Source organism: Streptomyces sp. NBC_01635, assembly GCF_045209715.1.
GTDB lineage: Bacteria > Actinomycetota > Actinomycetes > Streptomycetales > Streptomycetaceae > Streptomyces > Streptomyces hirsutus.
In genome coordinates, this window is record NZ_CP109277.1 from 1,707,291 (window position 1) to 1,764,961 (window position 57,671).

Annotated in this window: 51 protein-coding genes and 1 pseudogene (2 of these 52 cut by a window edge); 8 read left to right on the plus strand and 44 right to left on the minus strand. The window is 71.5% G+C overall.

The annotated features are described in order from the left end of the window. The 7 genes from OHB56_RS08225 to rpe form a co-directional block, all read right to left on the minus strand. A protein-coding gene (locus OHB56_RS08225; RefSeq protein WP_406352442.1) for a nitrate- and nitrite sensing domain-containing protein crosses the window boundary here: on the minus strand, positions 1-50 show its 5' end (the start). It extends 1,933 nt beyond the left edge of the window; the window shows 50 of its 1,983 coding nt (coding positions 1-50); its start codon is at positions 48-50; its stop codon lies beyond the left edge, outside the window. A gap of 83 nt (positions 51-133) precedes the next feature. Continuing rightward, positions 134-1,336, minus strand: a complete 1,203-nt coding sequence (locus tag OHB56_RS08230) for an MFS transporter (protein ID WP_406352444.1) — start codon at positions 1,334-1,336, stop codon at positions 134-136. 130 nt (positions 1,337-1,466) lie between these two features. Then, positions 1,467-1,919: an Lrp/AsnC family transcriptional regulator gene (locus OHB56_RS08235; protein ID WP_055630134.1), complete on the minus strand. Its 453-nt coding sequence runs from the start codon at positions 1,917-1,919 to the stop codon at positions 1,467-1,469. A 153-nt stretch (positions 1,920-2,072) separates the two neighbouring features. Further along, positions 2,073-3,515 carry a GuaB1 family IMP dehydrogenase-related protein gene (locus tag OHB56_RS08240; RefSeq protein ID WP_406358972.1) on the minus strand — a complete coding sequence of 481 codons (1,443 nt, stop codon included), beginning with the start codon at positions 3,513-3,515 and terminating at the stop codon, positions 2,073-2,075. Between the two features lie 107 nt (positions 3,516-3,622). Continuing rightward, a complete protein-coding gene (locus OHB56_RS08245; protein WP_406352446.1) occupies positions 3,623-3,976 on the minus strand; it encodes a barstar family protein in 354 nt (117 codons plus the stop codon). Between the two features lie 211 nt (positions 3,977-4,187). Next, entirely contained in the window at positions 4,188-5,234 is a 1,047-nt protein-coding gene (locus OHB56_RS08250) for a sugar-binding domain-containing protein (RefSeq protein WP_326751675.1), read from the minus strand. Positions 5,235-5,312: 78 nt separating this feature from the next. Continuing rightward, the gene (gene rpe / locus OHB56_RS08255) at positions 5,313-5,999 is read right to left on the minus strand and encodes a ribulose-phosphate 3-epimerase (protein WP_055598108.1); all 687 of its coding nucleotides are present in this window, start codon (positions 5,997-5,999) and stop codon (positions 5,313-5,315) included. A 542-nt stretch (positions 6,000-6,541) separates the two neighbouring features. Between rpe and OHB56_RS08260 the strand changes: the two are divergent. Further along, positions 6,542-7,162 (plus strand): annotated as a pseudogene (locus tag OHB56_RS08260) (MMPL family transporter); the annotation flags it as partial. 624 nt (positions 7,163-7,786) lie between these two features. Here the strand turns inward: OHB56_RS08260 and OHB56_RS08265 are convergent. Continuing rightward, positions 7,787-8,074 (minus strand): hypothetical protein, encoded by a 288-nt coding sequence (locus tag OHB56_RS08265; protein ID WP_406352448.1) that lies wholly within the window; start codon positions 8,072-8,074, stop codon positions 7,787-7,789. Between the two features lie 679 nt (positions 8,075-8,753). Between OHB56_RS08265 and OHB56_RS08270 the strand changes: the two genes are divergently transcribed. Then, on the plus strand, positions 8,754-9,377 hold the full coding sequence (locus OHB56_RS08270) for a lasso peptide biosynthesis B2 protein (RefSeq protein ID WP_406352450.1): 624 nt from the start codon (positions 8,754-8,756) through the stop codon (positions 9,375-9,377). A gap of 1 nt (position 9,378) precedes the next feature. Next, positions 9,379-11,199, plus strand: a complete 1,821-nt coding sequence (locus OHB56_RS08275; RefSeq protein WP_406352451.1) for an asparagine synthase-related protein — start codon at positions 9,379-9,381, stop codon at positions 11,197-11,199. On the opposite strand, the gene OHB56_RS08280 is transcribed toward OHB56_RS08275, so the two are convergent. From OHB56_RS08280 to fmt, 3 genes are all read right to left on the minus strand, one after another. Beyond that, positions 11,183-12,400, minus strand: coding sequence for a hypothetical protein (locus tag OHB56_RS08280; protein WP_406352452.1), 1,218 nt, complete (start codon positions 12,398-12,400; stop codon positions 11,183-11,185). The genes OHB56_RS08275 and OHB56_RS08280 overlap by 17 nt on opposite strands. 643 nt (positions 12,401-13,043) lie before the next feature. After that, positions 13,044-14,462, minus strand: a complete 1,419-nt coding sequence (locus tag OHB56_RS08285; protein WP_326751680.1) for a transcription antitermination factor NusB — start codon at positions 14,460-14,462, stop codon at positions 13,044-13,046. A 130-nt stretch (positions 14,463-14,592) separates the two neighbouring features. Next, the gene (fmt, locus tag OHB56_RS08290; protein ID WP_326751681.1) at positions 14,593-15,525 is read right to left on the minus strand and encodes a methionyl-tRNA formyltransferase; all 933 of its coding nucleotides are present in this window, start codon (positions 15,523-15,525) and stop codon (positions 14,593-14,595) included. Between the two features lie 345 nt (positions 15,526-15,870). Here fmt and OHB56_RS08295 point away from each other — a divergent pair, with 345 nt between their 5' ends. Beyond that, on the plus strand, positions 15,871-16,437 hold the full coding sequence (locus tag OHB56_RS08295) for a hypothetical protein (RefSeq protein WP_326751682.1): 567 nt from the start codon (positions 15,871-15,873) through the stop codon (positions 16,435-16,437). A gap of 93 nt (positions 16,438-16,530) precedes the next feature. Here OHB56_RS08295 and OHB56_RS08300 read toward each other — a convergent pair whose 3' ends face one another. The 14 genes from OHB56_RS08300 to pyrR form a co-directional block, all read right to left on the minus strand. Beyond that, positions 16,531-18,690, minus strand: a complete 2,160-nt coding sequence (locus OHB56_RS08300) for a primosomal protein N' (protein WP_406352455.1) — start codon at positions 18,688-18,690, stop codon at positions 16,531-16,533. A 145-nt stretch (positions 18,691-18,835) separates the two neighbouring features. Continuing rightward, positions 18,836-20,059: a methionine adenosyltransferase gene (gene metK, locus OHB56_RS08305; protein WP_326751684.1), complete on the minus strand. Its 1,224-nt coding sequence runs from the start codon at positions 20,057-20,059 to the stop codon at positions 18,836-18,838. A 247-nt stretch (positions 20,060-20,306) separates the two neighbouring features. Continuing rightward, complete coding sequence (coaBC, locus tag OHB56_RS08310) at positions 20,307-21,509, minus strand: bifunctional phosphopantothenoylcysteine decarboxylase/phosphopantothenate--cysteine ligase CoaBC (RefSeq protein ID WP_326751685.1); 1,203 nt, start codon at positions 21,507-21,509, stop codon at positions 20,307-20,309. A gap of 201 nt (positions 21,510-21,710) precedes the next feature. After that, on the minus strand, positions 21,711-21,983 hold the full coding sequence (gene rpoZ, locus OHB56_RS08315) for a DNA-directed RNA polymerase subunit omega (RefSeq protein WP_028814064.1): 273 nt from the start codon (positions 21,981-21,983) through the stop codon (positions 21,711-21,713). Positions 21,984-22,056: 73 nt separating this feature from the next. Next, positions 22,057-22,650 (minus strand): guanylate kinase, encoded by a 594-nt coding sequence (gene gmk / locus OHB56_RS08320; protein WP_326751686.1) that lies wholly within the window; start codon positions 22,648-22,650, stop codon positions 22,057-22,059. A 37-nt stretch (positions 22,651-22,687) separates the two neighbouring features. Beyond that, the gene (locus OHB56_RS08325; protein WP_003977346.1) at positions 22,688-23,011 is read right to left on the minus strand and encodes an integration host factor; all 324 of its coding nucleotides are present in this window, start codon (positions 23,009-23,011) and stop codon (positions 22,688-22,690) included. 256 nt (positions 23,012-23,267) lie between these two features. Further along, positions 23,268-24,113, minus strand: coding sequence for an orotidine-5'-phosphate decarboxylase (pyrF, locus tag OHB56_RS08330; protein WP_326751687.1), 846 nt, complete (start codon positions 24,111-24,113; stop codon positions 23,268-23,270). Next, complete coding sequence (locus OHB56_RS08335) at positions 24,110-25,216, minus strand: quinone-dependent dihydroorotate dehydrogenase (RefSeq protein WP_326751688.1); 1,107 nt, start codon at positions 25,214-25,216, stop codon at positions 24,110-24,112. Before OHB56_RS08335 ends, pyrF begins: the two co-directional genes overlap by 4 nt. 75 nt (positions 25,217-25,291) lie before the next feature. Then, the gene (gene carB / locus OHB56_RS08340) at positions 25,292-28,615 is read right to left on the minus strand and encodes a carbamoyl-phosphate synthase large subunit (protein ID WP_406352458.1); all 3,324 of its coding nucleotides are present in this window, start codon (positions 28,613-28,615) and stop codon (positions 25,292-25,294) included. Beyond that, complete coding sequence (gene carA / locus OHB56_RS08345) at positions 28,608-29,750, minus strand: glutamine-hydrolyzing carbamoyl-phosphate synthase small subunit (RefSeq protein WP_326751690.1); 1,143 nt, start codon at positions 29,748-29,750, stop codon at positions 28,608-28,610. The genes carB and carA overlap by 8 nt, the downstream gene beginning before the upstream one ends. Further along, complete coding sequence (locus tag OHB56_RS08350) at positions 29,747-30,367, minus strand: hypothetical protein (protein ID WP_406352461.1); 621 nt, start codon at positions 30,365-30,367, stop codon at positions 29,747-29,749. Before OHB56_RS08350 ends, carA begins: the two co-directional genes overlap by 4 nt. Beyond that, entirely contained in the window at positions 30,364-31,659 is a 1,296-nt protein-coding gene (locus OHB56_RS08355) for a dihydroorotase (protein WP_326751692.1), read from the minus strand. The genes OHB56_RS08350 and OHB56_RS08355 overlap by 4 nt, the downstream gene beginning before the upstream one ends. Positions 31,660-31,663: 4 nt before the next feature. Then, entirely contained in the window at positions 31,664-32,647 is a 984-nt protein-coding gene (locus OHB56_RS08360; protein WP_326751693.1) for an aspartate carbamoyltransferase catalytic subunit, read from the minus strand. A gap of 106 nt (positions 32,648-32,753) precedes the next feature. Continuing rightward, positions 32,754-33,311, minus strand: coding sequence for a bifunctional pyr operon transcriptional regulator/uracil phosphoribosyltransferase PyrR (gene pyrR, locus OHB56_RS08365; RefSeq protein WP_055594544.1), 558 nt, complete (start codon positions 33,309-33,311; stop codon positions 32,754-32,756). A 275-nt stretch (positions 33,312-33,586) separates the two neighbouring features. On the opposite strand from pyrR, the gene bldD reads away from it, so the two are divergent. Then, positions 33,587-34,090, plus strand: a complete 504-nt coding sequence (bldD, locus tag OHB56_RS08370) for a transcriptional regulator BldD (protein WP_055572227.1) — start codon at positions 33,587-33,589, stop codon at positions 34,088-34,090. A 240-nt stretch (positions 34,091-34,330) separates the two neighbouring features. On the opposite strand, the gene nusB is transcribed toward bldD, so the two are convergent. The 14 genes from nusB to OHB56_RS08440 all read right to left on the minus strand — a co-directional run bounded on the left by nusB (position 34,331) and on the right by OHB56_RS08440 (position 48,069). Continuing rightward, entirely contained in the window at positions 34,331-34,765 is a 435-nt protein-coding gene (nusB, locus tag OHB56_RS08375) for a transcription antitermination factor NusB (protein WP_326751694.1), read from the minus strand. Between the two features lie 2 nt (positions 34,766-34,767). Beyond that, positions 34,768-35,334 carry an elongation factor P gene (efp, locus tag OHB56_RS08380; RefSeq protein WP_055572225.1) on the minus strand — a complete coding sequence of 189 codons (567 nt, stop codon included), beginning with the start codon at positions 35,332-35,334 and terminating at the stop codon, positions 34,768-34,770. A 57-nt stretch (positions 35,335-35,391) separates the two neighbouring features. Beyond that, positions 35,392-36,498 carry an aminopeptidase P family protein gene (locus tag OHB56_RS08385; protein WP_406352465.1) on the minus strand — a complete coding sequence of 369 codons (1,107 nt, stop codon included), beginning with the start codon at positions 36,496-36,498 and terminating at the stop codon, positions 35,392-35,394. Positions 36,499-36,736: 238 nt separating this feature from the next. Further along, positions 36,737-37,606, minus strand: a complete 870-nt coding sequence (locus OHB56_RS08390; RefSeq protein WP_326751696.1) for a Pro-rich N-terminal domain-containing protein — start codon at positions 37,604-37,606, stop codon at positions 36,737-36,739. Positions 37,607-37,829: 223 nt separating this feature from the next. Further along, positions 37,830-38,924: a 3-dehydroquinate synthase gene (aroB, locus tag OHB56_RS08395; protein ID WP_055594541.1), complete on the minus strand. Its 1,095-nt coding sequence runs from the start codon at positions 38,922-38,924 to the stop codon at positions 37,830-37,832. Further along, on the minus strand, positions 38,921-39,403 hold the full coding sequence (locus OHB56_RS08400) for a shikimate kinase (RefSeq protein ID WP_406358973.1): 483 nt from the start codon (positions 39,401-39,403) through the stop codon (positions 38,921-38,923). The genes aroB and OHB56_RS08400 overlap by 4 nt, the downstream gene beginning before the upstream one ends. Before the next feature lie 26 nt (positions 39,404-39,429). Next, positions 39,430-40,614 (minus strand): chorismate synthase, encoded by a 1,185-nt coding sequence (gene aroC / locus OHB56_RS08405; protein ID WP_326751697.1) that lies wholly within the window; start codon positions 40,612-40,614, stop codon positions 39,430-39,432. Between the two features lie 249 nt (positions 40,615-40,863). Continuing rightward, complete coding sequence (locus OHB56_RS08410) at positions 40,864-41,235, minus strand: hypothetical protein (protein ID WP_406352468.1); 372 nt, start codon at positions 41,233-41,235, stop codon at positions 40,864-40,866. 50 nt (positions 41,236-41,285) lie between these two features. Further along, positions 41,286-42,125 (minus strand): shikimate dehydrogenase, encoded by an 840-nt coding sequence (locus OHB56_RS08415; RefSeq protein ID WP_406352470.1) that lies wholly within the window; start codon positions 42,123-42,125, stop codon positions 41,286-41,288. Then, positions 42,106-43,911, minus strand: a complete 1,806-nt coding sequence (gene mltG, locus OHB56_RS08420) for an endolytic transglycosylase MltG (RefSeq protein WP_406352471.1) — start codon at positions 43,909-43,911, stop codon at positions 42,106-42,108. The genes OHB56_RS08415 and mltG overlap by 20 nt, the downstream gene beginning before the upstream one ends. Positions 43,912-44,035: 124 nt before the next feature. Then, positions 44,036-44,500, minus strand: coding sequence for a Holliday junction resolvase RuvX (ruvX, locus tag OHB56_RS08425; RefSeq protein ID WP_406358975.1), 465 nt, complete (start codon positions 44,498-44,500; stop codon positions 44,036-44,038). Between the two features lie 35 nt (positions 44,501-44,535). Next, entirely contained in the window at positions 44,536-47,208 is a 2,673-nt protein-coding gene (gene alaS / locus OHB56_RS08430) for an alanine--tRNA ligase (protein ID WP_406352473.1), read from the minus strand. Then, on the minus strand, positions 47,208-47,579 hold the full coding sequence (locus tag OHB56_RS08435; RefSeq protein ID WP_406352475.1) for a hypothetical protein: 372 nt from the start codon (positions 47,577-47,579) through the stop codon (positions 47,208-47,210). The genes alaS and OHB56_RS08435 overlap by 1 nt, the downstream gene beginning before the upstream one ends. Positions 47,580-47,586: 7 nt before the next feature. Next, positions 47,587-48,069, minus strand: a complete 483-nt coding sequence (locus OHB56_RS08440; protein WP_107098603.1) for a DUF948 domain-containing protein — start codon at positions 48,067-48,069, stop codon at positions 47,587-47,589. A gap of 155 nt (positions 48,070-48,224) precedes the next feature. Between OHB56_RS08440 and OHB56_RS08445 the strand changes: the two genes are divergently transcribed. Next, complete coding sequence (locus OHB56_RS08445; RefSeq protein WP_406352477.1) at positions 48,225-50,405, plus strand: ATP-binding protein; 2,181 nt, start codon at positions 48,225-48,227, stop codon at positions 50,403-50,405. Between the two features lie 21 nt (positions 50,406-50,426). Here the strand turns inward: OHB56_RS08445 and rpsD are convergent, their stop codons facing one another. The 5 genes from rpsD to OHB56_RS08470 all read right to left on the minus strand — a co-directional run bounded on the left by rpsD (position 50,427) and on the right by OHB56_RS08470 (position 55,742). Beyond that, positions 50,427-51,041: a 30S ribosomal protein S4 gene (gene rpsD, locus OHB56_RS08450; RefSeq protein WP_055594532.1), complete on the minus strand. Its 615-nt coding sequence runs from the start codon at positions 51,039-51,041 to the stop codon at positions 50,427-50,429. 327 nt (positions 51,042-51,368) lie between these two features. Continuing rightward, positions 51,369-52,724 carry a replication-associated recombination protein A gene (locus tag OHB56_RS08455; protein WP_326751703.1) on the minus strand — a complete coding sequence of 452 codons (1,356 nt, stop codon included), beginning with the start codon at positions 52,722-52,724 and terminating at the stop codon, positions 51,369-51,371. Positions 52,725-52,800: 76 nt separating this feature from the next. Continuing rightward, positions 52,801-53,460: a vitamin K epoxide reductase family protein gene (locus OHB56_RS08460; protein WP_055594530.1), complete on the minus strand. Its 660-nt coding sequence runs from the start codon at positions 53,458-53,460 to the stop codon at positions 52,801-52,803. 291 nt (positions 53,461-53,751) lie between these two features. Continuing rightward, a complete protein-coding gene (gene hisS, locus OHB56_RS08465; protein WP_326751705.1) occupies positions 53,752-55,014 on the minus strand; it encodes a histidine--tRNA ligase in 1,263 nt (420 codons plus the stop codon). A gap of 11 nt (positions 55,015-55,025) precedes the next feature. After that, a complete protein-coding gene (locus OHB56_RS08470; protein ID WP_406352480.1) occupies positions 55,026-55,742 on the minus strand; it encodes an MBL fold metallo-hydrolase in 717 nt (238 codons plus the stop codon). 180 nt (positions 55,743-55,922) lie between these two features. Between OHB56_RS08470 and OHB56_RS08475 the strand changes: the two genes are divergently transcribed. Further along, positions 55,923-56,744 (plus strand): peptidylprolyl isomerase, encoded by an 822-nt coding sequence (locus tag OHB56_RS08475; RefSeq protein WP_326751706.1) that lies wholly within the window; start codon positions 55,923-55,925, stop codon positions 56,742-56,744. Between the two features lie 137 nt (positions 56,745-56,881). After that, positions 56,882-57,671, plus strand: partial view of a DUF349 domain-containing protein gene (locus OHB56_RS08480; protein ID WP_326751707.1) — the 5' portion only. It continues 440 nt past the right edge of the window; the window shows 790 of its 1,230 coding nt (coding positions 1-790); the start codon lies at positions 56,882-56,884; the stop codon falls past the right edge of the window.

Genomic DNA, 57,671 nt, shown 5'->3' on the forward strand with positions numbered 1-57,671 from the left:
GCGACGATGCGGGCGCGGACCGTGGCGGGACGGCCGATGAGCCGGCGCATAGCTCTCCCCAGGACGCTCGGATGACTGGGCGGCGAAGCACACACCAACGGTTGTTACCCATCGGTAGCGAGTGGCGCACAACCTACGGGACGACTCTCGGCGAGCGCAATGGCCTCGTGAGGATCAGAAGCAACGCCGTCACCGGATACGGCACCGCGAACACGGCGAAGGCCGTGCTGTGCGGGCTGTGCGAGGCGATCAAGGCGTAGCCGCCGAACACCGCGACCGTGGCCAGCTCGGTGCCCAGGCCCGCGAGCGAGGTCAGGGTGGCCCGCCCGGTGTCCCCGATGCGCCGCTGGAGTCGCGCGTCGGCCAGCACGGTCGCCGCCTGGAAGCCTCCGAAGGCGAGGGCGACCAGGACCAGTCCGGCCGGCGTACCGGCGAGCGTGCCGACGGCGAGAGCGAGTCCGGCGCAGGCGAGCAGGGCCGCGAGTCCGTTCGTGCCGAGGCGTTCGCCCTCGCCGGCGAGGAGGCTCCCGGCGGTGGCACCGGCCCAGATCAGCAGCAGGAGGTACGGGACGGTCTCGTCCGCGACGCCGGTGTCCCGCACCAGCAGCGGCGTGTACTCGTCGAGGGCGCCCCACACCGCGCCGACGGCCGGTACGAGCAGTAGCGCGCCGCGCACCGACCGGTCGGCGCGTGCCTCGGCGAGTCCGGCGCGCAGGGGGGCGGTCCAGCCCCGGTGTCCCGTCGCCGGGGTCCGGTGTTCCGGGAACCGGAGGGCGGCGGCCGCGGTCAGCAGGCACGCCAGGATGCTGGCGGCGCAGACGGCGGCGTGGCCGCCCTGGTCGAGCACCGGACCGGCGAGTCCCATGGCCGCCATCACGGCCACCAGGCCGGCCGCGCGGGCCCGGCCCATGATCCGGGCGTAACGGCCGGCCGCGTCGAGCCGCTCCAGTTCGTCGTGGACCAGGGCCTCCAGCGCCCCGGAGGCGAGTGCTCCGCCGGCACCCCACAGGACGAAGCCGGCCGCGAAGGCGCCGTACGAGGGCACCAGCGCCCACAGGGTGAAGCCGGCGGCGGTGAGCAGCGGGCCGAGCCACAGGAGCAGGCGGCGGGAGACGGCGTCGGCCCAGACGCCGGAGGGGACCTCCAGCAGGACGCCGGTGACCGACCAGAGGGCGAACAGGGAGGAAATCTGCCAGACGGTGAGACCGCTGTCGCTGAACAGCAGCGCGTACACCGGGTAGAGCAGCACGAAGTCTTCGAGGAACGCGTAGCCGTACAGCGTGGTCGTCAGCCGTCGGACGCGGGGGTCGGGCGCACGCGTGGGCGTGGAGGTCATGAGGCCTTCCCGTAAGGGCGGTTCGGATACCGGACGTGGAGGACGTACGGCATCCGAGGCGGCCCTCGGGAGGCGTTACCGGTGGATCAATGTCGCCAGGTCATGACGTCGAGGATAGTGCGGGCGGCCGTCAGGCGGGCGGTCCTGACGAGAATCGTCGCAGCAGCGGTGACAGCACCAGCACGGACTTGGTCCGCTCGACGAAGGGCTCCCCCGCGATCCGTTCCAGGACCCGTTCGAAGTGCCGCATGTCGGCGGCGAAGACCTGGGCGACCGCGTCCGCCTCCCCGGTGACGGTGGAGGCGGACACGACCTCCTGGTAGCGCTCCAGGCCCCGTTGGATGGTCTCCGGGGAGGTGTTGCCGCGGCAGTAGATCTCGACGAAGCCCTCGGTCTCCCAGCCGAGGGCGGCGGGGTCCACCCGTACGGTGAAGCCGGTGATGGCGCCGGTGGCGCGCAGCCGGTCCACGCGCCGCTTGACGGCGGGCGCGGACAGGCCGACGAGCTTGCCGATGTCCGCGTAGGAGCGGCGGGCGTCCTCGGCGAGGGCGTGCACGATGCGTTCGTCGAGATCGTTCAGCACTGCGGGCGGTTCACTTCGCTTCTGGGAGGTCAGGGACGGGACCTACGGGTTCGGCGGGTCCGGTGGGTTCGGCGGGGAGCGGGAGGGGCGGCAGGACCGGCGGGGTTCGCGGAGGCCGCCCGGGGGCGGGCGGCCGGACGGCCGGGACCCCGGTCAGGTCCAGCTGGCGTGCAGCGGCTTGCCTTCGGCGTACCCGGCGGCGCTCTGGATGCCGACGACGGCCTTCTCCCCGAACTCCTCGAGGGAGCCGGCGCCCGCGTAGGTGCAGGAGGAGCGGACCCCCGCGATGACCGAGTCGATCAGGTCCTCGACGCCGGGCCGGGTCGGGTCGAGGAACATGCGGGAGGTGGAGATGCCCTCCTCGAACAGCGCCTTGCGGGCCCGGTCGTAGGCCGATTCCTCCGAGGTGCGGTTGCGTACGGCGCGCGCGGAGGCCATGCCGAAGGACTCCTTGTAGGGGCGTCCGTTCGCGTCGTGCTGGAGGTCGCCCGGGGACTCGAAGGTCCCGGCGAACCAGGAGCCGACCATCACGTTGGACGCGCCGGCCGCGAGGGCCATCGCCACGTCGCGCGGGTGGCGGATCCCTCCGTCGGCCCACACGTGCTTGCCGTACTTCTTCGCCTCCGCCGCGCACTCCAGGACCGCGGAGAACTGCGGCCGGCCGACGCCGGTCATCATGCGGGTGGTGCACATGGCGCCGGGGCCGACGCCGACCTTGACGATGTCCGCTCCGGCCTCGATCAGGTCGCGGACGCCCGCGGCGGAGACCACGTTGCCCGCGGCGATTGGGACCTGCGGGTCGAGGTCGCGGACCAGCTTGAGGGCGCTGATCATCGACTCCTGGTGCCCGTGCGCCGTGTCGATGACGAGCGTGTCGACGCCCGCGTCCAGCAGTTGCCGGGCCTTGCCGGCGACGTCGCCGTTGATGCCGACGGCCGCGGCGATGCGCAGCCGTCCCCGGTCGTCGGTGGCCGGCGTGTACAGGGTGGCGCGCAGGGCGCCCTTGCGGGTGAGGATGCCGGCGAGGCGGCCGTCCTTGTCCACGGCGGGGGCGTAGCGCCGGTTGGCGCCGTCGAGGGTGTTGAAAGCCTCACGCGGGTCCATGCCGGCGTCGACGAGCAGCAGGTCGCGGGACATGACCTCGCTGAGCTGCGTGAAGCGGTCCACACCGGACAGGTCGGCGTCGGTGACCACACCGATCGGCCGGTGCCCGTCGTCGACGACGACGCCCGCGTTGTGCGCGCGCTTGGGCAGCAGGGCGAGCGCGTCGGCGACGGTCTGGTGCGGGGCCAGCACGATGGGGGTGTCGAGGACCAGATGGCGGCTCTTGACCCAGGCGACGACCTCGGTGACGACCTCGATCGGGATGTCCTGCGGGATGACCACGAGCCCGCCGCGGCGGGCCACCGTCTCGGCCATGCGGCGGCCGGCGATGGCCGTCATGTTGGCGACGACGAGCGGGATGGTGGTGCCCGTTCCGTCCGGGGAGCTGAGGTCCACGTCCTGACGCGAGACGACGGCGGACCGGTTGGGCACCATGAAAACGTCGTCGTAGGTCAGGTCGTACGGGGGCTGGATGTCGTTGAGGAAACGCACGTGCTGCACATCCCAGTCGATCAGAGGTGGCCCCCGGACAGGTCAGCCAGGGGGAAGAGCACGTACTTCATTGTCCCATGACGACCGGATCGCCCGTGCCGGTGCGATCATCCAGGCAGGTCGGCGCGCGGCTGGGAGGAACCTCCGAGGGCGAGGGCCACGGTGAGCGCCGGGGCCCTCCGTACCGCTTCGGCGAACACCTCCCGCGCGGTCTCCCACTCCGCGGGACGGGCCGTCGCGTAGGGCAGCCGGCCGTCCACGACGATCAGCAGTCCGCGTTCGACGGCGCCTTCGGGCCGGACCGGGTGGTCGGCGCGGGAGTCCGCGAGGGCGTCCCGGTTGCGGCCGAACCAGCCCGGCAGGTCCGGGGCGCGGGCGCAGCCGTCCATCAGGCCGTCCTTGTCCGTGGCCCCGTCGAGGTCGAGCGCGACCACGAGCCGGCCCGCCCGTTCGTGCGTCATCCCGGTACCGTCCTGAACGGAGCGTAGGGGCGCTTCGGTGCAGCACTTCTCGCCGCCGCGTCCGGTGACGGCGCGCCGGGCTTCGCGATCGGCCGAGCGGCCCGCGAGGGGCAGTCCCGCCGTCAGCGCGAGAAGGCGGGTCGGAAGACGAGGGAGGAGCCGCAGCACCGTACGGCCGATGCTGCCGCGTCCGCCCTCGTCCCTCGCCCGGTCAGGGACCGTCCGGGTCGGACCGGTTGAGGGCGGACCTCGGGGCGGGCCCCGCCGCCATCAGGTAGTCGGCGGCCGAGGTGTCCGTCACCAGGCTGGTGACCAGCCCGGAGCGCAGCACCGCGTCGATCGCGGGGCCCTTGCGCTGCCCGCCGGCGATCGCGACGACCTCGGGGACCCGGCGGAGCTGGTCGGTCTTGACCGTGATGCACCGCTCACCGAGGTCACGGCCGACCCGGCGCCCGTCGGAGTCGAAGAGGTGCGCGGACATCTCGGCGGCGACGCCGAGGGAGGCGTAGTGCTCCCGCTCCTCGTCCGTGAGCATGTCGTGCACCGTCGAGATGCCCGGCTCCCAGGAGCCGATGGAGACACAGGCGACGGTGACCTTGTCGAAGTACTCGAAGGCCCGGGCGATACCGGTCTGGTGGCGCAGCGCCTCCGCGGTCGCCGCGTCCGGCAGCAGCATCGGCGCGTAGATGGGGTGGGCGTCGCCGCCCGACACCTGCGCGGCCCGCCGTACGGCCTCCACCGAGCCGCGCTCGGCGGTCCCGGCGTCGTACACACCCGTCAGCTGCACGACCGTGCAGGGCGCCAGCCGGTCCAGGGCCGCCGCCATGTGGATGGTGGACCGGCCCCAGGCCAGCCCCAGTACGTCTCCCTCGGTGACCAGCTCGCCGAGCAGGTCGGCGGCCACCTCTCCCAGGTTCTCGGGGTCGGGTGTCTCCGCGGCCTCGGCCGGGGACTCCACCACGACGGCGTGCCTGAGGCCGTAGCGGGCGCGCAGCGCATCGGAGCGCTCCGCGTCCAGCTCGGCGGGCACGCGGATCTCGATGCGTACGAGATCCCGTTCGAGGGCGGTCTCCAGGACCCGGGCCACCTTGAAGCGGCTGACGCCGAACTCCTCCGCGATCTGGATCTTGGACTTGCCCTCTAGGTAGAAGCGGCGGGCCATGGCCGCCGCCTGTACCAGCTCAGCGGGTCCCATCCGCATGGCTGAACGGCCCGCCGCCGACATACCCGACACGGCGATCTCCTCACTGCTGTTCACACTCTGGATTCGCCTTCATCCTTGCAGATCCGGCGCGGTCGAACGGCCCTGCTGGAAAGCCGTTCACGTTCCCGTGGCTCAGTGGTCGCACGCCCAGGATGCCTTGCCCGTGGCCGCTTCGGCCCGGTTGCGCAATGCACGTACCGCTTCGGCCGGGTCTTCCGCCCCGTACACGGCGGATCCCGCGACGAAGACGTCGGCTCCGGCGTCGGCGCACTGCTCGATGGTGGACGCCGAGACACCGCCGTCGACCTGGAGCCAGAGGTCCAGGCCGTGCTTGCTGATCAACTCGCGGGTGCGGCGGATCTTCGGAAGCATGATGTCGAGGAAGGCCTGGCCCCCGAAGCCCGGTTCGACCGTCATGATCAGCAGCATGTCGAGCTCGGGGAGCAGGTCTTCGTACGGCTCGATCGGCGTCGCGGGCCGCAGTGCCATGGAGGCCTTGGCCCCCTTGGCCCGGATCTCCCGGGCCAGCCGCACGGGCGCGGCGGCCGCCTCCACGTGGAAGGTGACGGAACCGGCCCCCGCCTCGACGTACTGGGGCGCCCAGCGATCGGGGGCCTCGATCATCAGATGGCAGTCCAGCGGGATGTCCGTCGCACGGGCCAGCGACTCCACGACCGGCACACCGAGCGTGAGGTTCGGGACGAAATGGTTGTCCATGACGTCGACGTGGAGCCAGTCGGCTCCCGCGACCGCCTGCGCCTCGTCCGCGAGGCGGGCGAAGTCGGCGGAGAGAATACTGGGGTTGATCTGCGCGGCCATGCCCCAAGCCTGCCATGCCCTCCGGCGGGCGGCGGCACCGGTCCGGGAGGAATGCGGGCATATCCGCCACCCGCGTCCCGGGCCTGCCTGCTCCGGAGGCGGCCATGAGCTCGACGCGTGGCACGTCCGGGGCGGCCGGGGGTCGCGGGGCACCTGAGGCTCGTGGGGTACCGGAGACGCCTGGGGCTCCTGGGGCGTGGGCCGCGCACGGAGCGTCTGACGCGGGCGGGGCACCTGAAGCGGGCGGGCCGCACGGTTCCGGCGGGGAGTACGGGAAACGCGGCATCGGGCATCTGGTCTGCGGACGCCGTGCCAAGTGGCTGGTCCTGGCGCTGTGGCTGGTGGTGCTGTTCCTGGCGGCGCCCCTGGCGCAGAAGCTGACCGACGCCCAGGACAACGACGCGGCGTCCTGGCTGCCGGGGTCCGCGGAGTCCACGCAGGTCCTGGAGATCTCCGAGGACTTCCGGCCCGAGCAGATCCCCGCGATCGTGGTCTACGCGCGCGAGAGCGGTCTGACGGCCGCCGACCGGGAACGGATCGCCGAGGACGCGGACGCGCGGGTGGGCGGCGGAACGGCGGCGCTGCTGGACATGGACCGAGCGACCACGCACGACAATCTGGTGATCATTCCGCTGGTGCTGCTCGTCGTCCTGCTGACCCTCTGCGCCCCGCTCCGGGCCCTGATCGCCCCGCTGCTGCTCATCGGGACGGTGATCCTGTCGTTCGCCGCGGCGCTCGGCCTCAGCGCCCTGGCCTTCCGGTACGTGTTCGACTACGCGGGCGAGTCGACGGACTTCCCGCTGTTCGCCTTCGTCTTCCTGGTGGCCCTGGGCATCGACTACAACATCTTCCTGACCACCCGGATCCGCGAGGAGGCGGGCCTGCGCGGCACCCGGCGGGGCGTGGTCACCGGGCTCGCCACCACGGGCACCGTCATCACCTCGGCGGGCCTGGTCCTGGCGGGCACCTTCGCCGCGCTCGGCACCCTGCCCATGGTCGCCTTCGCCGAGATCGGCTTCGCGGTCGCCCTCGGCGTGCTGCTGGACACCTTCATCGTGCGGTCGGCGCTGGTCACGTCCCTGTTCCTGGACGTGGGACCCAGGGTGTGGTGGCCGCACCGGCTCGCCCGCGAGGACGGCGCCGGCGCGGTGCGCGAAGCGGAGGTGCAGGTTCCCCCTTCGTGTGGCCCACCGCGGTCACCTGAACCGGGCGGATACGCGCGTCTCAACTGCCGGCCAACCCGACCCGTCTCACGATCTTGGCTAATCCCGTGGCGACACATCGAGTGGTGCTGCTGGGGCATGGAGCGCGGAAAACCAGCGGCGTCAAGCCTCGGGATACCGAGTGCAGGAGCGGCTCCATTACATCTCCCCTCTCTGCTGGCCAGATTTTCACCTCGTCCCATCAGGAGCTGATACCCAGGGACTTTGCGTGTCGCGGTTCTGTCCGGTTGAGCACATGAGTCCTGGTTGATCATGCCCATCCGAGTGTGGCCAGAGGGCGACTCGGATGGCGGTCATGGTGGCGGGTGGCGGCGGCGATGTCGGTGCGGCGGCCCTGCCGGAAGGCACTGACGGCAAGGTCGCGAAGGCCAGCCGTCACGCGGGGCAGGTGAGCGGTGAGGATGAGGGAGCCGCCCTCGGTGAACGTGGTGTCGCGGACGCGGTGGAGCCGGTTCTCGATCTTCCAGTGGCCGTGGATCCAGGCCGCGATCCGGGCGCCGGATGCCGCGCCGGGTGGGAGGCCGGTGACGAAGTGCAGCCGCTCGATCGTGATCTTGTTGCTGGTCAGGTCCTTTCACCGGCGCATGACGCGCAGGGCTTGACGGCCCCGGGATGGTCGAGATGCCGGAACGCGGCCGTCTTCAGGTGACGGACCCCGAGCCGGCCCCGGTTCCTGGTGCGGTCCTTGTGGTCCAGATCGATGTCGGCCCACGGCAGTTTCCTCAACTGCTCGAGCAGACCGGGATGGTCGCCCTTCACGACAGCGATGCAGTGGGCGCCTTGCTCGCGCAGCCAACGGCCGTTCGCGTGCTGGGGGTGGGCCGCGTCCGCGGTGACGGGGTACGGGCCCATCGCTCCAGGCCCGACGGCACAGGAGAAAACGAGACAGCAGGCACGGACTTCGGTTGTGGTCACGTGAACTCGACACTCACATGATCAACAAGCCCCTGCCTGCACCTGCATCCGGGCCCTCCACAACGCGACATGACGGCTCGTCACAGGGCGGTCTCGCCCTCCGGGGCGGGCTGCGGCTCAGCCGCCTCGATGGACTCAACCTCGTTCCCGTTCTCACTGGTCATCGACGCATCTTCCTTGATCAGGAGTTACACCGAACGATTTACCGTCCCGCACGAGGATCGACACGCCGCGTGACCAGGGCCGGATGGTTTATCAGCATCCGCAGGGCCCCACGGCGTCCGCGACGGGGGAGACGATTCCGGAACGACGGACAAGGCAGTCCGGCGCATCACCCGTGCTTCGCGGCGCGGGCACCGGCAGTCCGGTTGCGGGACATCCAGCGCAGAGTAGCCTAAATGTTACCAATGCCACCTGATCCTGGAGGTAGGCGATGTTTCTCCGACTGCTACGGCGTCATATGCCGCATGGGCTCGTCCTTCTCGGCAACGGCCGTCTGATCCGGGGCTTCAGCGGCGGCTTCTACGACGGTCACGGATACCAATCCTGACACTGCCCCCACATCGGACCGGGTCCGCCGCGGGCACGGTGTCAGGCCGACCTTGGAGGAGGTGCGGTGGCAGAGGACACCGATGCCCTGGTGGCCATGACGCGGATCCTGTCACCGCATTGCCGTGTCACCAGGATGTCCGACGGAGCGCTGATCGCGGACTGGCGGCGGACGCGTTTCCTTGGAGTGGCGACGGCGGACATCCGGAAGTTCGCTGAGGGACTCTCCGAGGAACGCGCCGAAATCGTTGCCGGTCTCATCCGCGCCGGGTGTGCGACGGCCCGCCCAAGGCAGCAGTCGGACATCGCGATCGGGCTCTGGCTGCGCGGAGTGCGCCTGCTGATCGGGACCATGGGATTCGGGCGCGCCCTTCGGCTCCTGTCCTTGGCAGCCCCGGCTTACGTCCGCGCGGACCCCGCCGCCGCAGAGGACGTCGAACGGCTGAAACGGGCAGTGCAATCACACGGTCGCAGAAGCTGGTTCGTCAACGACGACTGCAAGGCCGAGGCCGTGACGGCTTTCGTCCTGCTGCGGCGGCGCGGCGTGAAGGCCGTACTTCACGTCGGTGTGCGCGAGCACCCGTTCGCCCTGCACGCCTGGACGTCTTCGGCCGGCCTGTGCATCCCTGACGCCGATCCGCGCGGGCACGCGTTCGCGCCGGTTCTCTCGGTCGGCGGCGGAGGGAAGTGACGTGGAAGCACTCCGCCTCGAGTGGAACGGGGGCGTCCCGAAGCTCTGGGCAGCCGGGGCCATGGCGCGGCAAGGGCTCGTGACGACGGTTTCCTCACGGGCCGGGACCGCGGTGGTCGCCGGCTGGGTCGGCTCCGTCCGTGAGCGCGTGGCGGGAGCGCGCGGCCTCCTCGACGACTGGGGCCGTCCGCAAACGGCACCGCGTCTGCCGACCGGCGATTACGCGGCCGTGCTGGTGTGCCGCGACCGCATCCTGCTGATGCGGGACGAGCAGGCACGCATCCCCCTGTTCTTCAGGGAGTCCGGTGGCCGTGTCACCGCGGTGAGCACCTCGGCGCGCCGCCTGGGCGACGGAGCAGAGCTGGAACGGCGCTACTTCTGCCGATACCTGACCGGGAACATGGCGCAACCCCACTCGGAACTCACCCCCTTCGCCGGGGTACACCGCATACTCGGTGGCGAGGTGGTGGAACTTTCGATCACGGGGCAGATGCGCGGTCGGGCGCCGCGACACGTCCGTCAGGCCCACGATTCGTCGATACGGGCAGCGGACGAACCCGGCCTCGGCGGGGCCGCGAAGGACCTGCGCCTCGCATTGGAGAACGCTGTCGGGCGCCGTATGGGCAGGATGACGGCATGCCATGTTTCCGGTGGCACCGACTCCACCAGCATCGCGCTGCTCGCGGCACGCCTGCTGGCCGCGGGACAGGGCCGCCCTGAGGACCTCGTCCTGCTCGCCGGGCGCTTCGGAAGGGGAGAACTCGCTGCCGAACAGCCTTATATGGACGAGGCGATGGCGGAGATCCGCCGGCACGCGCCCGCAGCCCGCCCGGTGATCCTCGATGTCGACGACGTGGCCGACTTCGACGACTTCCAGCACCACGCGGGAGACCCGGACGAGCCTCATGCGCACGCCTTCCGCGCCCCGTTCTGGAGCAGGCTCCACGCCGCTGCGGCGGATCTGGGCTGCGACACCCTCCTGACCGGCTGCGGGGCCGATCCGATGGTGGACGCCAACCCGTTTCACCTGCACAGGCTGGCCCGCACGGGACAGCTCCGGCAGATGACGAGGCAGGCACGTGACTGGGCCGCGGGCAGCGAGCGGGGCTTGTGGGACATCGTCTCCGCCTACGTGGTGCAACCGGCTCTTCCGCTGGCCGCCGAACGGGTCACCGCGCTCGTCCGCCGCCGCGGAACGGTGCTCGGCGGCCTCGGCGCCTTCGCCCGCCCCCGATGGCTGCGTTCCGGATTCGCGCGGGCTCACGGCTACCGTGAGGCCGGCATCGCGGAGAGCCGCTTCGTGTTCGGGCGCAAGCCCGAACAGTCCCTCTACGAGGCCGCCAACTACCTCGCCGCTCCCGACCCGCTGTCCTGGCGCCGCGCACGGCAGGACGGGTTCTTCCTCTCGCACCCCTTCCTCGACCCGGAGGTCATCGCCACGATGCGCCGCCTCCCCGCCGAGGCCGCGTTCCATCCGGGCCGTCCGAAGGCGGTACTGCGCGAGGCGATGGCCGATCTGCTTCCGCCCCGGATCGGCGGCCGGGTCGTCAAGGTCCCCTTCAACCAGCTCTACGCCCGCGGCCTGCGGACACACAGCGACGAACTCATCGACCTCTGCCGCTCCGCGAGGCATCCGCTGATCGCGGAGATGTTCGACGTCGAGACGCTGTGCCGGGCGGTGAGGGAGGCGCGGTTCGGCATAGGGGACTCCTATGCCTGGGACCGTGTGAACAGTTCGCTCGCCCTCGTGGCGTGGCTGGAGCGAGGGGACCGGCGCTCCCGCGTGCGCCGTGCGGCCATGCCGGTCAACCCTTCTTCTTGATGTCCCAGAGCGTCCGTTTGATCGGACCCGTTCCGGCGGTGACCAAGCCGTACCGGTTCACCATCTCGTGAATTCCCGCTCTGGGCAGTATGCGGTTTTCCTCACTGTTTCGCAGGATGAATCCCAACACGTCTGCGCCATGCGTGCCGAACCGCCAATAGACAGTGAGGTAGCGGGGGTCCATCGTGTGCTGGTCAATCGCATTGTTTTCGTACACCCGGCCGCGGTAGGCGACGTAGTCGGAGGTCTTGTCCTTCTTGACCCACTGGGGCACCTTGCCGCCACTCCAGGAATACCCATTCGGATGGACCTCCTCCAGAACGAACCGGTCCTTGCGCGCCAAGAACGCGGAGGCGTAGAGCGCCAACTGGTCATACGGCGTGTCGATGGGCAGTTGCACAACCGTTCGGGTGATGAGCACGTCGTTTGCCTCGATCCAGTTTCCGATAGGCACCCATGGCTGCGCCAACACCAACTGGCCGGGCTGGTAGATCTCCCTTCGGGAGAGCGGGCGTTGCACATAGAAGTCACGGAACGTCTCGGCATCTGCACGCCACTGCTTGCGGGGCCGGTCCGTCCGGCTGAGCGACACCCGTTCGCCCATGGCGTGAAATTCAGTGCCGAGCACGTAGAAGCCCATATCGCTGTGGTTCTCGATCTTGATGTCGACCGGTACGACGAACTTCTTGCGGTCCTTGCTCAGCACAGGCTCTCCCACGGCGATACTGACGAGGGGCCTGACACCGTGCTGGGACGGCTGGTAGAGGTGCTGGTAGCCGAAATTGGCCGTCGCAAGAGCCGAGGAGACGATCACTGCCGCGGCCACCCGCTTCGGAGAGGGGATCACGACCGATGTCCGCCACACCGTGAGGACGGCCCATGCCGAACCCGTCGTGAGCAGGCCGAACAGCACCCGGTAAAGCGTGGAATCGCCGTCCCTGAAGGTCTCGAGCAGGAGCATGGCGTTGGTCAACGATGCCGCGACTGTACCGATCAGCGCGACCATCCCGGAATAGGGGAAGATGTTCCGGCCCCAGTGGTCCACGACCGCGGCGGCGCCCAACAACGAGAGGCCCGCGACCAGAATGAGGATGGCACCGGTGATGCGCCCCGTGTAGGTCAGGGCCTCGCTGAGGTCTTCGACCCCCCACCACCCCAGCAGCAGCGCCGTCGGGAGGAGGGCCAGCAGGATCAACGCCATGGCAGCCGGCGACTTCCTGGTGCTCGTCGTGATCAGCAGCGCCCGCAGGCGCGAGCCGACGCCGGCCCCGAGGGGAGTCCTCACGTGATCATCTCCTGACGCCGCAGGCCGTCCACCGGGCGCTGACGGTGACCGCAACCGGAACACACACTCAAGCCGACCGCGAAGAGTCCCGCCGATAGGCACCGGCTCACGCCAACTGGACCCACGGGGTTCTCCTTCGACCGTCACTGCGGCACTGCACGGGTGAAGCGCCGTCCGGCGAGCCCCTTCCGGCTTTCCGCGGCACGTATCTCGCGGCGGCGTCGCCGAAGCGTCCGGTCCCCACAGCGGACCAGGAGACCTGGTGCTGCGCCGGGACTCGAGCACCATCGTCCGTGTTGATCATTCGGATCACCATCCGGATGCCTCCGGACGGCCTACACGAATGAGTCCCCTTCGGGCTTCGGACAGGAGGTTCGCTGTCGTCGATGCTGCGGCGGACGAGGACCTCGTGCCGGTCCTCGTCGGCGAAGGTGTGCACACAGTCGTTCCTGTGCGCGGGCTGCGTGTCCTTGCCGAGCTCATCGTCGTCGTACGCGGTGCCGGGCGTCCCAGAATGAGAATGGGTCACTCATTCCGGGGCGCTACAAGGAAGCGGGCGTCAGCCGGTCCGGCGGATGAGTGCCAGATACATGGCGTCGGTCCCGTGCACATGCGGCCACAACTGGACGTCGGGGCCCTCACCCAGATCCGGGACGCCGGGCAGCAGCGGCCGGGCGTCGAGGAGTTCGGCGGCCGGGAACTGCTTGAGGAGGTCGGCGACCACGGCCCGGGTCTCCGCCAGGTGCGGCGAGCAGGTGGCGTAGCCGACGACACCGCCGACCCGTACGGACTCCAGGGCGGTGCGCAGCAGCTCCCGCTGCAGCGGGGCAAAGCCCTCCAGGTCTCCCGGCCGGCGCCGCCAGCGCGCCTCGGGGCGCCGCCGCAGGGCGCCGAGGCCGGTGCAGGGCACGTCGACCAGCACCCGGTCGAAGGTGCCGGGCCGCCACGGCGGCCGGGTCCCGTCGGCTGCGACGACCTGGTACGGCCCGGGGTTCCCCGCCAGCGCCTTGGCGACCAGTCCGGCCCGGTGCGGCTGCTTCTCGGAGGCCAGCAGGACGGCGCCGCGCTCGGCGGCGAGCGCGGCGAGCAGCGCGGCCTTGCCACCGGGACCGGCGCAACCGTCCAGCCACATCCGGTCGGGCCCCTCCAGCGGGGCGCCGGCCAGGGCGAGCGCGACGAGCTGACTGCCCTCGTCCTGCACGCCGGCCCTGCCGTCCGCCACGGCCGGGATCGCGCCCGGCTCACCGCCCTCGCTCAGCCGCACCGCGTACGGCGACCAGCGGCCGGGCAGAGCGGCCTCCTCCTCGAGCAGTTCCCCGGTGGTGGCCCGGCCGGGACGGGCCACGAGCGTGACCTCGGGCCGCTCGTTGTCGGCCCGCAGCAGTTCCTCGATGCCTGCGCGGCCGCCGCCGAGGGAGTCCCACAGCGCGGAGACGACCCAGCGCGGGTGCGAGTGCACCACGGCGAGATGGTCCTCGGGGTCTTCGTCGTACGGCGGCGCGACCCGCTCGAGCCAGCCGTCGAGGTCGTGCTGCGCGACCTTGCGCAGCACGGCGTTGACGAACTTGGCCCGTCCGTCGCCGAGCACCACGCGCGCCAGCTCGACGGAGGCGGACACGGCGGCATGGGTCGGGATCCGGGTCCCCAGCAGCTGGTGTACACCGAGGCTCAGCACGTCCAGCACGGGCGGGTCCACCTCGCGCAACGGCCGGTCGACACAGGCGGCGACGATCGCGTCGTACGTGCCCTGCCGACGCAGCGTGCCGTACACCAGCTCGGTGGCGAGCGCCGCGTCCCGGGCGTCGAAGTCACCGCCCTCGCGCGCCTTGCGCAGCAGCGGCGGCAGAACGAGGTTGGCGTAGGCGTCCCGCTCGTCCACGGCCCGCAGGGCCTCGAAGGCGAGGATGCGGACGGGGTCCTTCTGGGGCCGGCGGTAGGGCTTGCCGGGCTTGCGGGGACGACGGGGCTGGTCACTCACGAAAAGGTGCTCCGGGTGTGGGATGAAGTGCGCGGTCCAGCGTACGTCGTCGGGACGACCGGGGTCGCGAGGCGCCGGGCGCCCGGCCGGGGTGCGGTGGCGCCGGGCGCGGGACAGGGGTTCCGCGGCGTCAGCCGCCGACGGTCTCCTCGGCGCCGATCCGTACACCGCGTGCCCAGTCGGCCGCGCGCATCGGCTTCTTGCCCTGGGCCTGCACCCACAGCAGTTCCACGGCGTGCGAGCCGGTGCCGACGTACACGTTGTTCTTGCCCGCGGCCAGCCGGCCGGGCGCGAGATCCGTGCGGTCGGGGGCGGGCCTGACCTGGACGAGCTTGAGCCGCTCGCCCCGGAAGGTGGTCCAGGCCCCGGGCGCGGGGGTGCAGCCGCGCACGATGCGGTCGACGCGCAGGGCCGGGGCGCTCCAGTCGACGCGGGCGTCCTCCACGGAGACCTTCGGGGCGAGGGTGATCCCGTCGGCGGGCTGCGGTACGGCCTTCAGGGTGCCGTCCTCGATGCCGTCCATGGTCGCGGCGAGCAGTCCGGCGCCGGCGAAGGCGAGCCGGGTGAGCAGGTCGCCGCTGGTGTCGGTGGGGCGGATCTCCTCGGTGACGGTGCCGTAGACCGGCCCCGAGTCGAGCCCTTCCTCGATGAGGAAGGTGGACGCGCCGGTGATCTCGTCGCCCGCCATGACGGCGTGCTGCACGGGCGCCGCCCCGCGCCAGGCGGGCAGCAGCGAGAAGTGCAGGTTGACCCAGCCCCGGTCCGGGATGTCGAGGGCGGCCCGGGGCAGCAGGGCGCCGTAGGCGACGACGGGACAGCAGTCGGGGGCGATCTCGCGCAGCCGCTCGAGGAACTCCGGGTCCCGTGGCTTCACGGGCCTGAGCACCTCGATCCCGGCCTCCTGCGCCCGCTCGGCGACCGGAGAGGCCACCAGCCTGCGGCCCCGCCCGGCCGGCGCGTCGGGCCGGGTGACGACGGCGGCCACCTCGTGCCGCTCCGAGGAGAGAAGAGCTTCCAGGGCGGGAACGGCGACTTCGGGGGTGCCGGCGAAGACGAGCTTCATGGGGTGGATTCGGGCCTCTCGGGCGGGGACGTGGCGGGCAGCACACCAGTCTATGGGGGGACGACCGAGGGCGTACGGGCGGCGTGCGAGCAGTACGGCGGGCCGCACACGGGCGGCGGTTCGGACGCGGCGGTGGGGCACCGTACGGGGGACGGGCCCGCGGACGGGCTCCGGGCCAGGGGCGGGGGCTGGGCTCCCGGTCCTCCACAGGGGCGTGCGCGGGAATCGCCACGCCCTCAGCCCGTGACCCACGGAGCTGATCCGCGTTGGTCAAGAAAGAGTTGACCACACCGGGCCGCTCCGACGCGGCCCGTTCCTTTCAACGCCGGTTCGAGAGGCTTGTTCATGGCCGACCACGCAACCCACGACGCCCAGGCTCGCGCCAGCCTGCACTTGCTGGTGCGGGACATCGAGCGGGTCCGCCGGCAGGTGGACGCACTGCGCACGCTCACCGCCCAGCTCGGCAACGTCTACCGCCCGCGCCGCTCCGGCCCCTCCACGGGCTTCGTCGTCTACGGACGCGCCCCCGCCCCGACGGTCCGTCTCGCCCAGGAACTGCGGGACAGCGTCGAGACCCTGGTCACCGCAGCCGTGGACTTCGACCGCTCGCTGGGCTTCTCGTGGGACGCGGTGGGCTCCGCGCTCGGCGTGACCAAGCAGGCGGTCCACCGTCGTTACGGCGCCCGCCGTGCCGCGGCCGCCCAGAACCAGGCCACGGAGACGGAGCACACCGCCGAGCCGTCGGGAACGCGCACGGTCAACGTGGGTGCGGGGGTCTCCGGCGTGCCGACGGTTCCCGCCGCCCGTTCCATGCCGACCCAGCCGACGGCGGGCAGCCCGTCCCTCCGCGACGACCCGCGCCCCGCGACCTTCCCCGGCCCCACCACCTTCCCGGGCCCCCGCAACGGCTGAGCGCCCGCCCCCGGTCCTCCCGAACGCGACCGCGCCCGGGAGGGCGGCACTCCCCCGGCATGCTCGCCCCGGCCGTCCCCCGGCCCGTCCTCCTCAGCCGATGTCGGGCGGGTCGATCCGCACCCACACCGGTTCGTCGCCGGCGCGGGCCGTACGGGCCGCCTGGGCGGACTTCAGAGCGGCGGTCAGCGCGGTCCCCCGGCCCGGGGGTATCCGGATCAGGGCCCGCTCCCAGTGGTCCCCGGGCGGCGGGCCGCCGGGTCGCCGCGGACGGCCCACGGGGGTGACGGGCAGCGGGACGGGCCCCAGAACCTCCGCCTCGCCGGGAAGTTCGGCCGCGCGGAGGAACCCGGCCACGGCCTCCCCCGGCCCTGAGACCGCCGCCATCCTCGACACCGGTGGGAAGCCCAGTTCGGCCCGCTCCCCCAGCTCCCGTACCGCGTGTCCGACGGGATCCCACCGCACCAGCGCCTGCACGGGCCGCAGGGTCGGCTCGGCGACCACCACGACCGTGCCGCCCTCCGCCTGGGGACGCACCAGTGCCGCCGCGCCGATCCAGCGGCGCAGCGCGTCCTCCCCGGCCCGCAGATCGGGCCGGCTCAGCATCGCCCAGCCGTCCAGCAGCAGGGCCGCCGCGTATCCGCCCTCGGCAACAGGCTCGGCCCCCGGCGTGCTCACCACCAGCGAGGGCGCGGCCGGCACCGTGTCCAGCACATGCTCGCGGCCGGAGGTGCGCACCGGCACTGTGGGGAAGGCCCGGCCCAGCTCCTCGGCGGTCCGCCGCGCCCCCACCACCTGGGCCCGCAGCCGGAACCCGCCGCACTCCGGGCAGTGCCAGCCGCTCTCCTCGCGCCGTCCGCACCAGCCGCACCACAGATCGTCGACGCCGGGTGCCTCCATCGGCCCCGAGCAGTGCCGGCACCGTGCCGGGATACGGCAGCCCGCGCACGCCATCCGCGGGACATAACCGCGGCGGGGCACCTGCACGAGGACCGGTCCGTGCCGCAGCCCCTCCCTGACGGCCTGCCAGGCGAGCGACGGCAACCGGGCGGCGCGGGCGGCCTCGTCCCGCGCGAGGTCCCCGTCCCCGACGGTCCGTACCAGCGGGGCGGCGGCCCGTACCCGGTCCCTTCCGGCGACCAGGGGCCCGGCCCAGCCGGTCTCCACCAGCTGGGCGGCCTCCACCGTGCAGCTCCAGCTGCCCAGCAGGAAACCGCACTTGTCCTGTGCCGCCCGCAGCAGCAGCACCTCACGCGCGTGCGGCTGCGGGGCGTGCTGCTCACTGTGGCTGTCGTCGCCGTCGTCCCAGAGCGCGACCAGGCCGAGGTTTTGGACGGGCGCGAACATGGCCGCCCTGGTGCCGATCACGGCGCGCACGGAGCCGCGGCGCACGGCGAGCCACTGCGCGTACCGCTTCTCGGGCCCGGCGTCGGCGGTCAGCACCGCGTGCCGCCCCTGGCCCAGGAGCTCGGTGAGCGCGGCGTCGAGGCGGGCGACGGTCCGTCCGTCCGGGAGGACGACGAGGGCGCCGCGGCCGGAGGCCAGCGTCGCCGCGACCGCGCGGGCCAGCTCCTCGCTCCAGAGCGGTCCGGGCAGCGCGTTCCACACGGCGCGCGGAGCGCCGCCGGCGGCCAGCGACCGGAGGAAGGCGGGCCCCTGCTCGTACCGGGCCCAGGAGCCCGGCTCGGGCGGCGGGGGCGGGGGCGCCGGCTCGGGCGAGGGTCGCCGCTCGGCGCGTGCGCTGCGCGGCGGTACGGCGAGCTGGAGCACGTCGGCGAGGCTGCCCGCGTACCGGTCGGCGACCGCCCGGGCCAGCCCCAGCAGCTCCTCGCTCAGGACCGGCTCGGGCGAGACCACCTGGGCGAGGGCGGCCAGCGGCCCCGAGTAGTCGGACTCGGCGAGCCGCTCGATCAGGAACCCGTCGATGAGCCCGCCACCCTCGCGGCGCCCCTCACGCACCCGGTGCCGGCCCGCCCCGAACCGCACCCGCACCCTGACGCCCGGCTGTGCGTCGGCGTCGAGCTCCTCGGGCACGGCGTAGTCGAAGTACCGGTCGAGGTGCAGGACGCCCTTGTCGACGAGGACGCGTGCGACCGGCAGGTGCCCGGCGAGTGCGGCACCCCGCCAGGTCCGCGGCTTGGCCCGGGGCGTGTCGACCCTGCGCACGGTCTCCCGGATGAGCGCGAGCTGCTCGGGCGGCGCGCCCCGCGCACCGCCGGCCGCCTGTCCGCTCCCGCCGTTCTCGCTGCTCACGCCTGCATTCCTACCAAACACGACTGACACACGGCCGACAGCGGCCACCGCCCGCCCCGCGCCGGACGCCCCGGGGCCACGCGCACGCCGAGGCCCGGCGCCCCCGAAGGGGCGCCGGGCCTCGGCGAAAGCGCCGGAGTGCGGACTACAGTCCCGCCGCCTCGCGCAGCGCGTCCACGCGGTCGGTGCGCTCCCAGGTGAAGTCGGGCAGCTCACGGCCGAAGTGGCCGTAGGCGGCGGTCTGGGCGTAGATCGGGCGGAGCAGATCCAGATCACGGATGATGGCGGCCGGACGGAGGTCGAACACGTCCTCGATCGCCCGCTCGATCCGCTCGATGTCGACCTTGGCGGTACCGAAGGTCTCCACGAACAGACCGACCGGCTCGGCCTTGCCGATGGCGTACGCCACCTGGACCTCGCAACGGGAGGCCAGGCCGGCCGCGACCACGTTCTTGGCGACCCAGCGCATCGCGTACGCCGCCGAGCGGTCCACCTTGGACGGGTCCTTGCCGGAGAAGGCGCCGCCGCCGTGCCGGGCCATGCCGCCGTACGTGTCGATGATGATCTTGCGGCCGGTGAGGCCCGCGTCGCCCATCGGGCCGCCGATCTCGAAGCGGCCGGTGGGGTTGACCAGCAGACGGTACTTCTCGGTGTCCAGCTTGATGCCCTCGTCCAGCAGCGCCCTCAGCTCCGGCTCCACGACGAACTCGCGGATGTCGGGGGCGAGCAGCGACTCGAGGTCGATGTCGGAGGCGTGCTGCGAGGAGACCACGACCGTGTCGAGGCGGACGGCCTTGTCGCCGTCGTACTCGATGGTGACCTGGGTCTTCCCGTCCGGGCGCAGGTAGGGGATGGTGCCGTTCTTGCGCACCTCGGACAGGCGCTTGGACAGGCGGTGCGCGAGGAAGACCGGCAGCGGCATCAGCGTCGGCGTCTCGTCCGTCGCGTAACCGAACATCAGGCCCTGGTCACCGGCGCCCTGCCGGTCCAGCTCGTCCCCTTCTTCACCTGTGGCGGCACCCTCGACCCGGGACTCATAAGCCGTGTCGACGCCCTGGGCGATGTCCGGGGACTGGGAGCCGATGGACACCGACACGCCGCAGGAGGCGCCGTCGAAGCCCTTCTTCGAGGAGTCGTAGCCGATCTCCAGGATCTTGTCGCGCACCAGCTGCGGGATCGGCGCGTAGGCCTTGGTCGTGACCTCGCCGGCCACGTGCACCAGGCCGGTGGTGATGAGGGTCTCGACTGCGACGCGGGAATGGGGGTCCTCGCGGAGCAACGCGTCGAGAATGGTGTCGCTGATCTGGTCAGCGATCTTGTCGGGATGACCCTCGGTCACGGACTCCGAGGTGAACAGACGACGGGACACAACGCTCCCTGTGGTTGCAGCGGCTGCTGGCTGATCATTGGCGGACGGCAGGGGCTGCACCGCACACCGTCCGTGGAACAGTTTATCGGTCGCGCTTCGTCACGGGCTCTCCTGTCTCGCCTCTCGGGAACCCCCGTGACCTGCGGCACGGGCATTCTGCCCATGCCAGGGCGTGTTGGCCAGAGCCGCCACGCCCCGGCGGCGAGGTTTGGGGATCCTCACGGATCCGGAGCCCGCCGCGGATCGTTCAGCCCAGGCGCGCGGCCACCAGGTCCCAGACCGTGTCGGCCAGGGCTTCCTTGGGGCCGTGCGCCACGGGCGTCTCGCTGCCGTCGGCGCCCAGCACCACGGCCTCGTTCTCCTCGGAGCCGAACGTCTTGCGCTCGCCGACCTCGTTGACCACGAGCAGATCGCAGCCCTTGCGCTTCAGCTTGGCGCGTCCGTTGGCGAGCACGTCGTCCGTCTCCGCGGCGAAGCCGACGACCACCTGTCCGGGGCGGGCCCGGTCGGCGGAGATCTCGGCGAGGATGTCCGGGTTGCGCACCAGGGCGACGGGCTCGGGTTCCCGGCCGTCCTGCTTCTTGATCTTCCCGGCCGCGTACGCCGCGGGGCGGAAGTCGGCGACCGCGGCGGCCATGACCACCGCGTCGGCGTCGGCGGCGGCCCGGAGCACTTCCTCGCGCAGTTGTACGGCGGTCCCGACGGGGACCACGTCCACCCCCGCCGGGTCGGGCAGCGCGGCGTTGGCGGCGATCAGGGTGACCCGTGCGCCCCGCGCGGCGGCGGTCCGGGCGAGGGCGTAGCCCTGCTTGCCGGAGGAGCGGTTGCCGAGGAAGCGGACGGGGTCGAGGGGCTCCCGGGTGCCGCCGGCGCTGACCACGACGTGCCGGCCTCTCAGGTCGGGCTCGGTGACGCCCCGGGCCAGTACCCGGCGGCAGACCTCGAAGATCTCGCCCGGGTCGGGCAGCCGGCCCTTGCCGGTGTCCACGCCGGTGAGCCGGCCCACCGCCGGTTCGACGACGACGGCACCGCGCCGGCGCAGGGTCGCCACGTTCTCCTGTGTGGCCGGGTGCTCCCACATCTCGGTGTGCATCGCGGGGGCGAAGACCACGGGGCAGCGGGCGGTGAGCAGGGTGTTGGTGAGGAGGTCGTCGGCCAGGCCGTGCGCCGCCTTCGCCAGCATGTCCGCGGTGGCCGGGGCGACCACGACCAGGTCGGCGTGCTGCCCGATGCGGACGTGCGGGACCTCGTGGACGTCGTCCCACACCTCGGTGGAGACCGGGTGGCCGGAGAGCGCCGACCAGGTGGCGGCGCCGACGAAGTGCAGCGCGGAGGCGGTGGGGACGACGCGGACGTCGTGCCCCGACTCCGTCAGCCGCCTGAGCAGCTCGCAGGCCTTGTACGCGGCGATGCCGCCGCTGACGCCCAGAACGACCTTCGGCTTGTCCACGTCTCTCCCGTCTCTCCCCGGAATACCGGCACCGTGCGCGCCGGGGACGGCCGCACACCCCTCATGCTCGCACCACCGCGGGAACGGCCCCGCGCCCCGACCACACCACAGGCCCGGCAGACGTGCTGCCGGGCCTGTGGAAAAGTCGGCCGAAAGTCGCTGACACGACGTTCGGAACCGTGCGACTCACTGAACTGCGACTTACTGAGCGGGGCCTTCGATGGCCTCGGAGGTCAGCAGTCCCGCGTTGATCTCGCGCAGGGCGATCGAGAGCGGCTTCTCGTGGACGTGGGTGTCGACGAGGGGACCGACGTACTCGAGGAGACCCTCGCCGAGCTGCGAGTAGTACGCGTTGATCTGGCGAGCCCGCTTGGCCGCGTAGATCACGAGGCTGTACTTCGAGTCCGTGGCCTCGAGAAGCTCGTCGATCGGCGGGTTGATGATGCCCTCGGGCGTGGAGATGGAAGAGGACACGCTCTACCTTCCGATGGATGGGAAAGAATCGGTCTGCATGATCGCTGAATGACCGTTGGGTAAACGCTGACGATCACACGACGTTCATCAAGGCTAGCAGCTCGCGGGCCACGTCCTCGACGGAGGTGTTGACCAGGGTCGTATCGAACTCCGGCTCGGCCGCCAGCTCGACCTTCGCGGCCTCCAGCCGGCGCTCGACCACCTCGGGCGACTCGGTGCCCCGGCCGGTGAGCCGGCGCACCAGCTCCTCCCAGGAGGGAGGGGCGAGGAAGACCAGCTGGGCCTCGGTCATGGACTCGCGGACCTGACGGGCGCCCTGGAGGTCGATCTCCAGGAGGACGGGCAGACCCGACTCCAGGTGCTCGAGCACCGCCGCGCGCGGTGTGCCGTAGCGGTTGCCGGCGAACTCGGCCCACTCGAGCAGTTCGCCGTTGGCGATCAGCTTGTCCATCTCGTCGTCGGTGACGAAGAAGTAGTGGACCCCGTCCCTCTCGCCGGGGCGCGGTGTGCGGGTCGTCGCCGACACCGAGAGCCAGACCTCGGGGTGCGCCTTGCGCATATGCGCGACGACCGTGCTCTTGCCGACCCCCGAGGGGCCGGAGAGCACGGTCAGCCGCGGACGTACGTCCGGGGGTACGGGGGTCGTCCCCCGGGGTGTTGCAGCCATACGGCGATTATTCCAGCAATCCCGGTATGCCCGGGACTCAGGAGCCGGTACTGCCGAACTCACGCTCCAGGGAGGCGATCTGGTTCGAGCCGAGACCCCGCACACGGCGGCTCTCGGAGATGCCCAGTCGCTCCATGATCTGCTTGGCGCGGACCTTGCCCACGCCCGGCAGGGACTCGAGCAGGGCGGAGACCTTCATCTTGCCGATGACGTCGTTCTCCTGGCCCTGCTTGATGACCTCGTGCAGGGAGGCGCCGGAGTGCTTGAGTCGATTCTTGACCTCGGCCCGCTCCCGGCGAGCCGCGGCGGCCTTTTCGAGCGCGGCTGCGCGCTGTTCAGGGGTAAGGGGCGGAAGAGCCACGCCTACGTCACCTCGGATGTCGAACTGTCGGATACGGACCGGTGAGGAACCTAGTCGCCCCACACCAGGGGAGCCACGAGCAACACGCTTGCCCGTTCACTCTCCGTCGGAGACTAGCGGCCAACTCCGTCTGAGTCAGCGAGAACAGCGGAAAAGTCCAGGTCAGGATCGATGATGGCGGACATTTAAGGGCATAGCGACCGGGTTTTTTTGTCGTATGCGGTTTCGGCGCGCTCCTGTTTCCCTCGTCGGAGGCTCAGGCCGCCGCCAGGGCCGTCCTGATCTCCTCCGCGAATCGCTCCGCGGCGTCACGCAGCGCGACCACGTCGGCACCGTGACGCAACACTCCCCGGCTGACGTTCGGCACGACGTTGCGCACCGCCGGGCCGAAGACCGCCGGGAGGTCCGCCGCCGTGGCTCCCTGGGCTCCGATGCCGGGGGCGAGCAGCGGACCGTTGATGTCCAGATCGTACGACGACAGGTCGCCGAGCGTCGCGCCGACGACCGCGCCGAAGGACCCCAGGGGCGTCTCCCCCGCGTTCTCGGCGGCCAGGTGTCCGAGCATGGTCGCGCCCACGCTGCGCCCGTCGGCCCGTACCGCGTGCTGCACCTCGCCGCCCTCCACGTTGGAGGTCAGCGCCAGGACGAACAGTCCCGTGCCGCTCTCGCGGGCCAGTGCCACCGCCGGGCTCAGCGAGCCGTAGCCGAGATACGGGGAGACGGTCAGCGCGTCCGAGAACAGCGGGGAGTCCGGGTGCAGGAAGGACTCGGCGTAGGCGGCCATGGTGGAGCCGATGTCGCCGCGCTTGGCGTCCATGACGACCAGCGCGCCGGCCTCCCGCGCCTGAGCGACCGACGCCTCCAGCACCGCGATGCCGCGCGAGCCGAAGCGCTCGAAGAACGCGCTCTGCGGCTTGAGCACGGCGACCCGGTCCGCGACCGCCTCGACGACCGTGCGGCTGAACCGCTCCAGGCCGGCCACGTCGTCGTTCAGGCCCCACTCGGCGAGCAGGGCGGCGTGCGGGTCGATGCCGACGCACAGCGGGCCGCGCGTGTCCATGGCCCGGCGCAGGCGCGCGCCGAAGGGTTCCGGTCCACTCATGCCGTTGTCCTCACCTCGGCGCCCACCGCGTCGGCGAGCGTGGCGTACGGGCTGGTGCGCAGGCGCGCGGCGAGCCCCTTGTGGAGGGTGCGGGCCCAGAAGGGGCCCTCGTAGACGAACGCGCTGTAGCCCTGGACCAGCGTGGCGCCGGCCAGGATGCGCTGCCAGGCGTCCTCGGCGTTCTCGATGCCGCCGACGCCGACCAGGGTGATCCGGTCGCCCACGCGGGCGTACAGGCGGCGCAGTACCTGAAGGGAGCGTGCTTTCAGGGGCGCGCCGGACAGGCCGCCGGTCTCCTGGACGGCGGCGGGGCCGGACCGCAGACCGAGCCCCGCGCGCGCGATGGTGGTGTTCGTGGCGATGATCCCGTCCAGACCGAGCTCCACGGCCAGGTCGGCGACCGCGTCGACGTCCTCGTCGGCGAGGTCCGGGGCGATCTTCACCAGCAGCGGTACCCGGCGGGCGGGGGCGGCGCGGTCGGCGGCCTCGCGGACGGCGGTGAGCAGCGGGCGCAGCTGGTCGACGGCCTGGAGGTCGCGCAGGCCGGGGGTGTTCGGCGAGGAGACGTTGACCACCAGGTAGTCGGCGTACGGCGCCAGCCGCTCGGCGGACTTCACGTAGTCGCCGACGGCCTCGGCCTCGGGGACGGCCTTGGTCTTGCCGATGTTGACGCCGACGACCGTCCTGAAGACGGGCGTGCGGGAGGCCAGGCGGGCGGCGACGGCCAGCGAGCCCTCGTTGTTGAAGCCCATGCGGTTGATCAGTGCGCGGTCCGCCACCAGCCGGAACAGCCGCTTCTTCGGATTGCCGGGCTGCGGCTCACCGGTCACCGTGCCGATCTCGACGTGGTCGAAGCCGAGCATCGCCATGCCGTCGACACCGACGGCGTTCTTGTCGAAGCCGGCCGCGAGCCCGAAGGGACTGTGCAGGCGCAGGCCGAGGGCCTCGGTGCGCAGTTCCCTGTGGCGGGGTGCGAGCGCGGCGGCGACGAAGGTGCGCAGGCCGGGGACGCGCGCGACGAGACGGATCCAGCGGAAGGCGAGGTGATGGGCCCGCTCCGGATCCATCCGCCGGAACACCAGATGGAAGAAGTACTTGTACATGCCTGTGTCCTCGTGAAGGGCCTGAAAAGCCTCATGAAGAGGGGGACACCGTTTCCGGTGTCCCCCTCGGGGCCGTCAGTCGCGGGCCGCTGTCAGGTGCTGCGCGTGTTCCTGGAGCGAGCGGACGCCGACCTCGCCGCGGTTGAGGGCGTCGATGCCCTGGACCGCGGCGGCGAGCGCCTGGACCGTCGTCAGGCACGGCACGGACCGCGCCACGGCGGCCGTACGGATGTCGTAGCCGTCGAGGCGTCCGCCGGTGCCGTACGGCGTGTTGACGATGAGGTCGACCTCGCCGTCGTGGATCAGCTGGACGATGGTCTTCTCACCGTTCGGGCCGGTGCCCTCGGACTGCTTGCGCACGACGGTGGCGTTGATGCCGTTGCGCTTGAGGACCTCGGCGGTGCCGGAGGTGGCGAGCAGGTCGAAGCCGTGGGCGACGAGCTCGCGCGCGGGGAAGATCATCGAGCGCTTGTCGCGGTTGGCGACCGAGATGAAGGCCCGGCCCTTGGTGGGCAGCGGCCCGTAGGCGCCCGCCTGCGACTTGGCGTACGCGGTGCCGAAGGCGGAGTCGATGCCCATGACCTCGCCGGTGGAGCGCATCTCCGGGCCCAGGACCGTGTCGACGCCGCGGCCGTGGATGTCACGGAAGCGCGACCACGGCAGCACGGCCTCCTTGACGGAGATCGGCGCGTCGAGCGGGAGGTCGCCGCCGTCGCCCCGGGCCGGGAGCAGGCCCTCCGCACGGAGTTCGGCGACGGTCGCGCCGAGCGAGATCCGGGCGGCCGCCTTGGCCAGCGGCACCGCGGTCGCCTTCGAGGTGAAGGGGACGGTGCGCGAGGCGCGCGGGTTGGCCTCCAGGACGTAGAGGATGTCCCCGGACAGCGCGAACTGGATGTTGATCAGGCCGCGCACCCCGACACCGCGCGCGATGGCCTCCGTGGAGGCGCGCAGCCGCTTGATGTCGTAGCCGCCCAGGGTGATCGGGGGCAGGGCGCACGCCGAGTCGCCGGAGTGGATGCCGGCCTCCTCGATGTGTTCCATGACTCCGCCGAGGTAGAGCTCCTCGCCGTCGTAGAGCGCGTCGACGTCGATCTCGAGGGCGTCGTCGAGGAACCGGTCGACCAGCACCGGCCGGGAGGGGCTGATCTCGGTCGACTCGGTGATGTAGGTCTCGAGGCGGGTCTCGTCGTAGACGATCTCCATGCCGCGGCCGCCGAGCACGTAGGACGGGCGGACGAGGACGGGGTAGCCGATCTCGTCGGCGATGGCCCTGGCCTCGGTGAAGGTGGTGGCGGTGCCGTGCTTGGGGGCCGGCAGGCCGGCCTCCTGGAGGACCCGGCCGAAGGCGCCCCGGTCCTCGGCCGCGTGGATGGCCTCGGGGGGCGTGCCGACGATCGGTACGCCGTTGTCCTTGAGTGCCTGGGCAAGGCCCAGCGGGGTCTGGCCGCCGAGCTGGACGATCACGCCCGCGACCGGTCCTGCCTGCTGCTCCGCGTGGACGATCTCCAGGACGTCCTCCAGGGTGAGCGGCTCGAAGTACAGCCGGTCGGAGGTGTCGTAGTCGGTGGAGACGGTCTCCGGGTTGCAGTTGACCATCACGGTCTCGTACCCGCCGGGAGGAGTGGGCGCAGTGCTCAGCGCGAAGGAGGCGTGGACGCAGGAGTAGTCGAACTCGATGCCCTGGCCGATGCGGTTCGGGCCGGAGCCCAGGATGATCACCGCGGGCTTCTCGCGCGGGGCGACCTCGGTCTCCTCGTCGTAGGAGGAGTAGAAGTACGGCGTGTTCGCGGCGAACTCGGCGGCGCAGGTGTCGACGGTCTTGTAGACCGGGCGGATGCCGAGGGCGTGCCGCACCTCGCGGACGACGTCCTCGCGCAGGCCGCGGATCTCGGCGACCTGCTGGTCGGAGAAGCCGTGCCGCTTGGCCTCGGCGAGCAGGCCGGCGGTCAGCTCGGGCGCGGCGGCCAGGTCGTCGGCGATCTCCTTGATGAGGAAGAGCTGGTCGACGAACCAGGGGTCGATCTTCGTCGCGTCGAAGACCTCCTGGGGGGTGGCGCCCGCGCGGACGGCCTGCATGACGGCGTTGATCCGGCCGTCGGTCGGGCGGACGGCCTCGCGCAGGAGTTCGGCCTTGTCGCCGGGCTCGCCGACGAAGGTGAACCGGCTGCCCTTCTTCTCCAGCGAGCGCAGCGCCTTCTGGAGCGCCTCGGTGAAGTTGCGGCCGATGGCCATGGCCTCGCCGACCGACTTCATGGTGGTGGTGAGGGTGGAGTCGGCGCTCGGGAACTTCTCGAAGGCGAACCGCGGGGCCTTGACGACCACGTAGTCGAGGGTCGGCTCGAAGGAGGCCGGGGTCACCCGCGTGATGTCGTTCGGGATCTCGTCGAGGGTGTAGCCGATGGCGAGCTTGGCGGCGATCTTGGCGATGGGGAAACCGGTCGCCTTGGAGGCCAGCGCCGAGGACCGTGACACGCGCGGGTTCATCTCGATGACGATCACCCGGCCGTCCTCCGGGTTCACCGCGAACTGGATGTTGCAGCCGCCGGTGTCGACACCGACCTCGCGGATGACGGCGATGCCGATGTCGCGCAGGGTCTGGTACTCGCGGTCGGTCAGCGTCATCGCGGGCGCGACGGTGATGGAGTCGCCGGTGTGCACGCCCATGGGGTCGAAGTTCTCGATGGAGCAGACGACGACCACGTTGTCGTGCTTGTCGCGCATCAGCTCCAGCTCGTACTCCTTCCAGCCGAGGATGGACTCCTCGAGGAGCACCTCGGTGGTCGGCGAGAGGGTGAGGCCCTGTCCGGCGATGCGGCGCAGCTCGTCCTCGTCGTGGGCGAAGCCGGAGCCGGCGCCGCCCATGGTGAAGGAGGGGCGGACCACGACCGGGTAGCCGCCGAGCTCGTCGACGCCGGCCACGACCTCGTCCATGGTGTGGCAGATGACCGAGCGGGCGGACTCGCCGTGCCCGGTCTTCCGGCGGACCTCCTCCACGACGTCCTTGAACAGTTCGCGGTCCTCGCCCTTGTTGATGGCCTCCACGTTGGCGCCGATCAGCTCGACGCCGTACTTCTCCAGGACGCCGTTCTCGTGCAGGGAGATCGCGGTGTTGAGGGCCGTCTGGCCGCCCAGGGTGGGCAGCAGGGTGTCCGGCCGCTCCTTGGCGATGATCTTCTCGACGAACTCGGGGGTGATGGGTTCGACGTAGGTGGCGTCGGCGATCTCCGGGTCGGTCATGATCGTCGCCGGGTTGGAGTTGACCAGGATCACCCGCAGGCCCTCGGCCTTCAGGACCCGGCACGCCTGGGTGCCGGAGTAGTCGAACTCGGCGGCCTGGCCGATGACGATCGGGCCGGAGCCGATGACCAGGACGGACTGGATATCGGTGCGCTTAGGCACGCTGGCCCTCCATCAGGGAAACGAAGCGGTCGAACAGGTAGGCGGCGTCGTGCGGGCCCGCTGCCGCTTCCGGGTGGTACTGGACGCTGAAGGCCGGCCGGTCGAGCAGCCGGAGCCCTTCCACCACGTTGTCGTTGAGGCAGACGTGGGACACCTCGGCACGGCCGAACGGGGTGTCGGAGACCTGGTCGAGGGGGGCGTCCACGGCGAAGCCGTGGTTGTGCGAGGTGATCTCGACCTTGCCGGTCGTGCGGTCCTGGACCGGCTGGTTGATGCCGCGGTGGCCGTACTTGAGCTTGTAGGTGCCGAAGCCGAGGGCGCGGCCGAGGATCTGGTTGCCGAAGCAGATGCCGAACAGCGGGGTGCCGCGCTCCAGGACGGCCCGCATCACGGAGACGGGGTGGTCGGCGGTGGCGGGGTCGCCGGGTCCGTTGGAGAAGAACACGCCGTCGGGTTCGACGGCGTAGACGTCGTCCACGGTGGCGTTCGCGGGCAGCACGTGCACCTCGATGCCGCGCTGGGCCATGCGCTGCGCGGTCATGCCCTTGATGCCGAGGTCGACGGCGGCGACCGTGAACTTCTTCTCGCCGACCGCCGGTACGACGTAGGGCTCGCTGGTGGCGACCTCGGCTGCGAGGTCGGCGCCCTTCATCGGGGGGACTTCCAGGACGCGGGCCAGCAGCGTGGCGTCGTCCGGCACGGCGGCGCCGCTGAAGATGCCGACGCGCATGGCGCCCCGCTCGCGCAGGTGGCGGGTGAGCGCGCGGGTGTCGATGCCGCTGATGCCGACGACTCCCTGGGCGGCGAGTTCCTCGTCCAGGGGGCGGCGGGAGCGCCAGTTGGACGGCACGCGCGCGGGGTCGCGCACGACGTAGCCGGCGACCCAGATCCGCTGGGACTCGGGGTCGTCGTCGTTGACGCCGGTGTTGCCGACGTGCGGGGTGGTCATGACCACGACCTGGCGGTGGTAGGACGGGTCGGTGAGGGTCTCCTGGTAGCCGGTCATGCCGGTGGAGAACACGGCTTCGCCGAAGGTCTCCCCCACTGCCCCGTAGGCCCGGCCGCGGAAGATCCGGCCGTCCTCCAGGACGAGTACGGCGGGAGTCCTGGCGGCTCCCCTGGTGGAGGTCGTCATCGTGCGCCTTCCGTTTCCGTCTTGTTGATCATGTTGTTCAGGGTCTCGACCCATGCGGTGTGCTCGGCCGCGTGGTCGGAGCGGAAGCCGGAGTCGATCAGCTTGTCTCCGTGCGCCCAGGTCACGACGAGCAGGCCGCCCTCGGTGAGGACCTTGCCGGCGATGCCCTTGTCGAGCCGGGCCTCGCGCAGCGCGGCGACGGGGACGAAGAAATCGCTCGCGCCGGGGCGTACGACGTCCAGTCCCGCGTCCGTCAGGGTGAGCTCGGTCCGGCTACGGGTGCCCAGACCGCGGGCCACGATGCGGTCCAGCCACTGCCCGGCGGTGGTGGAGCCGTGGTAGCGGCCGCTCATCGTCAGTTTCGCCGTACCCGGCGACGTGGGCGTTCCAGGCAGCGGCGGCTCGCCGCCTCGGTCGAGGGTGGTGGCGGGAGACGGGCGGGTGGGCAGCTCGGGCAGGTCGCCCTGGAGGGTGCCGCGCCACTTCCAGCCCTCGCGCATCAGCCAGTAGACGAGGGCGACGAAGAGGGCGAGTCCGACGACCCAGCCGATCCGGGCGGCCCAGTCGGTCACTTCCGCCGATTTCTTCTCGGCGGCCAGCAGGATTACAGGTGTCACGTGAGCTTCCCGTCGATGAGCGTGGCCGTGCCCCGGAGCCAGGTGTGCGTGACACGGCCCGGCAGCTCGCGGCCCTCGTACGGGGTGTTGCGGCTGCGCGAGGCGAAGCCCGCGGGGTCCACGGAACCACGGTATGCCGTGTCGACGAGTGTGAGGTTGGCCGGTTCACCCGCCGAGACGGGGCGGCCGTGCCCCTCGGCCCGTCCGATGCGCGCGGGCGTGAAGGACATCCGGTCGGCGACGCCGGCCCAGTCCAGCAGGCCCGTGTCCACCATGGTCTCCTGGACCACGGACAGCGCGGTCTCCAGGCCGACCATGCCCATGGCCGCGGCGGCCCACTCGCAGTCCTTGTCCTCGTGCGGGTGCGGGGCGTGGTCGGTGGCGACGATGTCGATCGTGCCGTCGGCGAGCGCCTCGCGCAGCGCCATGACGTCCCGCTCGGTGCGCAGCGGCGGGTTGACCTTGTAGACCGGGTTGTACGACCGCACCAGCTCGTCGGTGAGCAGGAGGTGGTGCGGGGTGACCTCGGCGGTGACGTCGATGCCGCGGGACTTGGCCCAGCGGACGATCTCGACGCTGCCCGCGGTCGACAGGTGGCAGATGTGGACGCGGGAGCCGACGTGCTCGGCGAGCAGCACGTCCCGGGCGATGATCGACTCCTCGGCGACGGCCGGCCAGCCGCCCAGGCCCAGCTCGGCGGAGACGACGCCCTCGTTCATCTGGGCGCCCTCGGTCAGCCGGGGCTCCTGCGCGTGCTGGGCGACGACGCCGCCGAAGGCCTTCACGTACTCCAGGGCGCGCCGCATGATCACGGCGTCGTGGACGCACTTGCCGTCGTCGGAGAAGACGGTGACGCCGGCCGCGGACTCGTGCATGGCCCCCAGTTCGGCGAGCGTGCTGCCCTCCAGGCCGACGGTGACGGCGCCGACGGGCCGTACGTCGCAGTAGCCGTGCTCCTTGCCGAGCCGCCAGACCTGCTCGACGACGCCGGCGGTGTCGGCGACGGGGAAGGTGTTGGCCATGGCGAACACGGCGGTGTAGCCGCCGCTCGCCGCCGCGCGGGTGCCGGTCAGCACGGTCTCGGAGTCCTCGCGGCCGGGCTCGCGCAGATGGGTGTGCAGGTCGACCAGGCCGGGCAGCAGCACCTTGCCGTCCGCCTCGACGACCTCGGCGCCCTCGACGGCCTCGGCGCTCAGCCCGGTGCCGACGGCCGCGACGGTCCCGCCGTCGATCAGCACGTCCTGCGGGTCGCCGCCGAGCACCTTCGCACCGCGGATCAGGGTCTTGCTCATCGTGTTACTTCTCCTCCGTGGTGCGGGCGGCGTAAGTGAGGGCGGGTTCGTTGCCCCCGAGCAGCAGGTACAGGACGGCCATCCGGATGGAGACCCCGTTGGTGACCTGTTCGACGACGGTGCAGCGCTCGGAGTCGGCCACCTCGGCGGTGATCTCCATGCCGCGGACCATGGGGCCGGGATGCATCACGATCGCGTGTTCGGGCATCCGCCGCATGCGCTCGCCGTCGAGGCCGTAGCGCCGTGAGTACTCGCGCTCGGTCGGGAAGAACGCGGCCTTCATGCGCTCGCGCTGCACGCGCAGCATCATCACGGCGTCGGACTTGGGCAGGGTGCGGTCGAGGTCGTAGGAGACCTCGCAGGGCCAGGCCTCGACGCCGACCGGCAGCAGCGTCGGCGGGGCGACGAGGGTGACCTCGGCGCCGAGGGTGTGCAGCAGGTCGACGTTGGAGCGGGCGACCCGGCTGTGCAGGACGTCGCCGACCAGCGTGATGCGCCGGCCGGAGAGGTCCTGGCCGATCCCGGTGTCCCGGCCGACGAGCCGGCGCCGCATGGTGAAGGCGTCGAGCAGGGCCTGGGTGGGGTGCTGGTGGGTGCCGTCGCCGGCGTTGATGACGTGCGCGTCGATCCAGCCGGAGGTGGCCAGCCGGTACGGGGCCCCGGAGGCTCCGTGCCGGATGACGACGGCGTCGACGCCCATGGCCTCCAGGGTCTGGGCGGTGTCCTTGAGGGACTCGCCCTTGGAGACGCTGGACCCCTTGGCGGTGAAGTTGATGACGTCCGCGGACAGCCGCTTCTCCGCGGCCTCGAAGGAGATGCGGGTCCGGGTGGAGTCCTCGAAGAAGAGGTTGACGACGGTCCGGCCGCGCAGGGTCGGCAGTTTCTTGATCGGCCGGTCGGCGACCCGGGCCATCTCCTCGGCGGTGTCGAGGATCAGGACGGCGTCGTCGCGGGTGAGGTCGGCGGCCGAGATGAGATGACGCTGCATCTTTCAGGCTCCGTAAGACGGTTCAATCGGAAGAACGGGAGAATCCGGGCATCCCTGGGCGTGGCGGCACACCGGGCCGGCGCACGCGGGAGGCGCGCCCGGATCGCTACGGGGAGGGCTGCTTGGCGCCGAGCAGCACGGTGTCGCGACCGTCCTCCTCGGCGAGCAGGACCTTGACCGTCTCCCGCAACGACGTGGGGAGGTTCTTGCCGACGTAGTCGGCGCGGATGGGCAGTTCGCGGTGGCCGCGGTCGACGAGGACGGCGAGCTGCACCGCGCGCGGGCGCCCGATGTCGTTCAGCGCGTCGAGGGCGGCGCGGATGGTGCGCCCGGAGAAGAGCACGTCGTCGACGAGGACGACCAGCCGGCCGTCGATGCCGTCGCCGGGGATCTCGGTGCGGGCCAGTGCGCGCGGCGGGTGCATGCGCAGGTCGTCGCGGTACATGGTGATGTCGAGCGAGCCGACCGGGACCTTGCGCTCGGTGACCTGCTCGAGCTTGGCGGCGAGCCGCTGGGCGAGGAAGACGCCCCGGGTCGGGATGCCGAGGAGCACCACGTCGTCGGCGCCCTTGGCGCGCTCGACGATCTCGTGGGCGATGCGGGTCAGTACCCGCGCGATGTCGGGGCCTTCGAGAACGGGCCGCGCATCGGAGTGCGTGTCCATGTGAACGGACCTCCTTCTCCGCCTCACGGGACGGACCTTAAAGGACGTCGGGATTACGTCGGCCACGCTATCAGGTGGGGAGCGACACCCCTGATTCCCCCTCCCGCCACCGCCGGCCACTCCATCGGCGCAACGGTCCGCGCCGGCTCCGGAAGAGTCGGCGTGGACCGTTCGGCTTGACGGGCGAGAGTAACTCTGCGTAACCTCACAGTGAGTTACCAGCCGCGCGGCCCGGAAATCATGCCGGTCGCGTCGACACAGTGCCGGGGAGCTATATGTCCAGCGAATACGCCAAACAACTCGGGGCCAAGCTCCGCGCGATCCGCACCCAGCAGGGCCTTTCCCTCCACGGTGTCGAGGAGAAGTCCCAGGGCCGCTGGAAGGCGGTCGTGGTCGGTTCGTACGAGCGCGGCGACCGCGCAGTGACCGTGCAGCGTCTTGCCGAGCTGGCGGACTTCTACGGCGTTCCGGTGCAGGAACTGCTTCCCGGCACCACGCCGGGCGGTGCCGCCGAGCCGCCGCCGAAGCTGGTCCTCGACCTGGAGCGGCTGGCCACGGTGCCGCCGGAGAAGGCCGGCCCGTTGCAGCGGTACGCGGCGACGATCCAGTCCCAGCGCGGCGACTACAACGGCAAGGTGCTCTCGATCCGCCAGGACGACCTGCGCACGCTCGCCGTGATCTACGACCAGTCGCCCTCGGTCCTCACCGAGCAGCTGATCAGCTGGGGCGTACTGGACCCGGACGCGCGTCGCGCGGTCGCCTCGCACGACGAGGGCTGATCGCACCACCGCCCGAGCAGAAACGTACCGCCGGGGTGGCCCGACCTGCAGAGGTCGGGCCACCCCGGCGGCGTTCGTTCTGCGTTCGTTCTGCGGGCCGAGGAGCAGGCCGGGGGCCGGGAAGGCCCGGGACCGGCTCCGGAGACGCCGGAGGGCCCGCAGCGGTCGTGCTGCGGGCCCTCCGGCGTGTCCGTGCCGGTCCCGGGGCCTGTGGGGCTGGTGCGGCTGGCCGGTGCCGGATCAGACCTCGTCGCGGCGGAGCGAGGGCTTGAGCTCCTTGAACCGGCCGAGGAGGCCGTTGACGAACGAGGGCGACTCGTCCGTGGAGAACTCCTTCGCCAGCTGCACCATCTCGTCGAGGACGACGGCGTCCGGGGTCTCGTCGACCCAGACCAGCTCGTACGCGCCGAGACGCAGGAGGTTGCGGTCGACGACCGGCATGCGGTCCAGGGTCCAGCCGACCGAGTACTGGGCGATCAGCTCGTCGATGCGCGCCGCGTGCTGCGCGTAGCCCTCGACCAGCTGCATCGTGTACTCGCTCACCGGCGGCTGCCGGGTGTCGGACCGGGAGTGCCGGATCCAGTCCGCGAGGACCGTCAGGACGTCGGCGCCGCGCTGGTCGCCCTCGAAGAGGATCTGGAAGGCGCGCTTGCGGGCCGTGTTGCGGGCAGCCACGGTTAGCTGTTCACCCGGCCGAGGTAGTCGCTCGTACGGGTGTCGACCTTGATCTTCTCACCGGTGGTGATGAAGAGCGGGACCTGGATCTGGTGCCCGGTCTCCAGCGTGGCCGGCTTGGTGCCGCCGGTGGAGCGGTCGCCCTGGACGCCCGGCTCGGTCTCGGCGACGGTCAGCTCGACGGCGGCCGAGAGCTCGACGAAGAGCACCTCGCCCTCGTGCTGCGCGACGGTGGCCTCGAAGCCCTCGACGAGGAAGTGGGCGGCGTCACCGACGACCTTGCGGTCGATGTGCAGCTGGTCGTAGGTCTCCATGTCCATGAAGACGAAGTAGTCGCCGTCCATGTAGGAGAACTGCATGTCCCGCTTGTCGACGGTGGCGGTGTCGACCTTCACACCGGCGTTGAAGGTCTTGTCGACGGTCTTGCCGGAGAGCACGTTCTTGAGCTTGGTGCGCACGAAGGCCGGGCCCTTGCCGGGCTTGACGTGCTGGAACTCGACGACGGACCAGAGCTGGCCGCCTTCGAGCTTGAGCACCATGCCGTTCTTGAGGTCGTTCGTGGAAGCCACGTTGCGGAATCTCCTGGACTGACGTGAGACGACTCGGGGCCGGCACTCGGCGCGAAGCTAGAGCGCCAGCAGCTCCTTGGTCGTGATGGTGAGTAGCTCGGGTCCGCCGTCCGCCTCGGGGCGCACGACGAGCGTGTCATCGATCCGGACACCGCCCCGGCCCGGGAGGTGGACTCCCGGTTCGACGGTGACCGGCACACAAGCGTCCAGTTTACCCATGGTCCCGGGGGTCAGTTGAGGGTCCTCGTCGATTTCGAGTCCGACCCCGTGTCCGGTGAGCGCCGGAAGGGCCGCCGCGTACCCCGCGCTGTCCAGTACCTGGCGGGCCGCGCGGTCCACGTCGCGGCAGGCGGCGCCGGGTACGAGGGACTCCCGGCCGGCCCGCTGAGCGGTGAAGACGAGGTCGTACAGCTCGATCTGCCAGTCCGCGGGAGCGGTGCCGATGACGAACGTACGGCCGATCTCGCAGCGGTACCCGCGGTAGGTGGCGCCGAGACAGACGGAGAGGAAGTCGCCCTCCTCCACCCGCCGGTCGGTGGGCCGGTGACCGGGCCGCCCGGCGTTCGGGCCGGTGGCGACGGAAGTGGCGAAGGCCGGGCCGTCGGCGCCGTGGTCGACCAGGCGGCGCTCCAGTTCCAGCGCGAGATGGCGTTCGGTGCGGCCGACGAGGATGGATTCCAGCAGCTCGCCGAGGGCCTGGTCGGCGATCTCCGCGCCGATGCGCAGACAGGAGAGCTCCTCCTCGTCCTTGACCACCCGGAGCTGTTCGACGACGCCGCCGACGTCGGCCAGGCGCAGCCCGGGGGCGACCGAGCGCAGGGCGCGGTGCCGGGTCACGGTGAGGTGGTGCTCCTCGACGGCGAGGGAGTCGGCGCCCCCGGTGGCGGCGAGCCCGGCGGCCTCGACGGCGGGATCACCACCGGTGCCGGGCACGGCGTGCACCCGCAGCGCCTCGTCGGGCCGGGTCTGCCCGGAACGGTCGTCGGGCAGCCCGGCGCACACCAGGAAGTCCTCGGCCGGGCCCAGCAGCAGTACGGCGCCTTCGGGGGCGGGGCCCGCGAGATAGCGCACATTGGCGGGCCGGGTGACCAGCGCCGCCGCGCTGCCACCCGCGTTGCAGCATTCCCTCAGCCGCGTCCGGCGGAGCGCGTACACCTCAGACATGTCCCGAGCCTATGAGCGGTGGCCGGAAACCGCCGTTCGAGAGGTCCGAGTGGGCGGGAGGATGCGGCCCCCGGGCAGGCGCGCGGCGGGCGCCGGGGGCACCGTCGCAGCGGGCCGGGGACAGCTAGCCGGGCAGTCCCTCAGGGCCTGCCCGGCGGATCCGGTCGACGGGAACACACCGCGCCCGCCCGGGGCGGGTGGGCGGGGGCTGCCGGTGCGGCCGACCGCACCGCGTGGCTCACCAGGACGGAGGGCTGGCGATGGACCGGGCGAGGACGTCGTCCAGGACCTCGGCCGTTTCCGGTATGCCGAGCTGGGAGTTGTCGATGATCGGGAGGCCCGAGCCGTACCAGCCGGCCATGCGGCCGTGGATGCGGGCGACCTCCTCGTCGCCGAGGCGGCGGTTGCCGGAGCGTTCGGCGTTGCGTTCCAGGACGATGTCCAGACCGGGCAGCAGCACGACCGGCAGCAGGCCGGGCCCCACATGCCGTTTCCAGCCACCGAGGCCGACGACCGGGCGGTCGGGGAAGACGGCGTCGTCGAGGATGCAGGAGATCCCGTTGGCGAGGAAGTTGCGCGCGGCGAAGCCGCAGGTGCGGCGGGCCAGGCGGTACTGCGCCTCGGAGTGGTCGTTCCACCCGGTCTGCGGGTCGGCGAAGCCGGACCGCACCCACTCCCGTACGTCGTCCAGGCTGATGTGCGCGGTCGGCACCCGGCGGTGGCCCGCCCAGTACTTGGCGACGCTGGTCTTCCCGGCGCCCGCGGGGCCTATGAGCAGGACCGCGAGGGTCGTGCGGGCCGGGTCGGCCGCCGCGGGGGCCTGCGGAACACTGGGCATGGCGACGGGGCCGCCGGGCGGCAGCGGCACCTGCCCGGTGGTGTCCGGTGGCGGATGCGGGGACTGCGGGACGCCCGGGGGGTGCGGCGTCGGCCCGGGGTAGCCGGGGGCCGGCGGCGGCCCGGGCACCGGGGCGGGCCCCTGGTGCGCCCCCGGGGGGTGCCCCAGGGGGTGCGCTCCCGGATGATGTGCGGCCGGTGACCAGCCGTCGGCCGGTCCGTGCCCCGGTCGGTGGGGCGGCGGCAGCGGAGAACCCACTGCGTGCTGCATCCGGTGCCACTCCGTCTCGGTCTGCTGGGCTCGGTTCACTCGCCGCGGGCGACAAGCGCTGAGGGCAGGGTGGGCCCCCGCGCTCCCCGACAGCCTAGAGCGTCGGAGCGGCCGTTCGAACGGGTACCGCCCCTGCCGTTGTCCGATGAACGGCCGAAAGTGGCCCTGAGCGCCCTGCCCCGCCGGGCGCCGGTCTGCCCGGCGGGAGCGGGGTCCGCGGATGCTACTCCGCGACTTCTCCGTACGCGGCGAGCAGCACCGCCGGGTCCGGCCCCTCCAGCACGGTGGGCTTGGCGAGGCCGTCGAGGACGATGAAGCGCAGCAGGTCTCCGCGGGACTTCTTGTCGACCCTCATGTTCTCCAGCAGCCTCGGCCACTGGTCGTGGCGGTAGTGCAGAGGCAGCCCGACCGATTCGAGGACGGCGCGGTGCCGGTCGGCGGTGGCGTCGTCCAGCCGGCCGGCGAGCCGGCCGAGTTCGGCGGCGAAGTGCATGCCCACCGACACCGCCGCGCCGTGGCGCCACTTGTAGCGCTCGTTCTTCTCGATGGCGTGCCCGAGCGTGTGACCGTAGTTGAGGATCTCCCGGCGGCCCGCTTCCTTCAGGTCGGAGGAGACGACGTCGGCCTTGACCCGGATCGAGCGCTCGATGAGCTCGGCGGTGTGCGGGCCCGCCGGGGTGCGGGCGGCCTGCGGATCGGCCTCGATGAGGTCGAGGATCACCGGGTCGGCGATGAAGCCGGCCTTGATGACCTCCGCCAGCCCGGAGACGTAGTCGTTGGTCTGGAGGGAGTCCAGGGCGGCGAGGTCGCACAGCACGCCGGCGGGCGGGTGGAAGGCGCCCACGAGGTTCTTGCCCTCGGCGGTGTTGATGCCGGTCTTGCCCCCGACGGCCGCGTCGACCATGGCCAGCACCGTGGTCGGCACCGCGATCCAGCGCACCCCGCGCAGCCAGGTGGCGGCCACGAACCCGGCCAGGTCGGTGCTGGCGCCGCCGCCCACGCCCACGATGACGTCGGTGCGGGTGAACCCGGACTGGCCGAGCGCCTTCCAGCAGTAGGCGGCGACCTCGGCGGTCTTGGCCTCCTCCGCGTTCGGCACCTGGATGGCGACGGCCTCGTAGCCCTGCTCGGCGAGATCGGCGCGGAGCGCCTCGCCGGTCTCGGCCAGGGCCTCGGGGTGCACGACCGCGACCCGCTTGGCGGCGGTCCCGATCAGCCCGCCGAGCTCGCCCAGGAGCTGCCGGCCCACCAGGACCTCGTACGGGTCGGTGCCCGCGGTGCCGCCGATGTGGATCCGCGTCACTGCCTCGCTGCTCATGCTTGCTTCATCTCCAGTGCGTCCAGGGCGGAGCGGGTGACCTCTTCCGGCGTGCGGCCGTCCGTGGCCACGACGACCGTGGCCACCTCCTCGTACAGAGGGCGCCGGGCCTCCATCAGTGCGCGCCACTGCTTGCGCGGATTGACCGCGAGCAGCGGCCGGGCGACATTGAGGCCGGTGCGCTTGACCGCCTCCTCGACGTCCATCGACAGGTAGACGACCTGCTGCCCGGCGAGCAGCGCGCGCGTGTCGGCGTCGAGGACGGCGCCGCCGCCCAGGGCCAGGACGCCCTCGTGATCGGCGAGCGCGGTGCGCACCGCCTGCTTCTCGAGCGCGCGGAAGGCGGGCTCGCCCTCGTCCACGAAGATCTCGGCGATGCTGCGGCCCGTCCCGGCGACGATGTCGTCGTCGGTGTCCCGGTAGCCGACGCCCAGGTGCTCGGCCAGCAGGTGCCCGACGGTGGACTTGCCGACGCCCATCGGGCCGATCAGCACGATCAGCGGAGTCACCGGATGGCCAGGTTCTCGAGGTAGGAGGTCACATTGCGGCGGGTCTCGGTGACGCTGTCGCCGCCGAACTTCTCCGCGACCGCGTCCGCGAGGACCAGGGCGACCATGGCTTCGGCGACGATGCCGGCCGCCGGTACGGCGCACACGTCGGAGCGCTGGTGGTGGGCGGCGGTCTCCTCACCGGTGACGACGTCCACGGTCCTCAGTGCCCGCGGCACGGTCGCGATCGGCTTCATCGCGGCCCGTACCCGCAACAGCTCGCCGGTGGTCAGACCGCCCTCGGTGCCGCCGGAGCGGCCCGAGGAGCGCTTGATGCCCTCATCGGTGGCGACGATCTCGTCGTGCGCCTTCGAGCCGGGCACCCGTGCGAGGTCGAAGCCGTCGCCGACCTCCACACCCTTGATCGCTTGGATGCCCATGAGGGCGGCGGCCAGCCGGGCGTCGAGCCGCCGGTCCCAGTGCACGTGCGAGCCGAGGCCGACCGGTACGCCGTACGCCAGCACCTCGACGACTCCGCCGAGGGTGTCGCCGTCCTTGTGGGCCTGGTCGATCTCCGCGACCATCGCCTTCGACGCGTCCGCGTCCAGGCAGCGCACCGGGTCCTCGTCCAGCCGCTCCACGTCGGCCGGGGTCGGGTACACGCCGTAGGGGGCCTTGGCGGCCGCGAGCTCCACGACGTGGGAGACGATCTCGATGCCGGCCGTCTCCTTCAGGTACGAGCGGGCCACGGCGCCCAGCGCCACGCGGGCCGCGGTCTCCCGCGCGGAGGCCCGCTCCAGGATCGGACGAGCCTCGTCGAAGCCGTACTTCTGCATGCCGGCGAGGTCGGCGTGGCCGGGGCGCGGACGGGTCAGCGGGGCGTTGCGGGCGAGGCCGGCCAGCACCTCGGGGTCGACCGGGTCGGCCGCCATGACCTGCTCCCACTTCGGCCACTCGGTGTTGCCCACCATGACCGCGACCGGGGAACCGAGGGTGAGGCCGTGCCGGACACCGCCGAGGAAGGTGACCTCGTCCCGCTCGAACTTCATCCGGGCACCGCGGCCGTAGCCCAGCCGCCGCCTCGCGAGATGGTCCGCCACCATGTCCGTGGTGATCGGCACGCCGGCGGGAAGACCCTCCAGCGTCGCGACGAGTGCGGGACCGTGGGACTCCCCCGCGGTCAGCCAGCGCAACCTGCTCAACGGTGCTCCTCCATGCTCGCGCCCGGTACTGCCCTGCGCACGCGGCGTCGCGTACGGCTACGGCGCGACGGGGTGCGCGGCCCCGGCCCGCCACGTCCGATCCTCCCACGTCCGGGCGGCGTGTCCGGTCGCCGGTCCATCAGTCGGACGAGCGGCGACGGGACGAGAGAGGCACCGGTACCAAGGGCCGGGCGGGGCGGTCCGGCCCCCCGGCCCGACGGCTCCGCCCTCCGGCGGCCGGTCCTGGGCTCAGGCCCGGCCGTCACCCGGGCGCTGCCGCCCGGGTGCGTAGGCCCCGAGGAAGTCGGCACCGCTCTGCCCCGCCGTGACCTGCGCGGGGGCGTGCGGTGCGGGCCGGCCTGCCTGTCCGGGCTGCGGCGCGTACCGGCCCAGGTAGTCGGCTCCGCTGCCCTGTCCGTACTGGGCCGCCGCGTGGACCGGCCGGCCCGCACGGGTGGCCCGCCGGTGTGCGACCTTGCGCTTGATCTTGACGGCCCAGGACACCACGACGACGAGAACGATCAGGGCCAGTACCGTGATCTGCACCCAGTCGGGCAGAAAGCCCAGCACGGACTCGAAGATCTGAGACTTCACGGATGCCAGTGGCGTGCCTGCGGACATGAACGCGTATCCCTCCCCCGGTTCCGCCCCCTGCGGAACCGGACGGGATCCTATCGGGCCGCGAGCGCCCGTTCCCCTGCTTTTCGCATGGCGTCCAGCGGGGCCGGAGAACGCCCCGTCATCTGCTCGACCTGGAGCACCGCCTGGTGCACCAGCAGGTCGAGGCCGCCGACCACCGCGCCGCCGTGCGCCGACCAGCGGGCCGCGAGAACGGTCGGCCAGGGGTCGTAAAGCACGTCGAAGAGGGCCGCGGGATGCTCCGGGACGGCTCGGGCGAGGCCGTCGGTGACGCCCGCCGGGGTGGTGGTGACCACCAGCGGGGCGTGCAGGGCCTGCTCGGCGTCGTCCCAGTCGGCGATGCGCACCGCCACGCCCAGCCGCTCGGCCCACTGCCGCATCTCGGCGCCGCGCGCGGCGCTGCGCACGTAGACGACGACCTCGCCGGCGCAGATCCGGGACAGCGCGGCGAGCGCGGACGACGCGGTGGCTCCGGCGCCGAGGATCGCGGCGGTGTCCACCTTGTCGATGCCGTGCTCGCGCAGGGCGGCGACCATGCCGGGGATGTCGGTGTTGTCTCCGGTCTTCCGGCCGTCCTCGGCGAAGACCACGGTGTTCACCGCGTCCACGGAGGCCGCCGTCTCACTGATCCCGTCGAGCAGCGGAACGACCACCCGCTTGAGCGGCATGGTCAGCGACAACCCGGCCCACTCGGGGCCGAGCTTCTCGAAGAAGCCCGGCAACGCCGCCTCGTCGACGTCGAAGCGGTCGTACGTCCAGCTCTCCAACCCCAGCTCCGCGTGGGCGGTGCGGTGCAGTACCGGGGAGAGGGAGTGGGCGATCGGGGAGCCCAGGACGGCGGCTCGGCGACGGTCAGTTGCCCGAGCTGGCATCGAACTTGTCCTTCAGCTTCAGAAACTCGTCGTGCGTCCTTGCGAACTCTGTCTTGCTCACGCCGTCGGTGGCCACGAAGTAGATCCAGCCGTCCTTCGTCGGCTTCAGCGCCGCGGTCAGCGCGTCGTCGCCGGGGTTGCCGATGGGGCCGGGCGGCAGGCCCTTGCGTGTGTAGGTGTTGTACGGGTCCTTATTGCTGTTGATCTCGGACTCGCTGATGTGGATGTTGCTTTCCTTCTGCAGGTAGTTGTACGTCGAGTCGAACTGCAGCAGTTGGTTGGTCTCGGTGTTGGTGGGCTTGAGGCGGTTGTAGATGACCTCGGACATCTTGCGGAAGTCGTCGTGGGTCTTGCCCTCGGCCTGCACCAGGCTCGCGACCGTGACCAGTTCCCACGGCCCGTCGAGACCGAGGCTCTCGGCCTTCTCCGGGAACTGCAGTTCCTCGTACTTGTCGGTGGCCCGGCCCACCATCTCCTTCAGTACGTCCGCGGGTTTCGCGCCCTTGCCCACCGCGTAGCTGGACGGGTAGAGGAAGCCCTCCAGCGGGACCTTGACATCCCCGCCGTTCACCGCCCAGTCGGGCAGGCCGAGCTTCTTCCAGTCCTTCTCCGCGACCTTCTCGGTGGTCCCGTCCTCGACCTCGAGGCGTTGGTCGATGAGCTCGTAGATCTTGGCGTTGCGCAGGCCCTCGGCGATGATCAGGTTGTTGCGGCTCTTCGAGCTGAGCATCAGCTCGACCGCGCTCTCGGCCGACATCTCCAACTCGAGCGTGTAGACGCCGTCCTGGATCGTGTCGCCCTGCGCGTTGTCGGCCTGGGCCGCGACGAAGGCGTCGACGCTCTTGACCACGCCCTCCTTCTTGAGCACCTGGCCGATGGCGTACCCGGTCGAGCCCTTGGGGATCGTGATGGTGACCTGCTCACCGTTCCCGTCGCCCGCGAAGTCCGGGGCGCTGCCGAAACGGTCCTTGACGAACTGCCAGCCGACGTAGCTCACACCGACCACACCGCCGCCGAGGACCACCACCACCACGAGGCAGGCGACCCCACTGCGTCGCTTCTTGTCCTTGCCGCCCTTGCCGCCCTTGCCGCCCCTGGCGCCTTTGCCCCGGCGGTCGCCGCGACCGCCCGGCTCGTCGGCCTCGTCCTCGTCCTCGTCGCCCGAGAAGAAGGCGTGCTCCCCCTGGTCCGGCCCCGGATCCCAGTCGGTCCGCGATTCCGGTTCCGGTTCCGGTTCCGCGTCCTGCTCCGGCTGCCGTTCGGGCTCGGCGCCGCGCCGGGCGGGCGGCTCGGGCGGCGGGTAGGCCTCGGAGGTCGCGTAGTAGTCGGACTGCTGGGCGCCGTACGCCCCGCCCTGCTGCCCGTACGGGTCCGTGGGGTCGGCCGCCGCGTACGGGTCCTGCGGGTGGGCGTGGGCGCCGGTCTGCCAGCCGCCCGTGTCGTACTGCTGCTGGTCCGGGTGCTGCTGGTCCGGGTGCTGCGCCTGCTGGGGGGCGTACTGCTGGCCGTACTGCTGCTCGCCGTACTGCTGCTGGTGACCTTGCTGCTGGTCGTACTGCGCGTACTGCTGCTGTCCGTACCCGCCCTGCTGCTCGGCGGTGCCCCAGTCGCCGTATTGCTGCTGCTGCGGCTGCTGCTGCGGGTAGTGCTGCGCCTGGCCGTCGTAGGGGGGCTGCTGGGGCTGCTGACCCTGCTGGGTCTGCTGCCCGGCCCATCCGCCGTCCCCGTACAACGGGTCGTCCGGATGCCACGGTTCGGAGCCTCGGCCCCGGCCATACTCAGTCATCGATCCCCTAGAGCCGCGAGGCGGCGGGCGCGCGGCTGTGGGGGTGGCCGGCGTCCGTTCCGCCTCTCTTTCGCGGCGGCTGTTCGAACGCCACCGCATCGCGCGGAACGTTACCGTACCGCGATCACCTCTCCACTTCGACGCCCTCACCGGGTGCATTGCCTGACACCCGTTCGGATTCAAGGGCCTGCTGGAGGATGATCACAGCGGCGACCTGGTCGATGACGGAGCGTCCCTTCTTCGACTTCACGCCCGAGGCACGCAGCCCCTGGCTCGCCGTCACCGTCGTCATGCGCTCGTCGACGAGGCGCACGGGCACCGGTGCGATCCCGCGGGCCAGTTCCTGCGCGAAGCCGCGGACCTTGACCGCGGCGGGGCCCTCGCCCCCCTTGAGGGAGCGAGGAAGGCCGACGACGACCTCGATCGGCTCGTACTCCTCCACGAGCTGACGAAGGCGCCGGTGAGCCGCCGGGACGTCCCGGCCGGGGACGGTCTCGACCGGGGTGGCGAGGATCCCGTCGGGGTCGCACGAGGCGACCCCGATCCGGGCGTCCCCGACGTCGATCGCGAGCCGGCGGCCGCGGCGCATGGCCCGGCCGCCCGAGGGATCGTTCACCGGCCCGCTCACTTGGCCGTGTCCGCCACGAGCCGCTCGACGGCGTCCACGGCGTCGCCGATGGCGTCCGGGTTCTGGCCGCCGCCCTGGGCGACGTCCGGCTTGCCGCCACCGCCGCCGCCGAGGGTCTTGGCGGCGGCACGGACCAGGTCACCGGCCTTGAGGCCGCGCTCGCGGGCGGCCTCGTTGGTGGCGATGACCGTGAGGGGCTTGCCGTTGACGGCGGTGAACAGGGCGACGACGGCGGCCCGGCCGCCCTGGATCCGGCCGCGCACGTCGAGCACCAGCTTGCGCAGGTCGTCGGCGGTGGTGCCGTCCGGGACCCGGCCGGTCACCAGGGCGACGCCGTGGACGTCCTTGGCGGACTCGGCGAGGCCTCCGGCGGCCTGGAGCACCTTCTCGGCGCGGAACTTCTCGATCTCCTTCTCGGCGTCCTTGAGCTTGCCGAGCATGGCGGAGACCTTCTCCGGGAGCTCCTCCGGGCGGCCCTTGATCAGCTCCTGGAGCTGGGCGACGACCGTGTGCTCGCGAGCGAGGAAGTTGTAGGCGTCCACGCCGACCAGGGCCTCGATGCGGCGCACGCCGGAGCCGATGGAGGACTCGCCGAGCAGCTTCACCAGGCCCAGCTGGGCGGTGTTGTGCACGTGGGTGCCGCCGCACAGCTCCTTGGAGAAGTCGCCGATGGTCACCACGCGCACGCGCTCGCCGTACTTCTCGCCGAACTCGGCGATGGCGCCCTGCTTCTTGGCCTCGTCGATGCCCATGACGTCGGCGCGCACGTCCAGGTCGCGGGCGAGCACCTCGTTGATCCTCTGCTCGACATCGGTCATCACGGCCGTCGGAACGGCGGACGGCGAGCCGAAGTCGAAGCGGAAGCGGCCGGGCTGGTTCTCGGAACCGGCCTGGGCGGCCGTCGGGCCGAGGGCGTCGCGCAGGGCCTGGTGGGTGAGGTGGGTGGCCGAGTGGGCGCGGGCGATGGCCGTGCGGCGGCGCTCGTCGATGGAGGCGTGGGCCTTGGCGCCGAGGGTGACCTCGCCGACCTGGACGACGCCCTTGTGGACGTAGACGCCCGGGACCGGCTTCTGGCAGTCGCGGATCTCGATGACGGCACCGGAGTCCGCCCTGATGCGCCCGGTGTCGCCGATCTGGCCGCCGCCCTCGGCGTAGAACGGGGTGCGGTCGAGGACGATCTCCACTTCGTCGCCCTCGGTGGCGGCCGGGGACGACACACCGTCGACCAGGATGCCCACGACGGTGGACTCGCCCTCGGTGGCGCTGTAGCCGGTGAAGTCGGTGGCGCCGGCCCGGTCGGCGATCTCGCGGTAGGCGCCGAGGTCGGCGTGGCCGGTCTTCTTGGCCCGGGCGTCGGCCTTGGCCCGCTCCCGCTGTTCCTTCATCAGGCGGCGGAAGCCGTCCTCGTCCACGGAGAGGCCCTGCTCGGCGGCCATCTCCAGGGTGAGGTCGATCGGGAAGCCCCAGGTGTCGTGCAGCAGGAAGGCCCGGTCGCCGGACAGGACCGTGCCACCGGACTGCTTGGTCTCCGTGACGGCGGTGTCGAGGATGTTGGTGCCGGCCTTCAGCGTCTTGAGGAAGGCGTTCTCCTCGGCGACGGCGACCTTCTCGATCCGCTCGCGGTCGGTGACGAGCTCGGGGTACTGCTGCCCCATCATGCCGATGACGACGTCGACCAGGTCCTTGACGACCGGGCCGGTGGCGCCGAGGAGGCGCATGTTGCGGATGGCACGGCGCATGATGCGGCGCAGCACGTAGCCGCGGCCCTCGTTGCCCGGGCTGACGCCGTCGCCGATGAGCATGACCGAGGTGCGCATGTGGTCGGTGACCACGCGCAGCGAGACGTCCGAGTCCTGGGCGTCGCCGTAGCGGACCCCGGTCAGGGCGGTGGCCTTGTCGATGACGGCCATGGAGGTGTCGATCTCGTACAGGTTCTGCACGCCCTGCAGGATCATGGCGAGCCGCTCGAGACCGAGACCGGTGTCGATGTTCTGGCTCGGCAGGTCCCCGAGGATCTCGAAGTTGTCCTTGCCGATGCCCTCGCCCCGCTCGTACTGCATGAAGACGAGGTTCCAGATCTCCACGTACCGCTCGTCGTTGACGGCGGGGCCGCCCTCGGCGCCGAACTCGGGGCCGCGGTCGTAGTTGATCTCGGAGCAGGGGCCGCAGGGGCCGGGGACGCCCATGGACCAGTAGTTGTCCTTCATGCCCAAGCGCTGGATGCGCTCCTCGGGCACGCCGACCACGTCGCGCCAGATCCGCTCGGCCTCGTCGTCGTCCTTGTAGACGGTGATCCACAGGCGCTCGGGGTCGAGGCCGTAGCCGCCATCGTCCTGGGAGCTGGTGAGCAGCTCCCAGGCGAGTTTGATGGCGCCTTCCTTGAAGTAGTCGCCGAAGGAGAAGTTGCCGCACATCTGGAAGAACGTGCCGTGCCGGGTGGTCTTGCCGACCTCTTCGATGTCCGGCGTGCGGACGCACTTCTGGACGCTGGTGGCGCGTGCGAAGGGCGGCTTGACCTCGCCCAGGAAGTAGGGCTTGAAGGGCACCATGCCGGCCGGGACGAGGAGCAGAGTCGGGTCGTCCGCGATGAGCGACGCCGAAGGGACGACGGTGTGCCCGCGCTCCTCGAAGAAGCTCAGCCAGCGGCGGCGGATCTCGGCCGACTCCATCAGTGGTCCTCATTCCGGTTGTACGGGTTCGTCAGGTACGCCGAGCCCTCGGCGTACCGCGGGTTGTCCTTGGGGCTGTTGCGGTTCTCGATGGCGGCGTACCGGCCGGAGCGCGGGAGTTCCCGGTCGGCGGGGGCGTTGAGGCCGAGGGCGTCGCCCAGTTCGGCCTCGCGCCGGGCCATGTGGTCGCGGACGTCGAGTGCGAAGTCCACCGCCCGGTCCTTGAAGCGGCCGCCGGCCTCGATCGCCTTGTTCGCCGCGGTCGCGGCGAGGCTCTCGGGCGTCAGCTGCCTCAGTTTCCGGTTGACCTTGGTGGTGGCCCACACACCTGCGGCGACGCCGGTGGTGAACCAGAACGTACGGCGGAACATCGCTGCGTCAGTCCTTCTTTCCCCGGGTGCGCCTCGCCCGCCGCGTGCCCGGGACGGTGCGGCCCACGATCACGGTGCGGCCCGGCGCCTTCGCGGGCTCGGTCCTGGCGGAGTCCGTCCTGGCCGGCGCGTCCTCCCTGCGTCCGCTGACGGCCCGGCGCACGCCGTAGCCGAACGCGGCGACCTTGACCAGCGGGCCGCCGAAAGTGGAGGCCACGGTGGTCGACAGGGCGGAGGCGTTGGAGGTGACCTCCTGGACGTCGGAGGCGATCGCGTCGACCCGCTCGATCTGGGTCTGCGCGGAGCGCACCGCGGTGGAGGCGTCGGCCAGCAGCGGGACGGCCTGGTCGGTCACGTCCGCCACGAGCCTGGTGGTCGCCCGGAGCGTCTGGGCCAGCCTCGCCAGTGCGACGGCGAGGAAGGAGACCAGGATCGCCCAGAACACGGCCACCAGGATTCCGGCCACCTCTCCACCGGACACTGTGCGCACCTGCTCCCTGAGAAACGTGCCTGAACATCGAGAAATTCGTGCACCGAGCCTATCGCGCCACCGGCGGGACTCCGTACCGGATTACCGTCCGCCGCGGGCGGAGTCGGGGGAAGAGATTGTACGGACTGAACACGGTTCAGTACGCTCCGTGTCTCATGGGGGACATTGGGTGCGACGGCACGCCGGCGGACGGGGGCCCGCCGCGGGCCGTGGCGGGCAACCTGCAGCTGGAGCCGGACGCGTTCGTGGGCCGTGCGGCGGAGCTGGACGAACTGTCCCGGGCCCTCACCGCTTCGCGGCTGGTGACGGTGACCGGGCCCGGCGGGGTCGGCAAGTCGCGGCTGGCCGCCCGGGTGGCCGCGCGGTGCGCGCCGCGGGACGGGGTCTGGCGGGTGGAGCTGGCGGCGCTCGGGGACGCCGAGTTCGTCGATCACGTGGTGGTGGAGGCGCTGGGCCTGACGGACCACACCACCCGGCTGCCGCGCGAGACGCTGCGGGGACATCTGGCGGAGCGCCGGCTGCTGCTGGTGCTGGACGGGTTCGAGCACCTGGTGGACGCCTGTGCCGAACTGGTGGCCGATCTGCTGCGCCGGGCGCCGGGGCTGCGGGTGCTCGCCGTGGGACGCCGTGCGCTGTCCGTGGCCGGGGAGCGGCTGGTACCGCTGGCTCCGCTCGGCGAGGACGAGGCGGTCCGGCTGCTGGCGGTGCGTGCGGGGCAGCATGCGGTGGGCGCCGGGGACGAGGGGCAGATGCGGGAGTTGTGCCGGCGTCTCGACGGCATCCCGCTCGCGATCGAACTGGCCGCCGGCCGGCTGGGCGCGCTGTCGCCGGGGCAGGTGCTGGAGCGGCTCGGCGACCGGTTCCGGCTGCTGACCGGCGGCGGCCGGGACGCCCTCCCCCGGCACCGGACACTGCGGACGGCGATCGGCTGGAGCCATGAACTGTGCACGCCGGAGGAGCGGTTGCTGTGGGCGCGGCTTTCGGTGTTCGCGGGGCACTTCGACCTCGAGGCCGCCGAGTACGTGTGCGGGGGGAACGGTCTGGCCGCCGGGGACGTCCTCGACGTGCTGTCGGCACTGCTCGCGCAGTCGGTGGTGACCCGCGAGGAGACCCCGGCGGGGGCGCGCTACCGGATGCTGGACACACTGCGCGCGTACGGCGCCGAGTGGCTGGAGAGCGTCGGCGACGCAGAGCGGCTCGCGCGGCGGCACCGGGACTGGTACGTGGGACTCGCCACCTGGTGCGAGCTGGACTGGTTCTCGTCCCGGCAGCGTGAGATCGCCGCGCGCGTCGAGGCGGATCTGCCGAATCTGCGCCGCGCCCTGGAGGTGGGCCTGACGGACCCGGACGAGGCGCATCTGGGACAGCACCTGGCGGGCTCGCTGTGGTTCTCCTGGGTGGGCTGCGGGCGGCTGGCGGAGGGCCGGCACTGGCTGGAGCAGGCGGTGCGGATCGACTCCGGTCATGAACAGCCCCGGCTCAAGGCCCTGTGGGTGCTCGCTTATGTGGCGATCCTCCAGGGCGACACGGTGCCCGCGCTGGCCGCGCTCCAGGAGTGCCGCCGTCAGGCGGAGCGGGCGGCGAACCCCACGGCGCTGGCGTACGCGGAGCACCGCGCCGGCTGCCTGGCGCTGATCACGGACGACGTGTTCCGCGCGGAGACGCTGCTGCGGTCGGCGCTGGAACGTTACGACGAGATCGGGGAGCTCAACAGCAATGTGCTGATGGCCCGGATCGAGCTGGCGATGGCCCGTGCCTTCCAGGAAGATCTGCCGGACGCGGTGCGGATGTGCGAGGACGTCCGCCGGGTGTGCGAGGAGCACGGCGAGCGGTGGGCCCGCACCTACGCGCTGTACGTGCTGGCGTACGCGGCCTGGTGCGGGGGCGACCCGGCCAGGGCCCGGGAGCTGCTCACCGATTCCCTGGACGGCGCCCACGGCTTCAGCGACCTGCTCGGTTCGGTGCTGGTGCTGGAGCTGCTCGCCCTGGTCACGGTGGCGGAGGGGAAGGCGGTCGAGGCGGCGGTGCTCCAGGGGGCGGCGGACCGGATGTGGCCGTCGGTGGGACTGCGGCTGTTCGGTTCGGCCCACTACAACACGCCGCACGAGCTGTGCGAGGCGCTGGCCCGGGAGCAACTGGGCGACGAACGGTATGAGGAGAGCGTGCGGCAGGGGGCGCGGCTCGGCCGGGACGAGGCGGTCCGGTGGGCGCTGCGCGGGACCGGGGCCGCGGTGGGCGATCCGGCGCCGGGCGGGAGCGTACGGCAGGCGGCCGGGGCGCCCACGCAGCAGCCCGCCGCCTCGCCCACCCGTAAGGGCGGGGAGACGGCGGGCTGAGTCACCGCGCGCCTGCTGAAATCAGCGGGCGTAGTACTCGACGACGAGCTGCTCGTCGCAGATCACCGGGATCTCCTTGCGGTTCGGCTCACGGTCCAGGCGGAACGCCAGGGACTTGAGGTTCACCTGGAGGTAGCGCGGGGTCTCGCCGTCGGGGGCGAAGCCACCCTCGCGGGCGATCGTGAACAGCGTCTTGTCCTTGCTGCGCTCACGAACCTGCACGACGTCGTCCGGGCGGACACGGAAGGAGGGCTTGTCGACCTTCTTGCCGTTGACCTGGATGTGGCCGTGGGTGACCATCTGGCGGGCCTGGTAGATCGTGCGGGCGATGCCCGAACGCAGGACCAGGGCGTCGAGACGGCGCTCGAGCTCGATGACGAGGGCGTCACCGGTCTTGATCGTCGTCTTGGCGGCACGCTCGTACGCGCGGACGAGCTGGCGCTCGCTGACGTCGTACTGGGCGCGCAGACGCTGCTTCTCCAGCAGACGGACCTTGTAGTCCGAGTTCTGCTTGCGGCCGCGGCCGTGCTCACCCGGCGGGTAGGGGCGGGCCTCGAAGTACTTGACGGCCTTCGGGGTCAGCGCGATACCCAGGGCACGCGACTTCTTGACCTTGGGGCGGGACTGATTCGCCACTGTCTCTTTCACCTTCGTTTTGTCGGCTCACCAGGGTTAAGGGAGGTCGCATCCGCAGTCGGGGAAACCCCGCGGGTCCGTGACGGACTTGCCGGGCAGCCGCTCCCCTGGTCTGGGCACATACGTGCAGCACGCGGGTGGCCCACCGGCCGGTCCCGGGAATCCGGGTGGTGGTGGGCTGCCCGCGACACCTTCGACGGTGCGCGACGCTCCTGGATCCCCTGCCCCGAGGGGCGGGTCTCCGGCTGGATGTCCCGCTCTGGTGGTGCCGGTTTCCCTTGCGGGGGCCGGACGCGGGACGCAGCTTGTGCACATTCTACAAGGTGCTCACGACTGCTTCCGACCGAGGTGCTTCCTGGTCCACCCGACCGCGTCGGCGTACCGCGCCTCGGCCCCGTGCCGGGTCGGGTCGTAGTACGCGCGGTCCTTGAGGGCGTCGGGGGCGTACTGCTGCTGGGCGATGCCCTCGGGCAGGTCGTGCGGGTACACGTACCCCTGGGCGTGACCCAGCTTGGCCGCGCCCTTGTAGTGCCCGTCGCGCAGATGGGCCGGCACGGGCCCGGCCAGTCCCTTGCGGACGTCGTCGAGGGCGGCGCCGATCGCGGTGGTGGCCGCGTTGGACTTCGGGGCCAGGGCGAGGGCGATGGTGGCGTGGCTGAGGGTGAGGGCGGCCTCGGGGAAACCGATCATGGCGACGGCCTGGGCGGCCGCGACCGCGAGGGGCAGCGCGTTCGGATCGGCGAGGCCGATGTCCTCGCTGGCGGAGATCATCAGGCGGCGGGCGATGAAGCGGGGGTCCTCGCCGGCCTCGATCATCCGGGCGAGATAGTGCAGGGCGGCGTCCACGTCGGAGCCTCGGATGGACTTGATCAGGGCGCTGGCCACGTCGTAGTGCTGGTCGCCGGAGCGGTCGTACTTCACGGCGGCCCGGTCGACGGTCTCCTCCAGGGTGGCCAGGGAGATCTCCGTCTCGCCCTTGTCCAGCGCGGCCCCCGCGGCGGCCTCCAGGGCGGTCAGCGCGCGGCGGGCGTCCCCTCCGGCGATGCGCACCAGGTGGTCGCCGGTGTCCTCGGGGAGCGCGAGGGCGCCCTTCAGGCCCCGCTCGTCGCCGAGCGCGCGGTGGAGCAGGCCCCGGATGTCGTCGTCGGTGAGGGGTTCGAGGGTGAGCAGGAGCGAGCGGGACAGCAGCGGGGAGATGACGGAGAAGTAGGGGTTCTCGGTGGTCGCGGCGATCAGCGTGACCCAGCGGTTCTCGACCGCGGGGAGCAGGGAGTCCTGCTGTGCCTTGCTGAAGCGGTGGATCTCGTCGAGGAAGAGGACGGTCTCCTTGCCGTAGCCGCCGGAGGCGCGGCGGGCGCCGTCGATGACCGCGCGGACCTCCTTGACGCCCGCGGTGATCGCCGACAGTTCGACGAAGCGCCGGTCGGTGGCCTTGGAGACGACGTGGGCCAGGGTCGTCTTGCCGGTGCCGGGCGGTCCCCACAGGAACACCGAGGACGGGCCCGCGGGACCGGAGGCGCCCTCGCCGACCAGCCGGCGCAGGGGTGAGCCGGGCTTCAGCAGATGCTGCTGGCCCACCACCTCGTCGAGGGTGCGCGGGCGCATCCGGACGGCTAGGGGACTGCCGGTCGGGTCCTTCTCCTGGCGGTCTTCGGCTGCGGCGGTGAACAGGTCGGGCTCCACACCGAAACCCTAAAGGACCGCACCGACAACGTGGTCGGCGCGGTCACCGTGGCCCCGGGCCGGTACGACCCGGTGGTCACTTGGTCCAGAACTCCCACCACCGGGTCAGGATCAGCATGCCGATGATGCCGATGTGCAGGACGGGCATGACCCAGGTGAACTCGCCGAAGAAGCTCTTGACCGGGCCCGGGGCGGGCAGGAAGCCCTTGCGGACGTTGAACGACGTGACGTACCAGAACATGATGATCGTGGCGACCCAGGCGAGGCAGCACCACAGGCACAGGGCGTTGATCCGGTACAGGGACTGGGCCATCAGCCAGGCGCAGAAGACGGTGCCGAAGAGGGTGCCCGCGTTGAAGGTGAGCCAGTACCAGCGCGGGAAGCGGGCCCCGGCGAGCAGGCTCATGCCCACGCAGATGACGATGCCGTAGGTGACGAGGCCCAGCATCGGGTTGGGGAAGCCGAAGACGCTCGCCTGGTCGCTCTCCATCACGCTGCCGCAGGAGACCACCGGGTTGAGGCTGCAGCCGGGGACGTACGTCTCGCCCCTGACCTTGGCCTCGAGCAGCTTGAACTTGTCCAGTGTGATGACCCACGCGGCGAGCACACCGGCGGCGCCGGTGATGACCAACAGCAGGGCGAACGCACGGCCGGCGCCCTCGCGCACCCGCCCGGCGGCCGGCCCCTGCGCGGGGTCGGGCTCGGTGGAGATGTCCTTCACTGTCGTGTTGCTCATCACGCCGATTCCGTCACTGGAGAGTGTGGACCTGCTTCGGGCAGGGCCATTGTGCCGTACGTGACTGTGGGTTCACCGTCCACCGGCCACAAGAGCATAGGAACTATCCCCCGCGGGCGTACGGTTTGGGCCGCAGCATGTGCCCCGGCCGTACACACATTCCACCTTAAGTCCCTGATCGAGGGAATTGCCGTTCGCCGCATTGACGCGACGAGGGCGCATCGACGCCGAAGGCGCCGGGCCCGCTGGGGGCACACCGGCGCCTTCGTGCACGCGGAGGGGAAGGTCGGGTCAGCCGAGCCGGGCCTCCAGCTCGGCCACGATCTCGTTGACACCCACCGCGCTCTGCTCGCCGGACTCCATGTCCTTGAGCTGGACGACGCCCTCGGCGAGGTCGCGCTCGCCGAGCACCAGGGCGTAGCGCGCGCCCGAACGGTTGGCCGCCTTCATCGCCGCCTTCAGCCCCTTGCCGCCGTAGGCGAAGTCGGCGGCGACGCCGTTCTTGCGCAGTTCGGTGACCTTGGCGAACAGCACCCGGCGGGCCTCCTCACCGAGCGGGACGGCGAACACGCTGGTGGTGGCCGGGAGTTCGAGTTCGATCCCCTCCGCCTCCAGGGCCAGCACGGTGCGGTCGACACCGAGCGCCCAGCCGACGGACGGCAGCGCGGGGCCACCGATCATCTCCGAGAGACCGTCGTAGCGGCCGCCGCCGCCCACCGCGGACTGGGAGCCCAGACCGTCGTGGACGAACTCGAAGGTGGTGCGCGTGTAGTAGTCCAGCCCCCGCACCAGCCTGGGATCGTCCTCGAAGGCGACGCCCGCGGCCGTGACCAGTTCGCGGACCTCCTCGTGGTACGCCTTGCAGGCGTCGCACAGGTAGTCGCGCAGCAGCGGGGCGCCGGTCAGCTGTTTCTGCACCGCCTCGCGCTTGTCGTCCAGGACGCGCAGCGGGTTGATCTCCGCGCGGCGCAGGGTGTCCTCGTCCAGGTCCAGTCCGCGCAGGAAGTCCTGGAGCGCGGCCCGGTAGACGGGGCGGCACTCCTTGTCGCCCAGGGAGTTCAGCAGGATGCGGAACTCGCTGAGCCCCAGGGAGCGGTACGCCTGGTCGGCCAGGATGATCAGCTCGGCGTCGAGCGCCGGGTCCTCGGCTCCGATCGCCTCGGCGCCGACCTGGGAGAAGTGACGGTAACGGCCCTTCTGGGGTCGCTCGTAGCGGTAGTACGAGCCGGAGTACCAGAGCTTGACCGGGAGGTTGCCCGCCTTGTGCAGGTTGGCCTCCAGGGCCGCGCGCAGCACGGAGGCCGTGCCCTCGGGCCGCAGGGCGAGGCGGTCGCCGCCCTTGGTCTCGAAGGCGTACATCTCCTTGGTGACGATGTCGGTGGACTCACCGACACCGCGCGCGAACAGCTCGACGTTCTCGAAGCCGGGCGTCTCGATGTAGCCGTAGCCGGAGCCCCGCAGCGGGGCGGCGATGGCCTCGCGGACGGCGAGGTACCTGGCGCTGTCCGGCGGGATCAGGTCGTAGGTGCCCTTGGGGGCCTTGAAGGTGCTCACGGAAGGTCTTGTCACATTCCTCGTCGGGGAGCTTCGGCGGCGCCGCGTCCTTGGCGGTCCGCCGCCACCTGCCGCAGATACGGGTTGGTGGCGCGCTCCTGGCCGATGGTCGTCTGGGGGCCGTGTCCGGACAGCACCACGGTCGAGTCGTCGAGCGGCAGGCACACGCGGGCCAGCGAGTCGAGCAGTTCGGCCGTGTCACCGCCGGGCAGGTCGGTACGTCCGACGGAGCCGGCGAACAGCAGGTCGCCCGAGAAGAACACCGGCGGGATGTCCGCCGCCTCGGGCAGCCCGAAGGTCACCGACCCCTTGGTATGGCCCGGCGCGTGCGCGACCGTCAGCTGCAGCCCGGCCAGGTCGAGCTTCGCTCCGTCGGCCAGTTCCTTGACGTCGGCCGGCTCCCCGACGGTCAGTTCGCCCATCAGCGGCATGCCGATGGTGCGGCCGATGCCCTTCTCGGGGTCGCTCATCATGTACCGGTCGTCGGGGTGGATCCAGGCCGGTACGTCGTGCGCCCCGCACACGGGGACGACGGAGGCCACGTGGTCGATGTGTCCGTGGGTGAGGACGACGGCGACGGGCTTCAGCCGGTGCTTGCGGACCGCCTCCTCGACTCCGGGGGCGGCCTGGTGGCCGGGGTCGATGATCACGCACTCCTCACCGGCGGCGGGGGCGACGAGATAACAGTTCGTCCCCCAGGCCCCGGCGGGGAACCCGGCAATGAGCACGTTCGTCCTTCGTTGGGTGGGTACGGGAGGCTTGCGTCGGGGCTGGCGCCCGTGGTCAGAGCCTACCGGCGCTGCCGTTTCCTCAGCGAACCCATATACGGTACGGGGCACACGCAGTCAGTCGGCCCGCCGCCCGCACGCGTATTCGGTCGGCACACGAGAGGCATGAGGAGTCACCCGGTGGTCAGCCAGGAGCAGCGGCGGCGTCAGCTCGCCCGGGAGAAGTTCTTGCGGCAGCAGCAGCGGCGTACCGAAGCGCGCCGTAAGTCGCGGGTCCGCAACTCGGTGATCGCGTCCGTCCTCGGTGTGGTCCTGGTCGGCAGCCTCGGGCTGTACACGGCCGGGACGTTCGACCGGGACGAGGACACGTCCAACGCGAACGCGGAGGTCACGCCCAGCGCCGAGGCGCCGAGCAAGGCGCCCGACCCGTGCGAGAAGCCGGCGGAGGGCAAGGTCGCGTCGAAGACCTGGAAGAAGGAGCCGGCGATCTCCATCGACAAGTCGGCGAAGTACACGATGACGCTCGAGACGACCTGCGGCACGATCGACATGGCGCTGAAGGCGTCGGCGGCCCCGCACACCGTCAACTCGTTCGAGTTCCTCGCCGGTGAGGGCTACTTCGACCACAGCACGTGCCACCGGCTCACCACCAACGGCATCTACGTGCTGCAGTGCGGTGACCCGACGGGCTCCGGCACCGGCGGCCCCGGCTACACGATCCCGGACGAGAACCTGAAGGACAAGAGCCTCAAGGACAGCACCTACCCGGCGGGCACCGTCGCCATGGCGAACACCGGGCAGAAGGACAGCGGCGGCAGCCAGTTCTTCCTGGTGTACGAGGACAGCCCGCTCCCGCCGAGCTACACGCCGTTCGGCACCGTCTCGGAGGGCGGCCTGAAGGTCCTGAAGAAGATCGCCGAGGCCGGTGACAGCACCGGAGCGGGTGACGGAGCACCCAACGCGACGGTTGTGATCGACAAGGCGACCGTCACGAAATCCTGACCGCCCAGCTGCGGAACTTCGGTCGCGCGGGATGCGGACAGGCATCCCGTCGGTCGCCTATGTTGGCCGTGACGAAAACTGTGGACGATGCCCGGGGGCAGCAGAGCCCTCCGCAGGCATCATGTGGAGGAGGCGCTGTGAGCAGCGACCCGTGGGGCCGCGTCGACGAGACGGGGACCGTGTACGTGCGTACGGCCGACGGAGAGCAGGTCGTCGGTTCCTGGCAGGCGGGCTCCCCCGAGGAGGCTCTGGCCTACTTCGAGCGCAAGTACGAGGGCCTGGTTGTCGAGATCGGCCTCCTCGAGAAGCGAGTGAAGACCACCGATCTGTCCTCGAAGGACGCCATGACGGCGATCGGGCACCTGCGGGAGCAGGTCGACGCCCATCACGCGGTCGGTGACCTGGCTGCCCTGCGGGTGCGGCTGGACAAGCTCGTGGAGCTGGTGGACGCCCGGCGCGAGGAGCGCAGGGCGCAGCGGGCGAAGCAGTCCGACGAGGCGCGCCACGCCAAGGAGGCGCTGGTCGCCGAGGCGGAGGAGCTGGCGGGCTCGGACCAGTGGCGGGCGGCCGGTGAGCGGCTGCGGGCGCTGGTGGACACGTGGAAGGGCCTGCCGCGGCTGGACCGCAAGTCCGACGACGAGCTGTGGCACCGCTTCTCGCACGCGCGGTCGGCGTTCTCCAAGCGGCGCAAGCAGCACTTCGCGCACCTGGACGCACAGCGCGAGGAGGCCCGCAAGACCAAGGAACGTCTGGTCGCCGAGGCCGAGGGGCTGTCGAAGTCGACGGACTGGGGTGCGACGGCGGCGCGCTACCGGGACCTGATGTCGGAGTGGAAGGCCGCGGGCCGCGCCCAGCGCGAGCACGAGGAGGACCTGTGGAACCGCTTCCGCGGTGCCCAGGACGTCTTCTTCGCCGCCCGCGGCTCGG

Coding starts and splice junctions, on each gene's coding strand:
- OHB56_RS08230 (WP_406352444.1), bottom strand. CDS start 1,336: ATGACCTCCACGCCCACGCGTGCGCCCGACCCCCGCGTCCGACGGCTG.
- OHB56_RS08245 (WP_406352446.1), bottom strand. CDS start 3,976: ATGACGCACGAACGGGCGGGCCGGCTCGTGGTCGCGCTCGACCTCGAC.
- rpe (WP_055598108.1), bottom strand. CDS start 5,999: ATGGCCGCGCAGATCAACCCCAGTATTCTCTCCGCCGACTTCGCCCGC.
- OHB56_RS08265 (WP_406352448.1), bottom strand. CDS start 8,074: ATGGGCCCGTACCCCGTCACCGCGGACGCGGCCCACCCCCAGCACGCG.
- OHB56_RS08280 (WP_406352452.1), bottom strand. CDS start 12,400: ATGGCGTTGATCCTGCTGGCCCTCCTCCCGACGGCGCTGCTGCTGGGG.
- fmt (WP_326751681.1), bottom strand. CDS start 15,525: ATGAAGCTCGTCTTCGCCGGCACCCCCGAAGTCGCCGTTCCCGCCCTG.
- OHB56_RS08295 (WP_326751682.1), top strand. CDS start 15,871: ATGGCCGACCACGCAACCCACGACGCCCAGGCTCGCGCCAGCCTGCAC.
- gmk (WP_326751686.1), bottom strand. CDS start 22,650: ATGGCTGCAACACCCCGGGGGACGACCCCCGTACCCCCGGACGTACGT.
- pyrF (WP_326751687.1), bottom strand. CDS start 24,113: ATGAGTGGACCGGAACCCTTCGGCGCGCGCCTGCGCCGGGCCATGGAC.
- OHB56_RS08335 (WP_326751688.1), bottom strand. CDS start 25,216: ATGTACAAGTACTTCTTCCATCTGGTGTTCCGGCGGATGGATCCGGAG.
- carA (WP_326751690.1), bottom strand. CDS start 29,750: ATGACGACCTCCACCAGGGGAGCCGCCAGGACTCCCGCCGTACTCGTC.
- OHB56_RS08355 (WP_326751692.1), bottom strand. CDS start 31,659: ATGAGCAAGACCCTGATCCGCGGTGCGAAGGTGCTCGGCGGCGACCCG.
- OHB56_RS08360 (WP_326751693.1), bottom strand. CDS start 32,647: ATGCAGCGTCATCTCATCTCGGCCGCCGACCTCACCCGCGACGACGCC.
- pyrR (WP_055594544.1), bottom strand. CDS start 33,311: ATGGACACGCACTCCGATGCGCGGCCCGTTCTCGAAGGCCCCGACATC.
- bldD (WP_055572227.1), top strand. CDS start 33,587: ATGTCCAGCGAATACGCCAAACAACTCGGGGCCAAGCTCCGCGCGATC.
- OHB56_RS08385 (WP_406352465.1), bottom strand. CDS start 36,498: ATGTCTGAGGTGTACGCGCTCCGCCGGACGCGGCTGAGGGAATGCTGC.
- OHB56_RS08390 (WP_326751696.1), bottom strand. CDS start 37,606: ATGCAGCACGCAGTGGGTTCTCCGCTGCCGCCGCCCCACCGACCGGGG.
- aroB (WP_055594541.1), bottom strand. CDS start 38,924: ATGAGCAGCGAGGCAGTGACGCGGATCCACATCGGCGGCACCGCGGGC.
- OHB56_RS08400 (WP_406358973.1), bottom strand. CDS start 39,403: ATGGGCGTCGGCAAGTCCACCGTCGGGCACCTGCTGGCCGAGCACCTG.
- OHB56_RS08410 (WP_406352468.1), bottom strand. CDS start 41,235: ATGTCCGCAGGCACGCCACTGGCATCCGTGAAGTCTCAGATCTTCGAG.
- OHB56_RS08415 (WP_406352470.1), bottom strand. CDS start 42,125: ATGCCAGCTCGGGCAACTGACCGTCGCCGAGCCGCCGTCCTGGGCTCC.
- mltG (WP_406352471.1), bottom strand. CDS start 43,911: ATGACTGAGTATGGCCGGGGCCGAGGCTCCGAACCGTGGCATCCGGAC.
- ruvX (WP_406358975.1), bottom strand. CDS start 44,500: ATGCGCCGCGGCCGCCGGCTCGCGATCGACGTCGGGGACGCCCGGATC.
- alaS (WP_406352473.1), bottom strand. CDS start 47,208: ATGGAGTCGGCCGAGATCCGCCGCCGCTGGCTGAGCTTCTTCGAGGAG.
- OHB56_RS08435 (WP_406352475.1), bottom strand. CDS start 47,579: ATGTTCCGCCGTACGTTCTGGTTCACCACCGGCGTCGCCGCAGGTGTG.
- OHB56_RS08445 (WP_406352477.1), top strand. CDS start 48,225: ATGGGGGACATTGGGTGCGACGGCACGCCGGCGGACGGGGGCCCGCCG.
- OHB56_RS08460 (WP_055594530.1), bottom strand. CDS start 53,460: ATGAGCAACACGACAGTGAAGGACATCTCCACCGAGCCCGACCCCGCG.